This is a genomic window from Chitinophaga sp. CB10 (assembly GCA_001870995.2).
Classification (GTDB): Bacteria; Bacteroidota; Bacteroidia; order Chitinophagales; family Chitinophagaceae; genus Chitinophaga.
The window spans coordinates 173,015-230,685 of record MLAV02000008.1; the positions used below are offsets into that span (position 1 = coordinate 173,015).

Annotated in this window: 43 protein-coding genes (1 of these 43 cut by a window edge); 26 read left to right on the forward strand and 17 right to left on the reverse strand. The window is 50.9% G+C overall.

The window, feature by feature from the left end; all coding sequences use genetic code 11:
* Together BOC67_RS13545 and BOC67_RS13550 are read left to right on the forward strand one after the other, a co-directional pair.
* On the forward strand, nucleotides 1-495 hold the 3' portion of the coding sequence (locus BOC67_RS13545) for a peptidoglycan DD-metalloendopeptidase family protein (RefSeq protein WP_291910877.1). It extends 972 nt beyond the left edge of the window; the window shows 495 of its 1,467 coding nt (coding positions 973-1,467); its start codon lies off the left edge, out of view; its stop codon occupies nucleotides 493-495.
* Between the two features lie 36 nt (nucleotides 496-531).
* A complete protein-coding gene (locus BOC67_RS13550; RefSeq protein ID WP_291910878.1) occupies nucleotides 532-1,905 on the forward strand; it encodes a peptidoglycan DD-metalloendopeptidase family protein in 1,374 nt (457 codons plus the stop codon).
* Here the strand turns inward: BOC67_RS13550 and bshA are convergent.
* Nucleotides 1,902-3,047 (reverse strand): N-acetyl-alpha-D-glucosaminyl L-malate synthase BshA, encoded by a 1,146-nt coding sequence (bshA, locus tag BOC67_RS13555; protein WP_291910879.1) that lies wholly within the window; start codon nucleotides 3,045-3,047, stop codon nucleotides 1,902-1,904. The two genes, BOC67_RS13550 and bshA, sit on opposite strands and share 4 nt — an antisense overlap.
* 195 nt (nucleotides 3,048-3,242) lie before the next feature.
* Here bshA and BOC67_RS13560 point away from each other — a divergent pair, with 195 nt between their 5' ends.
* Both BOC67_RS13560 and BOC67_RS13565 read left to right on the forward strand, forming a co-directional pair.
* Nucleotides 3,243-4,616 carry a M20/M25/M40 family metallo-hydrolase gene (locus tag BOC67_RS13560; protein WP_291910880.1) on the forward strand — a complete coding sequence of 458 codons (1,374 nt, stop codon included), beginning with the start codon at nucleotides 3,243-3,245 and terminating at the stop codon, nucleotides 4,614-4,616.
* A 24-nt stretch (nucleotides 4,617-4,640) separates the two neighbouring features.
* Nucleotides 4,641-5,036: a hypothetical protein gene (locus BOC67_RS13565; RefSeq protein WP_291910881.1), complete on the forward strand. Its 396-nt coding sequence runs from the start codon at nucleotides 4,641-4,643 to the stop codon at nucleotides 5,034-5,036.
* A gap of 29 nt (nucleotides 5,037-5,065) precedes the next feature.
* Here BOC67_RS13565 and BOC67_RS13570 read toward each other — a convergent pair whose 3' ends face one another.
* The 5 genes from BOC67_RS13570 to BOC67_RS13590 all read right to left on the reverse strand — a co-directional run bounded on the left by BOC67_RS13570 (nucleotide 5,066) and on the right by BOC67_RS13590 (nucleotide 10,412).
* Nucleotides 5,066-5,770 (reverse strand): SAM-dependent methyltransferase, encoded by a 705-nt coding sequence (locus BOC67_RS13570; RefSeq protein ID WP_291910882.1) that lies wholly within the window; start codon nucleotides 5,768-5,770, stop codon nucleotides 5,066-5,068.
* Nucleotides 5,770-6,516 (reverse strand): EI24 domain-containing protein, encoded by a 747-nt coding sequence (locus BOC67_RS13575; protein WP_291910983.1) that lies wholly within the window; start codon nucleotides 6,514-6,516, stop codon nucleotides 5,770-5,772. The genes BOC67_RS13570 and BOC67_RS13575 overlap by 1 nt, the downstream gene beginning before the upstream one ends.
* 163 nt (nucleotides 6,517-6,679) lie before the next feature.
* Nucleotides 6,680-7,696 carry a PorP/SprF family type IX secretion system membrane protein gene (locus BOC67_RS13580; RefSeq protein ID WP_291910883.1) on the reverse strand — a complete coding sequence of 339 codons (1,017 nt, stop codon included), beginning with the start codon at nucleotides 7,694-7,696 and terminating at the stop codon, nucleotides 6,680-6,682.
* A gap of 170 nt (nucleotides 7,697-7,866) precedes the next feature.
* Nucleotides 7,867-8,520 (reverse strand): uracil phosphoribosyltransferase, encoded by a 654-nt coding sequence (upp, locus tag BOC67_RS13585; protein WP_291910884.1) that lies wholly within the window; start codon nucleotides 8,518-8,520, stop codon nucleotides 7,867-7,869.
* 44 nt (nucleotides 8,521-8,564) lie between these two features.
* Complete coding sequence (locus tag BOC67_RS13590; RefSeq protein ID WP_291910885.1) at nucleotides 8,565-10,412, reverse strand: von Willebrand factor type A domain-containing protein; 1,848 nt, start codon at nucleotides 10,410-10,412, stop codon at nucleotides 8,565-8,567.
* A gap of 107 nt (nucleotides 10,413-10,519) precedes the next feature.
* Here BOC67_RS13590 and BOC67_RS13595 point away from each other — a divergent pair, with 107 nt between their 5' ends.
* Nucleotides 10,520-11,614 carry an anhydro-N-acetylmuramic acid kinase gene (locus tag BOC67_RS13595; protein WP_291910886.1) on the forward strand — a complete coding sequence of 365 codons (1,095 nt, stop codon included), beginning with the start codon at nucleotides 10,520-10,522 and terminating at the stop codon, nucleotides 11,612-11,614.
* 77 nt (nucleotides 11,615-11,691) lie between these two features.
* On the opposite strand, the gene ade is transcribed toward BOC67_RS13595, so the two are convergent.
* Entirely contained in the window at nucleotides 11,692-13,320 is a 1,629-nt protein-coding gene (gene ade / locus BOC67_RS13600; protein WP_291910887.1) for an adenine deaminase, read from the reverse strand.
* 99 nt (nucleotides 13,321-13,419) lie between these two features.
* Between ade and BOC67_RS13605 the strand changes: the two genes are divergently transcribed.
* Nucleotides 13,420-14,154 carry a hypothetical protein gene (locus BOC67_RS13605; RefSeq protein ID WP_291910888.1) on the forward strand — a complete coding sequence of 245 codons (735 nt, stop codon included), beginning with the start codon at nucleotides 13,420-13,422 and terminating at the stop codon, nucleotides 14,152-14,154.
* Between the two features lie 89 nt (nucleotides 14,155-14,243).
* Here the strand turns inward: BOC67_RS13605 and BOC67_RS13610 are convergent, their stop codons facing one another.
* Nucleotides 14,244-15,248 carry a WYL domain-containing protein gene (locus BOC67_RS13610; protein WP_291910889.1) on the reverse strand — a complete coding sequence of 335 codons (1,005 nt, stop codon included), beginning with the start codon at nucleotides 15,246-15,248 and terminating at the stop codon, nucleotides 14,244-14,246.
* A gap of 99 nt (nucleotides 15,249-15,347) precedes the next feature.
* Here BOC67_RS13610 and BOC67_RS13615 point away from each other — a divergent pair, with 99 nt between their 5' ends.
* Together BOC67_RS13615 and BOC67_RS13620 are read left to right on the forward strand one after the other, a co-directional pair.
* Nucleotides 15,348-15,701: a hypothetical protein gene (locus BOC67_RS13615; protein ID WP_291910890.1), complete on the forward strand. Its 354-nt coding sequence runs from the start codon at nucleotides 15,348-15,350 to the stop codon at nucleotides 15,699-15,701.
* Nucleotides 15,702-15,983: 282 nt separating this feature from the next.
* Entirely contained in the window at nucleotides 15,984-16,619 is a 636-nt protein-coding gene (locus BOC67_RS13620) for a peroxiredoxin (RefSeq protein ID WP_291910891.1), read from the forward strand.
* 309 nt (nucleotides 16,620-16,928) lie between these two features.
* Here the strand turns inward: BOC67_RS13620 and BOC67_RS13625 are convergent, their stop codons facing one another.
* From BOC67_RS13625 to rlmN, 3 genes are read right to left on the reverse strand one after another with little or no spacing between them, the layout of a single operon-like run.
* Nucleotides 16,929-17,651, reverse strand: coding sequence for an RluA family pseudouridine synthase (locus BOC67_RS13625; protein WP_291910892.1), 723 nt, complete (start codon nucleotides 17,649-17,651; stop codon nucleotides 16,929-16,931).
* A gap of 13 nt (nucleotides 17,652-17,664) precedes the next feature.
* On the reverse strand, nucleotides 17,665-19,047 hold the full coding sequence (locus BOC67_RS13630; RefSeq protein WP_291910893.1) for a pseudouridine synthase: 1,383 nt from the start codon (nucleotides 19,045-19,047) through the stop codon (nucleotides 17,665-17,667).
* 59 nt (nucleotides 19,048-19,106) lie between these two features.
* A complete protein-coding gene (rlmN, locus tag BOC67_RS13635; RefSeq protein ID WP_291910894.1) occupies nucleotides 19,107-20,150 on the reverse strand; it encodes a 23S rRNA (adenine(2503)-C(2))-methyltransferase RlmN in 1,044 nt (347 codons plus the stop codon).
* Nucleotides 20,151-20,362: 212 nt separating this feature from the next.
* Between rlmN and BOC67_RS13640 the strand changes: the two genes are divergently transcribed.
* The gene (locus tag BOC67_RS13640) at nucleotides 20,363-21,559 is read left to right on the forward strand and encodes an acetyl-CoA C-acyltransferase (RefSeq protein ID WP_291910895.1); all 1,197 of its coding nucleotides are present in this window, start codon (nucleotides 20,363-20,365) and stop codon (nucleotides 21,557-21,559) included.
* Nucleotides 21,560-21,703: 144 nt separating this feature from the next.
* Here the strand turns inward: BOC67_RS13640 and BOC67_RS13645 are convergent, their stop codons facing one another.
* The gene (locus tag BOC67_RS13645; RefSeq protein WP_291910896.1) at nucleotides 21,704-22,276 is read right to left on the reverse strand and encodes a sigma-70 family RNA polymerase sigma factor; all 573 of its coding nucleotides are present in this window, start codon (nucleotides 22,274-22,276) and stop codon (nucleotides 21,704-21,706) included.
* Nucleotides 22,277-22,615: 339 nt separating this feature from the next.
* Here BOC67_RS13645 and uvrA point away from each other — a divergent pair, with 339 nt between their 5' ends.
* Nucleotides 22,616-25,432 (forward strand): excinuclease ABC subunit UvrA, encoded by a 2,817-nt coding sequence (gene uvrA / locus BOC67_RS13650; RefSeq protein WP_291910897.1) that lies wholly within the window; start codon nucleotides 22,616-22,618, stop codon nucleotides 25,430-25,432.
* Nucleotides 25,433-25,624: 192 nt separating this feature from the next.
* On the opposite strand, the gene BOC67_RS13655 is transcribed toward uvrA, so the two are convergent.
* Entirely contained in the window at nucleotides 25,625-26,068 is a 444-nt protein-coding gene (locus BOC67_RS13655) for a DUF4293 domain-containing protein (protein WP_291910898.1), read from the reverse strand.
* A 146-nt stretch (nucleotides 26,069-26,214) separates the two neighbouring features.
* On the opposite strand from BOC67_RS13655, the gene BOC67_RS13660 reads away from it, so the two are divergent.
* From BOC67_RS13660 to BOC67_RS13715, 12 genes are all read left to right on the forward strand, one after another.
* On the forward strand, nucleotides 26,215-28,533 hold the full coding sequence (locus BOC67_RS13660; RefSeq protein ID WP_291910899.1) for an NADP-dependent malic enzyme: 2,319 nt from the start codon (nucleotides 26,215-26,217) through the stop codon (nucleotides 28,531-28,533).
* 109 nt (nucleotides 28,534-28,642) lie between these two features.
* A complete protein-coding gene (locus BOC67_RS13665; RefSeq protein ID WP_291910900.1) occupies nucleotides 28,643-29,674 on the forward strand; it encodes a hypothetical protein in 1,032 nt (343 codons plus the stop codon).
* Nucleotides 29,675-29,736: 62 nt separating this feature from the next.
* Nucleotides 29,737-30,480: an ABC transporter permease gene (locus BOC67_RS13670; RefSeq protein ID WP_291910901.1), complete on the forward strand. Its 744-nt coding sequence runs from the start codon at nucleotides 29,737-29,739 to the stop codon at nucleotides 30,478-30,480.
* 16 nt (nucleotides 30,481-30,496) lie between these two features.
* Nucleotides 30,497-31,339 (forward strand): ABC transporter ATP-binding protein, encoded by an 843-nt coding sequence (locus BOC67_RS13675; RefSeq protein ID WP_291910902.1) that lies wholly within the window; start codon nucleotides 30,497-30,499, stop codon nucleotides 31,337-31,339.
* Nucleotides 31,340-31,516: 177 nt separating this feature from the next.
* Nucleotides 31,517-32,404: a succinate--CoA ligase subunit alpha gene (sucD, locus tag BOC67_RS13680; protein WP_291910903.1), complete on the forward strand. Its 888-nt coding sequence runs from the start codon at nucleotides 31,517-31,519 to the stop codon at nucleotides 32,402-32,404.
* Nucleotides 32,405-32,503: 99 nt separating this feature from the next.
* The gene (locus BOC67_RS13685) at nucleotides 32,504-38,554 is read left to right on the forward strand and encodes an MG2 domain-containing protein (protein ID WP_291910904.1); all 6,051 of its coding nucleotides are present in this window, start codon (nucleotides 32,504-32,506) and stop codon (nucleotides 38,552-38,554) included.
* Between the two features lie 177 nt (nucleotides 38,555-38,731).
* Entirely contained in the window at nucleotides 38,732-39,793 is a 1,062-nt protein-coding gene (locus BOC67_RS13690; RefSeq protein WP_291910905.1) for an FAD-binding oxidoreductase, read from the forward strand.
* Between the two features lie 130 nt (nucleotides 39,794-39,923).
* Nucleotides 39,924-41,684 (forward strand): aspartate--tRNA ligase, encoded by a 1,761-nt coding sequence (gene aspS, locus BOC67_RS13695; protein WP_291910906.1) that lies wholly within the window; start codon nucleotides 39,924-39,926, stop codon nucleotides 41,682-41,684.
* Nucleotides 41,685-41,946: 262 nt separating this feature from the next.
* On the forward strand, nucleotides 41,947-42,486 hold the full coding sequence (locus tag BOC67_RS13700) for a glucosaminidase domain-containing protein (RefSeq protein WP_291910907.1): 540 nt from the start codon (nucleotides 41,947-41,949) through the stop codon (nucleotides 42,484-42,486).
* A gap of 66 nt (nucleotides 42,487-42,552) precedes the next feature.
* Nucleotides 42,553-43,980: a hypothetical protein gene (locus BOC67_RS13705; protein ID WP_291910908.1), complete on the forward strand. Its 1,428-nt coding sequence runs from the start codon at nucleotides 42,553-42,555 to the stop codon at nucleotides 43,978-43,980.
* Nucleotides 43,949-45,199, forward strand: a complete 1,251-nt coding sequence (locus BOC67_RS13710) for a GDSL-type esterase/lipase family protein (protein ID WP_291910909.1) — start codon at nucleotides 43,949-43,951, stop codon at nucleotides 45,197-45,199. The genes BOC67_RS13705 and BOC67_RS13710 overlap by 32 nt, the downstream gene beginning before the upstream one ends.
* 6 nt (nucleotides 45,200-45,205) lie before the next feature.
* Nucleotides 45,206-46,690: an MBOAT family O-acyltransferase gene (locus BOC67_RS13715; protein ID WP_291910910.1), complete on the forward strand. Its 1,485-nt coding sequence runs from the start codon at nucleotides 45,206-45,208 to the stop codon at nucleotides 46,688-46,690.
* Here BOC67_RS13715 and BOC67_RS13720 read toward each other — a convergent pair.
* Nucleotides 46,687-47,613: a helix-turn-helix transcriptional regulator gene (locus BOC67_RS13720; protein WP_291910911.1), complete on the reverse strand. Its 927-nt coding sequence runs from the start codon at nucleotides 47,611-47,613 to the stop codon at nucleotides 46,687-46,689. The two genes, BOC67_RS13715 and BOC67_RS13720, sit on opposite strands and share 4 nt — an antisense overlap.
* 165 nt (nucleotides 47,614-47,778) lie before the next feature.
* On the opposite strand from BOC67_RS13720, the gene BOC67_RS13725 reads away from it, so the two are divergent.
* Nucleotides 47,779-49,098, forward strand: a complete 1,320-nt coding sequence (locus tag BOC67_RS13725) for a porin (RefSeq protein WP_291910912.1) — start codon at nucleotides 47,779-47,781, stop codon at nucleotides 49,096-49,098.
* On the opposite strand, the gene BOC67_RS13730 is transcribed toward BOC67_RS13725, so the two are convergent.
* The 3 genes from BOC67_RS13730 to BOC67_RS13740 all read right to left on the reverse strand — a co-directional run bounded on the left by BOC67_RS13730 (nucleotide 49,095) and on the right by BOC67_RS13740 (nucleotide 51,958).
* On the reverse strand, nucleotides 49,095-50,150 hold the full coding sequence (locus tag BOC67_RS13730) for an ATP-binding protein (RefSeq protein WP_291910913.1): 1,056 nt from the start codon (nucleotides 50,148-50,150) through the stop codon (nucleotides 49,095-49,097). The two genes, BOC67_RS13725 and BOC67_RS13730, sit on opposite strands and share 4 nt — an antisense overlap.
* Before the next feature lie 238 nt (nucleotides 50,151-50,388).
* Entirely contained in the window at nucleotides 50,389-51,072 is a 684-nt protein-coding gene (locus BOC67_RS13735) for a response regulator transcription factor (protein WP_111591566.1), read from the reverse strand.
* Nucleotides 51,073-51,223: 151 nt separating this feature from the next.
* Nucleotides 51,224-51,958 carry a DUF1003 domain-containing protein gene (locus BOC67_RS13740; protein WP_291910914.1) on the reverse strand — a complete coding sequence of 245 codons (735 nt, stop codon included), beginning with the start codon at nucleotides 51,956-51,958 and terminating at the stop codon, nucleotides 51,224-51,226.
* A gap of 192 nt (nucleotides 51,959-52,150) precedes the next feature.
* Here BOC67_RS13740 and BOC67_RS13745 point away from each other — a divergent pair, with 192 nt between their 5' ends.
* From BOC67_RS13745 to atpB, 3 genes are all read left to right on the forward strand, one after another.
* Nucleotides 52,151-54,352, forward strand: a complete 2,202-nt coding sequence (locus tag BOC67_RS13745; protein WP_291910915.1) for a hypothetical protein — start codon at nucleotides 52,151-52,153, stop codon at nucleotides 54,350-54,352.
* Between the two features lie 22 nt (nucleotides 54,353-54,374).
* Nucleotides 54,375-56,138, forward strand: coding sequence for an ABC transporter ATP-binding protein (locus BOC67_RS13750; RefSeq protein WP_291910916.1), 1,764 nt, complete (start codon nucleotides 54,375-54,377; stop codon nucleotides 56,136-56,138).
* Between the two features lie 296 nt (nucleotides 56,139-56,434).
* Nucleotides 56,435-57,577: a F0F1 ATP synthase subunit A gene (gene atpB / locus BOC67_RS13755; protein ID WP_291910917.1), complete on the forward strand. Its 1,143-nt coding sequence runs from the start codon at nucleotides 56,435-56,437 to the stop codon at nucleotides 57,575-57,577.
* The last annotated feature ends 94 nt before the right edge of the window (nucleotides 57,578-57,671 follow it).

Here is a 57,671-nt window from a genome sequence, read left to right on the forward strand (position 1 = left end):
CCTCCTCCGCCTGCGCCAACGCCAGCGCCTACACGCAGCGAGAACGTGCTGGAGGCCACGCCGGAAGCCCTCGCACTCTCCGAAAGCTTTGAAGCAAACCGCGGTAAGCTGCCATGGCCGGTAGATGCAGGTAATATCATCGAACATTTTGGTATTCACCAGCATGCCGTAATGGAGCACATCACCGTACCATCGGATGGTATCGTTATTGCTACCACCAAGGGCGGTCCGGTAAAATCCATCTTCGATGGCGAGGTGAGGTCCGTTGTAGTGATGCCGGGCATGGGCTATATGATCATCATCCGCCACGGACAATATTTCACCACCTACGTGCGTTTGCAAACCACACGGGTGAAGAAAGGCGATATGGTGAAAACCGGTCAGGTGATCGGTACTGCAACTGTAAACGAACTTGAAAATACCGGCGAGGTAGAGCTGCAAATCTGGAAAGGTAATACCAAGCAGAATCCTGAGCAGTGGATACGTCGCCGATAGGCTACGGCCCTACTTACTAACCTAATGCATTATTGTTTGAGAAAGTTGATCCCTTTCATACTGGCGCTATGCCTGCTACCCGCCGTGCTGGTGGCGCAGCGGGGCAAGCAGTCGCGCGCGGCCCTGGAAAACAGGAAGGCCCAGCTATTGAAAGAAATAGCGGAAGCCACCCGCGCCCTGCAGGAAACCCGGAAAAGTACCCGGCAAAATCAATCCCTGCAGAAACAATTACAGGCACAAATCAGCTCCCGTAACGAACAGATAAAGGCTATCAATACAGAACTCAGCCAGATTGAGGGAGATATTGCCAATACGAGCAGCAACGTGCAATCGCTCGAAAAAGAAGTGGACTCCCTGCGGGCCCGCTACGCACAACTGCTGGTGTACAGTTATAAATCCCGCACCAACTACGACGTACTCAACTTCCTTTTTTCCGCCACGAGCTTTAATGATGCCCTGCGCAGATACGAATACCTGCGTCAATACCGGGAAAATAAGCGCCGCCAGGCAGAAAGCCTGCTTTCCACCCGGCAGCTGCTGGGGCAGAAGCTGGCGGAGCTGCAGGAGCAGCGCAAGGAAAAGGCCGGCGCCCTCTATGTGGAGCAGCGCCAGAAAATACAACTGGTAAACAACCAGAAAGAAACCGAGCAAACCATCAAGGAACTGCAGGATAAGCAGAAAGACCTGCAACAGAGCATTGCCAAAAGCAAGGCGGAAGCCCGCCAGATAGACAATGCCATCCAGGCTGCCATCCGCAGGGAAATTGAAGCGGCGCGGCGCAAAGCCGCAGCAGAGGCAGCGGAGCGCAAGCGCATAGCGGCCGCCAAACGTAAGAAGCAACAGGAAGAAGCCGCCCGCAAAGCGCTGGCCGCCCGTAAAGCGGCAGAAAAGAAAGGTGTGAAACCTCCGCCGATGCCTAAAGTAAAAGAAGAACCGGAAGAGAAGGAAACCAATACTTCCAGCGAGGATGTGCTGGTAGCCTCCCCGGGCGAACTGACCCTCTCCAATAATTTCGAAGCCAACCGGGGCCGCCTGCCATGGCCGGTTTCAGCGGGGCGCATCGTTGGGCATTTTGGGGTGGGCAAAATCGGTAAGGTGGAAAAGGAATACAGTGGGGTCGTGTTTCAGACCAGCGTGGGCGCCGCGGTGAAAGCCATCTTTGACGGAGAGGTGATCATGGTATTCAACATCCAGGGGTCGGGATATATGGTAACGTTAAGGCATGGTAAGTACTTTACGAACTATGTACACTTGCTGGATGTGACAGTGAATAAAGGAGCAAGGGTATCCCGGGGTCAGACTTTAGGCGTTGCTGCTGCCCGGAGAGGCGGCAGCAACGGCCAGATTGAGTTGCAGATATACAAGAACGTGGTGAAGCAGAATCCCGAAAGATGGATCCGGGCCCGTTAGAGCAGCTCCGCCTGGCGCTGGTTTTCCAGCACCTGTTCGTATAAAGCCTCGTACTGAGGAATGATATTGTCGATATGGAAACGCTGCGCTTGCGCCCAGGCTCCTTTGCGGACTTTTGCCAGCAGCGCTTCGTCCTGCAGCAGGTGGATGGCATGCTTAGCCATGGTATCTACATCTCCCACATCTCCCATATAACCGGTTACTCCCGGGATATTGATTTCCGGTAAGCCGCCGGCGTTGGAGGAAATCACCGGCACTTCAGATGCCATTGCTTCCAGGGCCGCCAGTCCGAAGCTCTCATAGTCCGAAGGCAGGATGAACAGGTCGCTGATAGACATAACATCTTCCAGCTGCTCCTGCTTACCCACAAAGCGGATATCATCGCATAACCCCAGTTCCCTGCACATGCACTCAATGGTAGGCCTGTCCGGACCATCGCCCACGAGCAGCAGTTTTGCCGGCATGGCTTCCCTCACCTGTTTGAATATCTTGATCACATCCGGTACGCGTTTTACCTTGCGGAAGTTGGACACGTGCAGCAGCACCTTTTCGCCGTTTGGCGCGATGGCTTTACGGAAGTGCGGCAGCTCGCGGCGACTGAAACGCTGGGTGTCCACGAAGTTGTAGATAACGGAGATGTCTTTTTCTATCTGGAAGGATTTGTAGGTTTCATCACGGAGGTTTTCCGATACGGCGGTAATGGCGTCCGACTCGTTGATGGAGAAGGTAACTACCGGCGCATAGGTTTTGTCCTTACCTACCAGCGTGATGTCCGTACCGTGCAGCGTGGTGATAAACGGTACCACCCGGCCTTGCTTGGCCACGATCTGCTTCGCCATATAGGCGGTAGACGCATGGGGGATGGCGTAATGCACGTGAAGGAGGTCCAGCTTCTGGTTAATGATCACATCCACCATGGTGCTGCTCAGGGCAGACTCATAGGGAGGAAAATCGAACAGCGGGTATGTGGGAACCTGTACTTCGTGATAATAGATATTCGCGTGAAACGCGTTGAGCCTCACTGGCTGCTGATACGTGATAAAGTGGACCATGTGGCCTTTGTCGGCCAGAGCTTTTCCCAACTCTGTAGCCAGTACGCCACTACCACCGTATGTAGGATAACATACTATTCCAATACGCATGATTTGTTATTTAAGCCTAAAAACGAAAGCCCATAGTATGAAAAACAGTAATACGTGCCCTTATCAACTGTTATCCATAAATGCATCTGCAAAGGTAACGCTCCTGAAGCAATTCCCCCAGCCATCCAAACCATTTTATTGTTATTTGTAGGCTGGGGACAATTAATTAGTTTTAACGCCCAAACAGACCGCTTTATGAGGAAATACCTTTTGCCAATTTTCCTGGGCTGTGCTATACCCGCCATGGCGTCGGCGCAGCAGCAGGACTCAGTGATATTCAGACAGATAGCTGATGAAATACTTACACATAGCACTGCATATGACAACCTTCACGTACTGACCAAAAAGGTGGGAGGCCGCCTGGCGGGTTCCCCCGGCATGGTAAAGGCCGAGCGCTGGGGTGTAGCCGCCCTGAAAGCTGCCGGCGCCGATACGGTGTATCTGCAGCCCTGCATGGTGCCCCATTGGGTACGCGGCGCCCGGGAAGAGGCCCGTATCATCTCCAAAAGGAGGGATTATACGCCACCTTTAAATGTGCTGGCCCTGGGTAACTCCGTAGGCAGCGGCGATGCCGGCGTAACGGCTCCTATCCTGGAAGTATCCTCCTTTGAGGACCTGGAAGCCAAAAAGGACCAGGTAAAGGGAAAGATCGTATTTTACAATTATCCGTTTAACCCTAAGTTCATCAAAACCTTCCATTCTTATGGGGATGCGGTGAAATACAGGGGCGGCGGAGCCAGCAGGGCTGCCAAATACGGCGCGTTGGCGGTGATAGTGCGCTCTATGTCGCATGGCGCCAATAACGAACCGCATACCGGCGCTATGCAGTACGATTCCGCCTATCCGAAGATCCCGGCCGTAGCCATCGGCCTGCAGGATGCGGACAGGCTCAGTCAGCGCATCAAGGATGATCCTACGGCGCAGGTGTTCCTGAAAACCAACTGCCGCATGCTGGCGGATACCATTGGCCACAACGTAATCGGGGAGCTGAGGGGCAGCAAGTACCCGGATCAGTACCTGACCGTGGGCGGCCACCTGGATTCCTGGGATGTGGCCGAAGGAGCGCACGATGATGGCACCGGCTGCGTACAATCCATCGAGGTGCTGCGCGCCTTCAAGGCGCTGGGCATTAAGCCGGAGCGGACGTTGCGGGTAGTGCTGTTTGCCAATGAAGAAAACGGTACCCGCGGCGGTAAGAAATATGCGGAGGTAGCTAAAGAAAAGGGCGAAAAGCACATCTTTGCATTGGAGAGCGATGCCGGCGGTTTCACGCCACGGGGCTTCACCATGACGATGAGCGATGCGCAACGGGAAAAAGTGAAATCATGGGCGCCGTTGTTCCTACCGTATGGCATATACGATTTTGACGAGCCGGGCGGCGGGGTGGACGTAGGCCAGCTGCATGCGGCAATAGGTACGCCTATGGCCGAACTTTCGCCGGACTCCCAGCGTTATTTTGATATTCACCATGCTCCCAACGATGTGTTTGAAAATGTGAATAAGCGTGAACTGGAGCTGGGCGCCTTTGCTATGGCGGCATTGCTGTACATGGTGGACAAAAGTTTCTAACATTCACTAAAAACACATAACCCTATGGGCCGATTTGTATTCATCGTCGTTTCAGTCATTGTTTTAATCCTGGGCGGCATCTTCTTTTATAAGTTCTATTTCGTATTTGGAAAAGGAGTGAAGGCAGGAGAGCTAAACTATTTTGTACAGAAAGGATATATCTTCAAAACCTATGAAGGAAAGCTGATACAATCGGGCTACAAGGGCCAGGTGGCAGGTACTATCCAGAGCAATGAATTCCAGTTTTCCGTGACGGACGAAAAGGTGGCGCAGCAGCTGATGACCGCATCCGGCAAATGGGTGGAACTGAGTTATAAGGAATACCTCGGCGCAATACCGTGGAGAGGCTTTAGTCCGTTCGTAGTGGACAGTATTATCTCCATCACGGACCAGCAAACCGGCAAACGCATTGTACAATAAAAAAAGGGGACCATCGGTCCCCTTTTTTCTTACTCCGCATCCAGCAAAAAGATCGCCGGCTTCTTATGCAGCTCCGGCAATGCCTTCTTCCACTCCTTCACGGTTTTGGTACGGATAAATTCGTCAGGGCCGGTAATATCGGCCGCCACGCATATTTTCGTATGTTCCTTACAGTTATCCAGGATGTCTTTCAGGAGCTGGTTGTTCCTGTAAGGCGTTTCTATAAAGAGTTGGGTTTGTCTTTTCTTTTGCGATTGCAGTTCCAGGTCCTTAATGGCTTTTACCCGCTCATGCGGTTTAATGGGCAGGTAGCCGGTAAACTGGAAGTTTTGCCCGTTCATGCCGGAAGCCATCAGGGCCAGCAGCATGGAGTTGGGGCCAATCATGGGGATCACCGGCGCTTCTATGCTGTGGGCAGCCCTGACGATGAGGTGGCCGGGATCGGCCACAGCCGGGCATCCTGCTTCGCTGATCACACCGATGTCGATGCCCTGCCGCAAAAACTTTTTAGCCGCTTCCGTATCCGGCAGCTGGTTTTCGTTCATGGGCAGCAGCTGCAAAGCGTCGATATTGATGCTGCGATCCAGCGCTTTCAGGTAACGGCGGGCAGTGCGCTCGTTTTCCACGTAAAATACGGTGAGCTTCCGGGCTACGTCCGTCACATAGGGGGGAATGCTGTATAAGGCATCAGCACTCAGCACGGTTGGGATCAGGTACACTTTGCCGGTAGTCATTATCGCAATTTTTTGTTTTGTAAATCAATGGTAGCGGCTATGACAGCGTAGGATGGCGCCAGCATCCAGCCCACCACCGGGATCAGCATGAACAGGTAAAACACAATCCCGTTCCCTAATGCCATACCCCTGTGCTGACGTATAAACGTTATACTTTGCGACATGTTCATCCGGTGCCTTTCACAACTGTAATCCATCATGGAAAAGCCGTAGAAATAGGCTTCAATGAAAAAGCCGACCATAGGGGTAATCCAGCCCACTACCGGCACAAACGACACGAGCAGCAAAATGAGGATCACGGCCGTTTGGTACACGATGTTGCGGCAGGACATTTTAACGCCCCTGAAGATGTCCGCCAGCAGCAGCTTCCAGCTGAAAGGAAATTCCTTGTGCTGGATGATGGACTCCGTTTTTTCGGAGAGGTACGCAAATACCGGCGAACCAAGAATGAGGAACAGATATTTGAAATAGGAGAAATACCAGAATACGAATATCACTTTAACGCTGAATGCCACCAGCAGGAACAGGAAGCTGATCCAGCTGCTTTCTACGTCCTGCACCCATTCAGTGATGTGGAATAACCGGGTAAGATATTCGACAAATTCACCTGAATAGCCCCACACAAAATAAAATCCCGCAAAAAACAACAGGCAGTAAATTATGCCGGGGATGAGTATCCACTTCCATAATCTATGCTGCATAATAAAATGGTGCGCCTTACCGTAAGCCTGGAAAGCAGACAGCACCTCCCTGAATGAAAACAATGTTTGTACAGTTTTAGTGTAAACAGAATGAGTTTTTCCTCTAAAGTTAAGGTGCAACGAAACTACCGAAATTCCAACTAAAAAATAAGCCCGATCCTGATGACCGGGCCTGTTTTGTTATGAAATATCGTGGTTTTGTTACGAATCAGAATCGTGGACAAAGCGTTTTGTATTTGTTCATCTGGTTGCGGGAGTGGATGTAGATCAGCGAGAGTTCCAGGCCGCCCCTGTAATTGGAGGCCGGCTTCAGGCTGGATACGTTGGTATCGTAAGTAAGCCCTACCTGGAAGCCTTTTATCTCCAGGCCGATGTAGGGGATTACCGCATCCTTCCAGCGATACCAGCTGCCCACATAAAATACCGTTGGTTTATCGTCCGTATCATCCATGGTAAAGCCATACGCGCCGCCAAAGGTGAACTCCGTTGCCGTGCTTTGCTTCATGTACAAAATACTACCGTGAATCCTGTTCACACCGTTGATTGGCGCGGAACCGCCGCCATGCACCGTCCAGCGGTAGCTAAGCCTGTTCTGCGTTTGATCCATAAACGATTCGGTAGGTTGCGTGATGTGATAGTACGAAGCGCCCATGTAGATGTTGGAGGATTCTCCGATGAGCCCGTTATAGAGGATCCCGATGTTGGGATCGAAATAGGATATTTTAGGATTGATCAGCGTTTCGCCACTGGGAATGGCAGGGTTGTAACCATTGTTGTCTATCTGGTTTTCGAAGCGCAGCTTTTCGTTGTCTACGCGTTTCTGCACCAGGGTCCCCTGCAGGCCGATGGCGATGGTGTGGTTGCCTTCCGGGTCCAGCCCCTTGTGGTACGCGGTGCTGGCGCTGAGGTAGGTGGAAGTGAGGGCGCCGCCGCCGCTGCGGTCATACATGGCCATAACGCCTACGCCCCATATATCTGTGTAGTTAATGACGTTTTTCAGAATACCAAAATCAACTGCTGCAGTTCCGGTCACAAAAGGCGTAGAGATGCTTCTCCATTGGGAGCGGTAGTTACCTGACAGGCGATAATCTCCTGAGAATAAGCCGGTAAACGCCGGGTTAAGTGTCATAGGCGAGGCAAAGAACTGGGAGAAGTGCGGGTCTTGGGCCCGTAACGCGCTGGTCAGGCTAAAAAATATGGTCAGGAATAGTAAAGCTCTTTTCATAAGGCAAAGCTTGTAGCATAGGGTTTATGCAATAATGGTGAAGGTACGCCAATTAACTCATATTTCAAATTAAATCCATGTATAATAAGAAATATACGCATAAAAAAACGGATATACGGAATTTTAATAAGTGAAGAATTCCGTATATCCGTTAAACGTTAAAATAACGACTATTGTTGTAATTTATTTCCGAAAGCCAGATCGCCGGCATCGCCCAACCCGGGAACGATGTAGCCCTTGGCGGTCAGTTCATCATCAATATCGCCGGCCCAGATGGTGAGGTTGGATTTGGTGTTACGCAACACATATTCGATACCCACGGTGCAGGCAATAGCCACAACGAGGTGAATATGAGTAGGTTTGCCGATTTCCTCCAGGTGCTCGATGGTTTTCACCAGGGAAGCGCCGGTAGCCAGCATCGGGTCGGAAAGGATAAGTACCTGGCCTTCAATAGAAGGACTGCTTACATATTCCAGGCTGATATCAAAAGAACCATCGTGGTTATGTTTGCGGTAAGCGGAAATAAACGCATGGTCGGCCTTATCGAAGTAATGCAGCAAACCCTGATGCAGCGCCAGTCCTGCCCTGAGGATGGTAGCCAGTACGGGCTGCGATTTCAGGACGCGGCAGTTGGCAATACCCATGGGAGTAGTAACCTCTTTCTCCACATATTCCAGCGTTTTACTGATTTCATAGGCAGCCACTTCACCCAGGCGCTCCATATTACGCCTGAAACGCATCCGGTCGTGCTGCACCTCTACGTTCCTGATTTCACTCAGCCATTCACCTACCAGCGAATTAGTTTCACTTAAATTTATTATCATTTGCTTATCCTTTGAGGCGGCAAATTACCGAAAAATGTTGATTCTCATTTTTGAAGCAACATGGCTTTTTTCACTAACTGCTGATACTCAGCCCTGTAGCCTTCAGGATCATTTCCACGGGTATTAGCCGCCCATTGCAACACCTTGTCGTAAGTAGCGTCGCCCTGGAAGGCGGACTCCCGCAGCAGCTGGCCGAAGGCCGCTACTGACGCAGCCAGGCGGAAGTCGGGCTCCATGCTTTCAAACGGTTTGGCCTGATAGTGCAGCACCTGCTGTAACAGCTTGCTGGTGTTGGCATCCGGCTCCTTGTAACGCATTTTCACGGTGAGCACCTCCGTGCGGTTGCCCAGTACTTTGGCTTCCTGGTATTTCAGGGGATCCACCCAGTTTACGTCCTGCCCTTTGCCGCTGCCGGCGGGCACAATTTCATATAAAGCGGTTACGGTATGGCCTGCCCCCATGTCGCCGGCGTCTTTCTTATCATTATTAAAATCTTCCGCCTGTAAAATCCTGTTTTCATATCCTACTAACCTGTACGACTGTACGAAGTTAGGATTGAACTCTACCTGTAACTTGACGTCTTTTGCAATGGTGAATAAAGTACCGCCAAATTCCGTTACAAATATCCTCCTGGCTTCCTCGTAAGTATCGATATAGGCATAGTTGCCGTTTCCTTTGTCAGCAAGGGTTTCCAGGTTTACGTCCTTCAGGTTGCCCATACCAAAACCCAGTACGGACAGAAAAATGCCTTTATCTTTTTCCCCTTCGATCAGCCTTTCCAGTTCGCCGCTTGAAGATACGCCAACGTTGAAATCTCCGTCTGTAGCCAGTATTACCCTATTGTTACCTTTAGGTAAATAGTTTTCCCTGGCAATCTTATACGCGAGGGAAATGCCTGCGCCGCCCGCTGTGGAGCCACCGGCCTGTAACTGGTCCAGTGCGGCGTTTATTTTTTCTTTTTGGTTACCATGGGTAGATGGTAATACCACGCCGGCAGCGCCCGCGTACACTACCACAGCTACCCTGTCCTGCGGCCGGAGCTGTTTTACCAGCGCGCCAAAGGCTTTCTTTACGAGGGGCAGTTTATTTGGTTCGTTCATGGATCCGGATACATCCAGCAGGAATACGAGGTTACTGGGCGGCAGGTCCCTGTCATCCACCTGCTTGCCCTGAATACCGATCCTGACCAGCTGGTGGCTGGCGTTCCAGGGGCATACGCTCATATCGGTTACAATTGCCACGGGATCTTTGCCGGTTGGTTGCGGATAATGGTAATCGAAATAGTTGATCATTTCTTCCACGCGCACGGCATCGGCAGGAGGGAGGTCGCCCCCGTTGAGGTAACGGCGTACGTTGCTGTAGCTGGCCCTGTCTACATCCGCGCTGAAAGTGCTGAGGGGCTGATCTTTCACGGCATGGAAAATATTTTCGTTAATAGGGACGTAGGCTTCCGTTTGGCCGGGATGGTAAAAGGCGGTATTCCTGGTCACCAGGCCGGGCGCGCTGGCGGCAAAGGGTGTAATCTCCGCCTGCACTACGTCCGCACAGATGATTTTTTCCGGGGCGTTCTTTTTTTGCATGATGCGTTTGTCCGGCCTGCGCTGCAATACCACGTTTACAGCCGTCATATTTTCTTTTACCGCTATTTCCCGGCGGAGGAAGCCGCTGGCCACAATTTCGATGGTAGCGCCGCTTTTGGGGATGCTGAGCTGCCAGTTGCCCTGTTTGTCGGAAGCGGTCATTACATCCGTGCCTTTGATACGGATAACGGCATTCACAACCGGCATATGGAAAGCACTGTCCTTAACCGTGCCTTTTACAAGCCTGGCCTGCGCCAGGGAGCAAATACCGATCAGCAGCATTACTGCCAGGAGGGGGAATATCTTTTTCATGACTGATAGTTTTTCTGTCCCCATGATGCACCCCGCCTCGGGGATTCCATAAAACCCGGAAAAAAAACTTTCCGCAGATCATTTACCTTTGCTGGAAATTTTTTCAGATGGTTTACAACGTGATAGGCACTATGTCGGGCAGCTCGCTGGACGGGTTGGATATTGTGTTTGCAGAGCTGACAGAAGTGCGCGGCCAATGGACATACGTTATTAAGGCTTCCGAAAGCCTTCCCTATGAGCAGGAATGGATGGATAAACTGGCCGGCGCCACCACACTCTCCGCCCGCGATTACCTGCTGCTGCACAGCGAGTATGGGCATTATTCCGGCCATCGGATCAAAGCATTCATTGAAAAGAACCACCTGGATCATAAAGTACATTTCATTGCCTCCCACGGGCATACTACTTTTCATGTGCCGGCGGGCCGTATGACGGCTCAACTGGGCGATGGCGCCGCTATTGCCGCGGTTACCGGTTTGCCGGTGATCAGCGATCTGCGGGCCATGGATGTGGCCCTGGGCGGCCAGGGCGCGCCTATTGTGCCGGTAGGGGAAAAGTATTTATTCCCCGGATTCCAATACTGGCTTAACCTCGGTGGTATCGCCAATATCTCTGCCTTATTACCGGAAGGTTTCACGGCGTTCGACATTTGCCCGGCCAACCGCGTGTTGAACGGGCTGGTTGCCGCGCTGGGCCGCGCTTACGACGAGGGCGGGCAACTGGCTGCCGGCGGCGTTACCGATGAAGCGCTGCTGGGCAGGCTGAATGCGCTGCCTTACTATGCGGAGGCATGGCCTAAATCCCTCGCAAACGATTTTGGTACAGATACCATCCTGCCTATATTCCAGGAGCAGAAAATTTCCGTACAGGGTAAGTTGAGCACTTATGTGGCGCATATTGCAGCGCAGGTGGCCAAATCAGTAGGAGAACTGAAAAACAGGATGACTGATCCCGCTGCGCCGGCCAAAATGCTGATCACCGGCGGGGGCGCTTTCAATACCTTCCTGGTAAACAGCCTGCGCGAGCAGCTGGAGCCGCTGGATGTGGAGGTTGTCGTGCCGGACGAGCAAACCGTGAGCTTCAAGGAAGCGCTGGTAATGGCGCTGATCGGGGCGTTGCGTTGGAGGCAGGAGGAAAATGTGCTGTCGTCCGTAACGGGCGCCAGTCGCGATAGCATCGGCGGCGCGCTGTGGATGAATTAAGCTTCCGTTTTACGATAAAGGAAAAGGGCTGTATCCTCCGCAGGATACAGCCCTTTTCTATGTAAATAACTGCTGTGTTATGATTGGACAAAAGTAAAGGTATCCCCGTCAAACAGGCCAAGGTCGCTGAGTTTCAGGTGGGGTATCACCAGCAGCGCCATGAACGACAAGGTCATGAATGGCGATGCAAGCGGCGAGCCCAGCTCTTTTGCTGCCTTATCCAATGCCTTGTACCGGGCTGCGATCGTATAGCCGTCGAGGTTACTCATCAGGCCCGCTACCGGCAGCGCCAGTACTTCCGCCTTACCGTTGCGCACCAGGCTGATGCCGCCTTTGGCTGCGATGACGGCGTTCACGGCGGTGCAAATACTCTCCGCGTCCGTCCCTACGGCGATGATGTTATGGCTGTCGTGCGCCACAGAGGAGGCGATGGCGCCTTCCCTGAGTCCGAAGCCATTGATAAAGCCCAGCGCGGGTGCAGCGTTCCGGTACCTGTTCACCACCGTCAGTAGCAGTACATCTTGTTTTTTATCCGGGGGGAGATGTCCATTTTCAGCGGTCAGCACAGCGCTTCGTTTATTAGTAATTAACTCGCCTTCAATAGCCCCAATCACCGGTACCTCCTGTACGCCTTCCCGTGCAGAAACGCGGAAATCGGCCGGGGTTTTGGGTGCGCAATCGAAGTTATTCACTATGGGCGCAGTTACGGAAGGGATCAGCGAGGCGCCATTTTCCGCTACTTTAACGCCGTTGATCCAGGTGGCCTGTACATTGAAATCTTCGAGATTATCCACCAAAATGAAATCGGCGGCATCGCCTGTTCTCAATAGTCCGTTATCCAACTGGTAATGCAGTACGGGGTTTACGCAGGCGGCGCGGAGGATTTTAAACAGGTCCATTCCTTTTGCCAGCGCGCGTTTTACCAGGAGGTTGATATGCCCTTCTTCCAGGCTGTCAGGATGCTTATCGTCGCTGCAGAACATGATCTTGTCCGCATAATCCGGCAGCAGTGGTATCAGCGCTTCAAAGTTTTTCGCGGCGCTGCCTTCGCGGATGAGGATGTGCATGCCGTAGGATAATTTCTCCCTTGCTTCCTCGATGGTGAAGCATTCATGATCCGTGCTGATGCCGGCGTTGATGTAGTTGCGGGCATCTTCCCCGCGGAGGCCGGGCGCATGGCCGTCTACCGGCTTGTTCATGGATTTGGCCGCCGCTATTTTTGCCATCACTTCAGGGTCGTGTTGCAGTACGCCGGGGAAGTTCATCATTTCAGTGAGGTATTTGATATCGTTGCGGAGCAGGAGTTGCGCTACATCCGCCGCAGTAACGGTAGCGCCGGCTGTTTCAAACGTAGTGGCCGGCACGCAGGAGGGCGCTCCGAAGTTAAATTTGAAAGGAACGGTTTTACCATTTTCGAGCATATACTCCACACCGGCTACGCCCAGTACGTTCGCTATCTCGTGCGGATCGCTGATGGTGGCTACGGTACCGTGTACCACAGCCATCCGGGCAAACTCTGAAGGGATGAGCATGGAGCTTTCCACATGCACATGCGCGTCCGTAAAGCCGGGCATAATGTAGCCATCGCAGGGCGTTTGAAGGCGGGTAATGCTGCTGATCCGGCCGTCCTGCACTTGTACGGCAGCAGGGTATATTTCCTGTTGCAGTACATCTACCAGGTTTCCGGTAATTTCAAAATTATTCATGCTGTAAATCTAATCATTAGCACGGAGTTTGACAGACAGGGTAGGGGGAGAATTTGGTGGAAACGTTTTTATGTTATCTTTATTCGATAAATTATGATTATGAAACCAGTTAAGTATTTAAGTGTTTTGGTGTTGCTGATGGTGATGGCCGCAGGGAATTCCTTTGGTCAAACGCTCACCGACATTCTCAATAAACACTATGCAGCAATGGGTGGAGTAGCGAAGATCAGCGGAGTTAAAACCCAGTATGTAGAAGGCGTGACGCTGGCCCAGGGCCAGGAAATCCCTTTCAAAAAATGGGGGCAAAATAATAAGGCGATGCGCCTGGAATTTGAAGTGATGGGTACCAGTAACGTGCAGGTGCTGAACCAGAAATCCGGTTGGATATGGATGCCTGTAATGGGCCAGCTGGCCCCGGAAGATATGGATTCCGCTACGTTCAATGCTATGAAAGGCATGCTGGACATCTCCGGCAGCGAACTGTATGACTATGCGGCAAAAGGCAAGCAGGTAGCCCTGATCGGCAAAGATACCGTGGAGGGTAAACCGGCCTACAAGCTGAAAGTGACCACCAAAGAGGGTAACACCGGCTATGTATTCCTGGATGCCAATACCTACTACATTATCCGCGCGCTGAACTCCGTAAAAATCCAGGGTAAAGAGCAGGAGCTGATCTCCGAGTTCACCGATTACAGCAAAAACCCGGAAGGGTATGTATATCCCGCTACCAGCAAGCAGGGCGGCGGTATGATGACCCTCAAGATCAGCAAGATGACGGTGAACCAGCCGGTGGCGGACAGCCTGTTCATTAAGCCCAAACAACAACAGCAATAACAGCCCGGCGTTAAACGCAGCCAGGCCTGAAATAAAAGAGGGTGTATCAAGCTGAATTGATACACCCTCTTTCGTTATGTCAATATGTTCTATTTGTAATTCTTCAGCATTAAGCCGGCTTCTTCTTTCATCTTTTCCGCCAGGGACTTAGGTTGCAGCACGGTAACGTTAGCGCCGTAGCTCAGCAGCGTCATGATCAGTTCCGGGTTGATCACTACCTGCAGGGAAATCTGGCATTCCTTGGTATTGTCCTTAACTACCTTTTGCGAGGCGTGTATCGGTTGCGATTTTATGTATTTGGCCTGCCGCGGCGTGAAGGACAGCAGCACTTCTTCCGGGTCCCCGTCGGAAACGGTGATGCCGATGGCGTGTTTGAAATAGCTGGCATCGTCAAAGTTCTTCTGGTCAAAGTGTTTCATCGTGGGCCAGATGTTTACCACGCGGTCCAGCGCAAAGGTAAGCACGGCGCCGCCGCGGGTTTGCTGGCTTTTGCCGATGAGGTAAAAGCGGTGCTGGTATTCCCGCAGGTGATAAGGTTCCACCCAGTGTTCCTTCGGCTCGTCCCTTTCAAAGCTTTGATAGGCGATGCGGATAACTTCCAGGTTTTTGATCGCATCCACGATCATGGGGATATGTTCGGCGCCCTTGTATTGCGTGGTGCGCGCAAACTTGATCAATCCCTGGTTTTGCAGGGCTTCCCTGTTTATTTTGAGGCTGGCGGCTATTTTCAGGATGGAGTCTTCAAACTGCTGTATGACCGGCAGGCTTCTGAACTGTTCCAGTATGCCAATGGCGATTTCCAGGCCCTGCAGGTCCGCTTCTTCTATAGGGAGCTGGCTGATGGAATAGTTTTCATCCGCGTAGCGGTATGTTTTGCTGGTTCTGTCGTACACGATGGGCGCCATGTAGTTGAGCTCCGGGTCCTGGCGCATGTCCTGTATGTCTTTTTGGATAGTACGGGTAGATAAAACGGCATCCATTTTTTCAGAAACGTACTCAATCAGGTTTTCCAGGGTCGGCTTTGGCAGTCGTTTGTTGCGTAATCGCTCATCTATCCAGCGGTATCGCGATACGGCATCTTTATTCTTTGGCACTAACAAAAAATTTGCTTTAAAAATACAGAAATGTTTTCACTACGCATATCCTATGCGTAACGGGCTGATATTTTTGTATTGTAATTAAATCTGAAGGCAATGAACACAGCACAAACAATTAATAGCAGGCAGCCGCTTCCAATTGGTGCTATTCTGCAGCGGGTTAACTGGCTGGAGATGGAAGAAGTTGCGGAAGAAAAAGGAAAAGTAATCGCCTTACCGGTAGCGCCGCAGGAGCCTGAGAAACCGGGCCTGCCACCGGCCGCCCGCAGGGATATCAACAAAAAGATCCGGCATTGTGTGAAAGCTTTGGAGCGTAATTACGACCTATACCTTGGATACCTTGAATTGGAGCTGGAGGATGCAGCTGCCCGTCAGGAGGCAGATCTGACAGACGATATGAAGTTCAGCCTGGCCTATTATGCCTGGCAGCTGCATCACACGGCCTCCTGAAAATAATTAATGATTTTTTAAGCCAGGCTGGATTTGCCCGGGGCGTTGCGGCCAGACTGCGGCCGGCAGGCGCCACCGGAAGTTGTTAACCCCACTAACAGCCTGGCGGTCAAAGCTTTTATCCAGATGAATTAACCCTTATTTGTCCTTGTTTGATAACCCTTGTTTGTTAACCCTGTTTTTTCCGCCTGTCACAAAGGCTTGAAAAAAAATAAAAAGTTCCTTTAAAGTCTATAACTTTTATAGGAAAATACTATTTTTGGTCAAGTAAATCGTAAAACTATGAGTTTAAGACTGGGCGATACAGCTCCCAACTTTACAGCTAGAACGACATTAGGAGAAATAAATTTTTACGATTACCTTGGAGACAGCTGGGGCGTACTCTTCTCGCATCCTGCGGATTTTACGCCAGTTTGTACTACCGAGCTCGGAAAAACAGCATTACTTAACGGCGAGTTTGCTAAACGCAACGTTAAAGTGCTGGCCCTCAGCGTAGATCCACTGGATAAACACCAAAGCTGGATAGGCGATATCAACGAAACTCAAAATTGTGAAGTGACGTTCCCTATCATCGCTGATGAAGACAAAACAGTGGCTAACCTGTATGGCATGATTCATCCTAATGCCTCAGAAACTTTTACTGTCAGATCCCTGTTTATCATCGGGCCAGACAAAAAAGTAAAGCTCACAATCACTTATCCTGCCTCTACCGGCAGAAACTTCCTGGAAGTACTGAGAGTGATTGACTCCCTTCAGCTGACCGCGCAGTACAGTGTTGCTACGCCTGCTGACTGGAAAGACGGTGAAGATGTTATCGTTACGGCAGCAGTGCCCACAGCGGACATCCCTGAACGTTTTCCGAAAGGCCACAAAATCATCAAGCCTTATCTGAGAACAACACCACAACCAAACAAATAATTATACCGGAACCTTTGCTCCACCACCAGGTAAAGGTTTTATCCGATAAAGATTTTTTAATGGTTGGTTTTTGATTTTTACGAAACGGGGATTTTTCCCCGTTTTTTTTATGCCTGTAAGCGCCGGTTTCCCCAGGCGTTTGAAGGAGCGGGCAGGCCTGGTGATGGCGCGTTGCCATGGCATGCCGCCTCCGTATCCGGGCAGTGTTACCGGGCAGCGTTTGCCGGGAGGCCTTATCATCTCCCCCCAACCTAAAAAAGAAAAAGGCCGCCGAAGGCAGCCTTTTCAAAAATATGATCATCCGTTGTATCAGCGTTTATGCTTCCTCAGCTGATTGAGCAATGCCGCCATATCCTTTGGCAGCGGGGCTTCCACCTTTTGCAGGTTCCCCTGCCGGTCCTTAAACTCCAGCTCTGCCGCATGCAAGGCCAGCCTGCTCAGCAGCGGGCGCTCTTCCTCCACATATTTGCCCAGCTTGAATTTCTTCTTGATGGCGGACAGCCGGATTGGTTCGCCGGTGCCATACAGCTCGTCCACCGCTACGGGGTGGCCCAGGTGCTTCATATGCACCCTGATCTGGTGGGTGCGGCCGGTATGTATCTGCAGCTTCACCAGGCTCAGTAATCCAAACTCCTCCAGCACGTCGTAATCCGTCAGGGAAGCCTTTCCGCGGCGGTTGGTCACCATTTTCCCTTTCTGCACGGGATGTTCCATGATCGGCTCATCCACACTGCCCTGTTTGGGGAACAGCTGGCCGTTTACGAAGGCCAGGTAAAATTTCTTTACTTCCCTGCTCTCAAACAGCTGGGAGTAATATTTATGGGCCGCCTCGTTTCGGGCAAACAGGATGATGCCGCTGGTATCGCGGTCGAGCCGGTGAACGGTGAATATTTCGCCGTAAGCCTTTTTCAGCAAGCCATTCAGCGATGTCAGCTCATTATCATGCCGGTCAGGTAATGTTAGCATTCCTGATGGCTTGTTGATGATGACAAAATCGGGTGTTTCTAAAATTATATGCTCTTCTATACGCATTTGTGCCAGCCTGTTATTTGAAATGTTTCAGCAGGATCACCTCTTTCTCGGTCAGGAAGCGCCATTGGCCGCGACCCAGGTTTTTCTTGGTAAGGCCTGCATACATTACGCGATCCAGTTTTTCCACATTGTATTCCAGGTGCTCGAAAATACGGCGCACGATGCGGTTTTTACCGCTGTGGATCTCAATGCCGATCTGCCGTTTGTCCTTCGGATCGATATACCCCAACGCATCTACGAAAGCCACGCCGTCTTCCAGCGTCAGGCCGGCAACGATCTTTTCGGAGTCCGCCTTGCTGAGGGGTTTATCCAGTTCTACCTGGTAGATCTTCTTGATATTGTGCTTCGGGTGCGCCAGTTTCTGCGCCAGCTCTCCATCGTTGGTGAGGAGGAGCAGGCCGGAGGTATTGCGGTCCAGTCGGCCGACAGGGTACACCCTTTCCTCTTCCACCGCATCTTCGATCAGGTCCATCACGGTTCTGCGGCCTTCCGGATCATCCGTCGTGGTGATATAACCTTTCGGCTTATTCAGGAGGATGTACACGAGGTTTTTCTGGATGGTCAGCTTCTTGTCCAGCAGCGCCACGTTGTCTTTCGCGGTCACTTTGGTAGCCGGCTCTTTCACGATTTCCCCGTTCACGGATACTTTCCCTTCGCGGATATAGTCCACCGCCTTTCTGCGGGAGCAGATGCCGGAGTGGGCAATGAATTTATTCAGTGGCATTTCGCCGGGTCCGAAAATGCTTTCTTTTTTCTCTTTTGCTTCCTTTTTGAAAGCGGGAGCAGCAGCGGATTCCGCTTTTTTCAGCGGCTTCCTGCGGCGTTCGTGCTTGTCGGTAAACCGGTCGTTCGCACGGTCGAAGAATTTTTTGCGGTTAAAGCCGCTGGGCGTTTCCCTGGCGGATTTGTCGGTATCAAAATCCCCATGGAAGCTGCTTTCGTTGCCAGATTTATAATTGTCCGTTTTTTTACGGCCGGGTTTATCAGCATCAGCGCCACGTTTGCCGCGGAAGGCGGGTTTTTCGTCCTGGCCGTCCTTAGCGGAGCGTTTGCGGCTGAAAACAGGTTTTTCGTCCTGTTCATCTTTATGAAATGGGCGTTTGCCGCGGAAGGCAGGCTTTTCGTCCTGACCGTCTTTGGTAAAAGTACGTTTGCGAAATGCAGGGGTTTCTTCCTGCGCATCTTTGCCGGCAGCACGTTTACGGAAAGGGGCGGAGCCATCTTCCGGTTTGCCGAAGCTGCGCTTGCGTGTATCATCGTTTGCAGATGCTCTTCCGGGCCTTTCACCATCGAAGGAAGGGCGGTTGCGGTTGCCTGCTGCCGGTTTTTCTGATCTGCCGGATTTGTTTTCTTTGAAAGGAGAGAACCCTTTACTAGCAGGTAATTTTTTCTTCATAAATATGTATTGATTGAGGCCATTGCCATGGCCGGCTTGATTGCATTGAGTTGAGAAAATTATCCTTTGTTGGCCAGTTGTCCGCAGGCGGCGTCGATGTCTTTACCGCGGCTACGGCGTAACCTTGCATTCACGCGGTGTTTGGCGAGGTACTCCATGAACTGTTCGGCCTTGAGCGCGTCCGGCTTGCGGAACACGGCATTATCGATCGGATTGTATTCGATAATATTCACCAGGTCCGCTGGCACCTGGCGGTAAATTTTGATCAGTTCGTCCGCATCTTCCTTGCTATCGTTGAAGTTGTCGAACAGAATATATTCAAACGAAATTTCATTGCCGGTAGCCTTGTAGAAGTAATTCAGCGCGTCGATCAGCTCTTTCAGGCTGTTGGTATCGTTGATCGGCATGATTTCGCTGCGTTTCTTGTCGTTGGCCGCGTGGAGGGACAGGGCGAGGTTAAAGCGCACCTTATCGTCCCCCAGCTGCCGGATCATTTTGGCAACGCCGGCGGTGGAAACGGTGATTCTTTTGGGCGACATACCCAGTCCATCCGGGGAAGTGATTTTTTCGATGGCCTGTAATACGTTTCTATAGTTCAGCAGGGGTTCGCCCATGCCCATGAATACGATGTTGCTCAGCTTTTTGCCATAGGTTTCCATGGCCTGCTGGTTAATCAGCGCTACTTCATCATAAATTTCGTCGTAATCGAGGTTGCGTTTGCGGGCCATATAGCCGGTAGCGCAGAATTTACAGCTGAGGCTGCAGCCTACCTGGGAGGATACGCAGGCGGTTTGCCGGCTGTCGGTAGGGATCAGTACCCCTTCCACCAGGTGATTATCATGCAGTTTGAACCGGCTTTTAATGGTGCCGTCGTTACTATGCTGGGTAGCGTCTACCTGTACGGCAGGCAGCACGAAGTTTTCCTCCAGTTTCTGACGTAAATCTTTGGAGAGGTTGGTCATAGCGTCGAAAGTGGTGGCATGACGCAACCACAGCCATTCGTAAACCTGTTTGGCACGGAAGGCTTTTTCACCCATTGCGCTAAAATATTCCTGTAATTGTGGCAAGCTAAGGTGCCGGATGTTCTTCTTGTCAGACTTCATTATTGACCTTTAAATAAGCAATTGGCTGCCTTACGGCAGTCGAAAAGTATCTGCAAAGGTACTTAAATTCATTGACAGTTAACGTTAATGCCCTGTAAATGGATGCGCCCGCTTTGTTGGGGACCTTTGTGCCATTTACTTGGCGATATTGGGGGAAATGGTTTACTTGCAGGAACACATTTTATCTTACCAAAACAATAAGTTTTATCAACATGCAGTCAGCCTTTATCGTTGATGCGGTACGCACGCCTGTGGGGCGCTATGGTGGCGCTTTGAGCCACGTCCGCCCGGATGATTTGTTTGCCCACGTAATCAAAGCTTTATTGACGCGCAATCCCGGGCTGGACCCGGCCTCCATTGAGGATGTGATTGCGGGCGCCGCCAACCAGGCCGGGGAGGATAACCGGAATGTAGCGCGGATGTCCGCCCTGCTGGCCGGGCTGCCAGTAACGGTGGCCGGCACAACGGTGAACCGCTTGTGCGCCAGTAGCTTACAGGCTATTATGGATGCTGCCAGGGGGGTAATGTGTGGAGATGGAAATGTTTTTATTGCGGGTGGCGTCGAAAGTATGACGAGGGCGCCTTTTGTTATGCCAAAGGGCAATGCCGCCTTTAGCCGTAAGCCCGAGATATACGATACTACGCTTGGCTGGCGCTTTGTGAATAAGCAGCTGGCCGATAAATACTATCCTTTTTCCATGGGGGAAACGGCGGAGAATGTGGCCAGGCAGTGGCATATCAGCCGGGAGGACCAGGATATTTTCGCCCTGGGGAGTCAGCGCCGGTACAAAGCGGCCCTGGATAAGCATAAGTGGGAGCGGGAAATAACGCCGGTCCGGGCAGATAAAAAGGAAGGGGAGGAGTGGTTTTCCCGGGACGAGCATCCCAGGGAAACTTCGCTGGATAAGCTATTTGCCCTGAAGCCCGCCTTCGCCAAAGATGGCACTGTTACGGCGGGCAATTCCTCCGGCATCAACGATGGCGCGGCGGCGTTGCTGATTGTATCCGAACAGGCGCTGAAGGATTATGGGCTGAAACCCATTGCCAGGGTGGTTTCCATGGGCGTTGCCGGGGTGGACCCTTCCATTATGGGCGTGGGCCCCGTGCCGGCTACCAGGAAGGCGTTGCAGCGTGCAGGCCTCACCGTGGCTGACCTGGGGCTGGTGGAGCTGAACGAGGCTTTTGCTTCGCAGACGCTGGCGTGTATGCGTGACCTTGACCTTAACGATGAAATTGTGAACGTAAACGGCGGGTCTATTGCCATCGGGCATCCGCTGGGGGCCAGTGGCGCGCGCATCAGTACGACGTTGCTGCACGAGATGCAGCGCAGGGCGGAAGTACAGTATGGGTTGGCTACGATGTGTATTGGCGTGGGGCAGGGCGCGGCGGTGATATTTGAGCGGTTGTAATACGACTCAATATTCCAGTTGAGTAATGCAGCCCGGCAAAAGGGGGGACCGCATGACGCCGTTCCCCCTCTGCCGTTATAAAAAGAACGAGCGGTCGGACATTACATCCGGCCGCCCGTTGATGGCAAGCAAAAAAAGGGTCGTTCATAGACAAATTTGCTTCTCCGTCATCATCTTGCGGAGATTGATCAGCCCATACCGCATACGACCGAGGGCGGTATTGATGCTGACCTGCGTCAGGTCTGCAATTTCTTTAAAGCTCAGTTCCGCATAGTGGCGGAGGATGATCACTTCCCTTTGTTCTTCGGGAAGCATATCCAACATACGCCTGACACGGTCGTGGCTTTGCCGGGTGATGAGCTTTTCTTCCGCACAGCTGTCGCTAAAGCCCAGCACGTCGAAAATATCTTTATCGTCGCCTGTTTTTATCATGGGCGTACGCTTAATTTTCCTGAAGTGGTCTACGCAGAGGTTATGTGCAATACGCATCGCCCAGGGAAGAAACTTTCCCTTCTCTGTGTAACGTTCTGCGCGAATAGTGTCAATAATTTTTATGAAAGTATCCTGGAAGATGTCCTCTGCAAGGAATTGATCCTTTACCAGCAAGAGGATAGAAGTATAGACTTTATCCTTATGACGGTGTACCAGTTCTTCCAATGCCGAAGCGTGGCCTTTCTTAAAAAGGGTAATCAATTGCTCGTCGCACAATTTGTACATTATTTGCATAAACTTCTACAACTAGACGGGTTAGTAAAATGATAATCCGGGACTTTACAGCCTCTTGGTTGTTGTAAATTTTTGTTAAGTAGAGTTTATGCGATAGTGTGCAGTTTTTAGGTTGAAAGTAAAATAGCCGGTACGAGAATATATCAAGTCCTATGCAAATATAATAGAATAGTTCAATAAAACAAATAATAAAAAAAGCGGCTCAATATCACTACAATAGCTATCTGCGGGCGATTTCGGGGGCGCCGGACAGACCCGGAATCCACTTAGCCGGAATTAGTAAAATGCTAATTACTTTAGTAACATCTTTTACCTTAAATTTGTTCTGTAATGGGAACAAAAGTAAAAAAACAGGAAAAAACCGCGGTTCCTCAGGAAGTTAGCCCTCAGGACAGCATATTCATAAAAGGCGCCAGGGTACACAATCTTAAAAATGTGAGTGTATCGATCCCCCGCAATCAACTCGTTGTAGTCACCGGAGTATCCGGGTCCGGGAAGTCCTCCCTGACTATGGATACCCTCTATGCCGAAGGGCAGCGCCGCTACGCTGAAAGCCTGAGCTCTTACGCCAGGCAATTCCTCATGCGTATGAACAAGCCGGATGTAGATTACATCAAAGGCATCTGCCCGGCCATCGCTATCGAACAGAAGGTAATTACCAGAACGCCCCGCTCCACCGTTGGCTCCATGACCGAGATATACGATTACCTCCGCCTGCTTTTTGGCCGCGTTGGTAAAACCTATTCACCCATCTCCGGCCAGGAAGTGAAAAAGAACGAAGTGAGCGATGTGGTGGACTATATCAGCAAGCTGCCCACCGGCGCCAAAGTGCTGCTGCTGGTGCCTTTCCGCCGCCACGCCAAACGCGAGGCGAAAGAGGAGCTCAACATCCTCATGCAGAAAGGCTTCTCCCGCCTGTACGTACCCGGCGGGGAAGGCAACGGCCTGCTGCGTATCGAAGAACTGCTGGAAGCCAAGAAGGTAGTCGTGCCGAAAGACGCATGGGTACTGATTGACCGCCTGGTGGTAAAGGACTTCGATGAAGATGATAAACACCGTATAGCCGACAGCGTGCAAACGCAGTTTTACGAAAGCGAAGGGGACAGCTTCGTGGAAGTGGACGGTAAAGCGATCAAACATTTCTCCAACCGCTTTGAGCTTGATGGCATGCAGTTCGAAGAACCGGTGCCCAACCTCTTCTCCTTCAATAACCCGTACGGCGCATGCCCCACCTGTGAAGGGTTTGGGCAGGTGCTGGGGATTGATGCGGACCTCGTTATACCTGACAAACGGTTAAGCGTGTACGAAAATGCCATCGCTCCGTGGCGCGGCGAAAAAATGGGCGAATACAAGGAAGCGCTGATCAAAGCCTCCCGCAAATTCGGGTTCCCGGTTCATAAACCCATTGCAGACCTGACGGACGAGCAGTACAAACTCCTGTGGACCGGTAACGAACATTTTTATGGGTTGAACGAGTTCTTCAAAATGGTAGAACAGAACCTGTATAAAGTACAGTACCGCGTGCTGCAATCCCGCTACCGTGGCCGTACTACCTGCCCGGATTGCGGCGGCGGAAGGCTGCGTAAAGAAGCGCTGTACATTAAAATCGGCGGAAAAAATATTGCGGAGCTGGTGGACATGCCGGTTTCCGACCTATATAACTGGTTCAACGGCCTTCAGCTGAGCGAATTTGATGAGCAAATCGCAAAACGTATCCTCATCGAAATTCACCATCGCCTGAAAACCTTACTGGACGTAGGCCTGGGATACCTCACCCTCAACAGGGTGGCCAATACGCTCTCTGGTGGGGAAAGTCAGCGTATTCAACTGACCCGCTCCCTGGGCAGCAACCTCACCAACTCCATGTACATCCTCGACGAGCCGAGCATAGGCCTGCACGCCAGGGATACGCACCGCCTCATTGGCGTACTGAAAGAGTTGAGGGACCTGGGTAATACCGTAGTGGTGGTAGAACACGACGACCTGATGATGCAGGAAGCCGATTATATCATCGACATGGGGCCGCTCGCCTCCCACCTTGGTGGAGAAGTGATTTTTGCCGGCACCTACCCGCAGATACTGGAAGACCCGAAAAGCCTTACCGGCCGCTATCTCAACGGTACGCTCACCATTGACCCGCCTGCGAAAGTGCGTAAATGGAAAAAAGCGATCACCATAGAGGGCGCGCGCCAGCATAACCTGAAAAATGTAACGGTAGATTTTCCGTTGCAGGTACTCACCGTAGTGAGCGGCGTGAGCGGCTCCGGTAAAACCACGCTGGTAAAGCAAATCCTCTATCCTGCGCTGATGAAGCTCAAAGGAGAATTTGCGGAACGCGTGGGCAACCACCGTGCCATCACCGGCGCTATTGATGATATCACGCAGATTGAAATGGTGGATCAGAACCCGATCGGTAAATCCTCCCGTTCCAACCCGGTAACGTATATCAAAGCATACGACGAAATCCGCGACCTGTTTGCCAAACAGCCGCTCAGTAAAATGCGCGGGTTCCAGCCCAAACATTTCTCCTTCAACGTGGATGGCGGCCGTTGTGACGCCTGTAAAGGAGAAGGAGAGGTGATCGTGGAAATGCAATTCCTTGCGGATGTGCACCTGACCTGCGAAAGCTGTAATGGCCGCCGCTTTAAGGATGAAGTACTGGAAGTTACCTACAAGGGTAAAAATATTTACGAAGTGCTGGAACTCGGCGTGGATGAAGCGCTGGAGTTCTTTAAGGACGAAAAGGATGTTTGCAATAAAATCCGCCCGCTCAGCGATGTGGGGCTGGGTTATGTGAAGCTGGGCCAAAGCAGCGATACGCTGTCCGGCGGGGAGGCGCAACGTGTGAAACTGGCGTCGTTCCTGGGTAAAGGCAAGGCGCAGGGGCATATCCTCTTCATCTTTGACGAACCTACTACCGGCCTGCATTTCCATGATATCAAGAAATTGCTTGCTTCCTTTAATGCATTGATTGAACAGGGTCATACCGTGTTGGTAATTGAACACAACCTGGATGTTATCCGCAGTGCGGACTGGGTGATAGACCTGGGTCCGGAAGGGGGCGCCGGAGGCGGGAACTTGTTATATGCCGGTGTGCCGGATGGATTGAAGAAAGTAACGGAGAGTTATACGGGGCAGTTTCTTTAATCTCTTTTGCTAAAGAAAATAAGGGAGTACGCGGGAAACAGGAATAGTATTTATAAAAAAGCCGGTTCAAAAGTGCCGGCATATATGTTTTCTTACTTATAACAGCGCGCGCCTTTTTATATTCAGTTCAAAAATCACATCTATAAAAAAAGCCGGTTCAACAAAACCGGCTTTTCTATATAACATTATTTATCATCTAAGACGATCCAGTGATTTAATCAGTTTTTCATCCTTATAAATCCCCCTTGCAGCCAGGAACAGCAGCACCACCATCACAATCGGCAAAAAGGACCCCGGCAAATAGGACGCGTTAGCGATTACTTTCCCACTGGCAACCAATGCGTTAGCTTCTTTCTGTACCAGGTAATACTGGTAGGCGATAGCGCCAAGCGTCAGCAGGATGTTGATCACCGTTAAACGGAACTGCAATTTTCTCTTCTTATACAGGAAAATACATGCAAATGCCATTAATAGGATGATGATATAAAGCACATACATCAGGTAATTATTGGAGGCATTCACATAAGATATCTCCGGGGAATTAGAAAAAGTTGCTTTCCATAAGTTGCTGAGAAGCACTCCTACGCCTGCGCCGGCGGCTAATAACAGGTAAAGACTCTGGATGCGTTGTATCATATTATTTGCAAATGTTTAACACCGTAAAAGTAAGGAAATTTAACTGTTATTTATGAGTTGAGCTGGCTAAGCCCCGGGGATTTACTGGCCGTCTTACTGCAATACTTCGTATATTGCACGCCCAATTACAACAATCTAAACTTGATATGGCAAAAAAACTGAACAAGCAGGATGCATTAGACTATCATGCAAAAGGCAGGCCGGGCAAAATTGAAGTAGTACCTACGAAAAATACAAAATCACAATGGGACCTCTCCCTCGCTTATTCTCCAGGTGTAGCCGAACCGTGTAAGGAGATTTACAACGATCCGGAAAATGTTTACAAATATACAGCCAAAGGTAACCTGGTAGGGGTAATCAGCAATGGTACCGCCGTACTGGGCCTCGGAGATATTGGTCCTGAAGCAGGCAAGCCTGTGATGGAAGGTAAAGGTGTATTGTTCAAGATTTTTGCTGACATCGACGTATTTGATATTGAATTGAATGCCAAAGATCCGGATAGCTTCGTAGCCGCTGTGAAAGCGCTGGAGCCTACCTTCGGTGGTATCAACCTCGAGGATATCAAGAGCCCGGAATGCTTTGAAATCGAAGACAGACTGCGTAAAGAGCTGAAAATACCTGTAATGCACGACGACCAGCACGGTACGGCGATCATTTCAAGCGCAGCCCTCCTCAACGGTCTGGAACTGGTAAAAAAGAAAATTGATAAAGTTAAGATAGTAGTGAACGGCGCCGGCGCAGCCGCTATGGCCTGCGTTCGCCTCTACCTGGCGCTGGGCGCGAAGCTGGAAAACTTCATCCTCTTCGATAAAGACGGGGTGCTGAACACCGAGCGTAAGGACCTGAGCGCAATGCATATGCAATTTGCCACTAAGTCCAAAGTGAAAACACTGGCGGAAGCCATGAAAGGCGCGGACGTATTCCTCGGCCTCTCCGTAGGTAACGTGGTTACCCAGGATATGATCAAGAGCATGGCTAAAAACCCGATCGTTATGGCAATGGCAAACCCTGACCCTGAGATCGCGTACGACGCCGCCGTGGCAGCACGCCCCGACGTAATCATGGCTACCGGCCGCTCCGATTATCCCAACCAGGTAAACAACGTACTGGGCTTCCCGTACATCTTCCGCGGCGCCCTCGACGTGAGAGCCACGCAGATCAACGAAGCCATGAAACTGGCCGCTGTACGCGCCCTGGCCGAACTGGCCAAATCCCCGGTGCCGGATATCGTGAACCTCGCATACAATGAAAAAAATATCTTCTTCGGTCCTAAATACATCATTCCAAAACCACTGGACCCACGCCTGCTGAGCACTGTAGCGCCGGCAGTGGCTAAAGCGGCGATGGAAAGCGGTGTGGCCACACATCCTATCACGGACTGGGAAGCTTATAAAGTAGAACTCAACGGTCGCCTCGGACTGGACAACCAGCTGTTCCGCGTGATCGGCACCAAAGCGCGCCGCGATCCAAGGAAAGTGGTATTCGCAGAGGCGGATAATATCAAAGTGCTGAAAGCCGCACAGGTAGTGAACGACGAAGGTATCGCCATTCCGATCCTGCTCGGTAACGAAGCCCGTATCCGTAACCTCGCTGCGGAACATGCCATCGACATTGAAGACATCCAGCTGATCGATCCTAAGAGCGATGAAATGCAGGAAAAACGCCACAAATTCGGAGAACTGTTCTTCGAAAAGCGCAAGCGTAAAGGCTTTAACCTGTATGAAGCGAAGAAGGTAATGCGCGAGCGTAACTACTTCGGCTGTATGATGGTGGAAACCGGTGAAGCGGATGCGCTGATCTCCGGCCTGACCCGTAAATACCCTGATACCATCCGCCCGGCACTGCAGGTGATCGGTATGGAAGAAGGCGTGAAGAAGGTAGCAGGTATGTACATCATCCAAACCAAACGCGGACCGCTGTTCCTGGCTGATACCACCGTCAACTTCAACCCTACCGCGGAAGAACTGGCAGAGATCACCCTGATGGTGGCAAAAGAAGTGCAACACTTCAACATCACCCCGCGCATCGCGATGCTGTCGTACTCCAACTTCGGTTCCAGCCCAACCCCTGAAGCGCAGCTGGTGGCCAAAGCCCGCGATATCGTGAAGCAAAGAAATCCTTCGCTGATCGTGGATGGCGAAATCCAGGCAGCAATGGCCTTTAACAAGGAAATCCTGAAGGATAACTATCCTTTCACGGAGCTGATGGATGGAGAAGTGAACACCCTCATCTTCCCTAACCTGACCGCAGGTAACGTCGCCTACAACCTCCTGCAGGAAGTAGCCGGCTTTGACGCCATCGGTCCGGTATTGCTGGGTATGAAAAAGCCGGTACACATTCTGCAACTGGGTAGCACCGTACGCCAGATTGTGAACATGGTGAACATCGCCGTGGTAGACGCGCAGGAGAAATGCTGCCGCGATAAAAAGGCGGATGATAAATCCAAAGGCAAGAAAAAGAAATAATCTGGTCTGATAATATAGCCATCAGCGTGAGGATGCGGTACAACCACCGCCATGCTCACGCTGATGGCTTTTTTGCGCGCAGCTTTCCGAAATGTGCTATATTTAAGTCATGCAGGAAATCTCCAGAAAAAAGATATTTTTCCCGATCAACCAGGCCTTCCGGAACTACCTGAAGCTCTACGAACGGGAGGTGAAATTGCCGGTGGACTACCAGGAACTGCGGTATTACGAATATGCCATTCCCGTGTACGACAAACAGGGGAAGGACACCCTCTGGGAAACCGTGTTTTACCCGCATAGCATGCAGGACGCCATTCACGCAGGGCTGAAACGCATCTACTCCATCCTCAAGGCCGGGGGCGACCAAACGGCGGAAGAGCATTTGCACATCGAGCGGATCGACTACTGTACCTTCGGTAACAGCCACCCTTTCCGGATCAAGATCGTCAATAACTACAACGAGGTGTACGATTATTTTTATGTGAAGATTGCCGACGCTTCCCGCATCTACGGCCTGGAGCTGGAACATATACTGTCCCCGTACTGGATGAACTTCCTCATTGACGGCAACACGCTGGTGGAAGAGCATATTGCCGGCGTGCCGGGAGATCAGTTTATTGAACACTGGCTGCACCGGCCGGAGTTTAACCCCAAGCGCATCGCCAAAGAGTTTGTGAAGTTCAACGAGCGCTGTTTTGTACGCCTGCTGGGCGATATGCGCAGCTATAACTTCGTATTTGATATTACCCCTGATTTTGACGATGTGCAGTTCCGCATCCGGGCGATCGACTTTGACCAGCAGTTTTATGAAGGCAAGCGCACCCTCTACATGCCCCAGTTCTTCAAGGAAAACCGGGTATTCGTGGAGCTGGCCATCCGCCACCTGAATGCCGAGGTGGTAAAGCAGTACCAGCAGGAGGAGCGGGCGCTCATGGCCCGCCGCATCAAGGTGCAGCGGCACCGTATCAAGGACCTCCGGGATGTGATCATGACGGATCGTGTATCCTTCCCCGAGAAGATCCACCAGCTGGGCAGCGAGCTGGCGGAATATTATCATGATCAGGCTTTTTCCAGGTGCAAGTCCATGGGGGAGATTGTGGAACGCAGCCTGAAACGCCTGCTGGTTAGCAGCTTGAAATAGCCGGTTTATTTAATCGGAAATTCAGTGACGTTTGATAAAATCTGTCATATCTTTGGCCGGTTATGGAATTCAGATTCTTTTATCATTTTGGAAACTATTTACTGATGCTGAAAGGCATGTTTTCCCGCCCGGAAAACATGAAGATGTACTGGAAACAGTTTATGCAGCAGTGCGTGGATATCGGCGTAGGGTCGTTCGGGATAGTATTCATCATTTCCCTCTTCATGGGTGGGGTTACCACCCTGCAAACCGCCTACCAGCTTGTAAACCCAATCATTCCTAAAAGTACTATCGCCCAGGTAGTGCGGGATACCATTATTCTTGAATTTGCGCCTACCCTTACCAGTATTGTACTGGCGGGCGTGGTAGGCTCCAAAATAGCCTCCGAGCTGGGGAATATGCGCGTGACCGAGCAGATAGATGCGCTCGAGATCATGGGTATTAACACCAAAGGCTACCTCATCTTGCCTAAAATACTGGCAGCCTTACTCATGATTCCGATACTGGTAATGATTTCAGGGTTTCTCGGGGTTTGGGGCGGTAAGGAAGCCGGCGTGCTCTCCGGCATCATCTCTCCGGATGAATTCCTGCAGGGCTTAAGGCAGGATTTCAGGGCCTATAACGTATTTTTCGCACTGGCGAAGTCCTATACCTTCGGATTTATTATTGCCAGCGTATCCGCCTATTACGGGTATAACGTAAAAGGGGGCGCCCTGGAAATCGGTAAGGCCAGTACCACCTCGGTAGTGGTGAGCTGCGTGCTGGTGCTGTTTATGGACTACGCATTGACAGCCATTTTACTCTAAGCTATTTCTACTAATCATGATCGAACTGCAAGACATAAAAAAAGGCTTTGGGGATAAAGAGATTTTGAAAGGCGTTTCCGCGGTAATGGAGTCCGGTAAGGTAAACCTGATTATCGGCGCCAGCGGCAGCGGAAAAACCGTGATGATGAAGTGTATGGTAGGGCTGATTGAGGTGGATGCCGGCAAAATCCTCTACGACGGGAAGGACTTTACCAACATGGATACCCACGAGCGTAAAGTGATCCGCCAGGAGATAGGCATGCTGTTCCAGGGCTCGGCCTTGTTTGACAGTATGACGGTGGAGCAGAATGTAATGTTTCCTTTGGAAATGTTCGGAACAGGCAGCTACCGCGATAAGAAAAAGCGCGTGGCGGAATGCCTGGAAAGGGTGAACCTGAAAGATGCCGCCAAAAAGTTTCCCGCGGAAATTTCCGGGGGGATGAAAAAAAGGGTGGGCATTGCCCGGGCCATCGTGCTGAACCCGAAATACCTGTTTTGCGATGAGCCCAACTCCGGGCTGGATCCGCAAACATCTTTGCTGATCGACCAGCTGATCAAGGAACTGACCGTAGAATACAATATCACCACCGTTATCAACACCCACGATATGAATACCGTGATGGAAAGCGGGGACCATATCGTGTACATGTACCAGGGCCAGAAGCAGTGGGAAGGCTCCAATAAGGAAATAGTGTTTAGTAACGACCAGTTGCTGAACGACTTCATCTTTGCCTCCGAGTTCCTCCGGGAAGCGAAGGAAATGCGTCAGCATGAGCTGTTTAGTAGCGGTAAATGGAAGGAAGACTTGAAGAATAAAGCGGGCAACCCGGCCGGCGGCGACCGGCAAAAGCCGGAATAAACAGTGTTCAGTGCGCCCCTGCGTACAAATTTTCTTCCGGGACTTATTGGTACATAACGTAAATTGCAAAACGCAACGGATTCCGGGAGGGCTAAATTGCAGAATTGTTCAATTCAGCTTATTTTTGCCTCACCGGAGAAAATAAATATTATAAAATAAACCAATAAAACAAGCGCGATGAGTGTTTTAGTTAATAAGGATAGTAAGGTGATTGTGCAAGGATTTACCGGTACAGAAGGTACTTTCCACGCCACACAGATGATCGATTACGGAACCAATGTAGTAGGTGGCGTTACGCCTGGTAAGGGTGGCACCACTCACCTGGAGCGCCCGGTATTCAATACCGTTGCGGATGCAGTAAAAGCTACCGGTGCGAACGTTTCAATCATTTTTGTGCCGCCGGCATTTGCCGCTGACGCTATCATGGAAGCTGCCGAAGCTGGCGTAGCCCTGGTGGTATGTATCACTGAAGGTATCCCTGTTCAGGACATGATTAAAGCCAAAAACTTCCTGGTAGGTACTAACACTCGCCTCATCGGACCTAACTGCCCTGGCGTTATCACTGCGGAAGAAGCTAAAGTGGGTATCATGCCTGGCTTTATCTTCAAAAAAGGTAAGATCGGTATCGTATCCAAATCCGGTACCCTGACTTACGAAGCGGCTGACCAGGTGGTTAAAGCTGGTCTGGGTGTGTCTACCGCTATCGGTATCGGTGGCGATCCGATCATCGGCACCCCCACCAAAGATGCAGTGGAACTGCTGATGAACGATCCTGAAACCGAAGGTATCATCATGATCGGTGAAATCGGCGGTAGCATGGAAGCTGACGCTGCGCGCTGGATCAAAGAACACGGTACCAAACCGGTGGTAGGTTTCATCGCTGGTCAAACCGCTCCTCCGGGCCGCCGTATGGGCCACGCAGGCGCTATCATCGGTGGTGCGGAAGATACCGCTGCCGCTAAAATGAAAATCATGGCTGAATGCGGCGTTCACGTTGTAGAAAGCCCTGCCAATATCGGTAAAACCATGGCGGAAGTGCTGAGCAAAAAAGCTGCACTGGCTTAATTTTCCGGTAAGTAATATATTCTGAAAAGGTGGAGAGTAATGGGTATTTACCTATACTTTTCACCTTTTTCTTTTACTCCAATTCCAAATAAACCCATTATGCGTACCCTGTTAGCATTGTGCATTGTTTTAACCTTAACCGTTACCAACACCATGGCCCAGTCAGATTATAACAAATTATGGAAAGAAGTAGAACAGCTGGAGAAAGAAGGGCTGACCACTTCCGGCGCTAAAAAGGTGGACGAAATCTTCCGCAAGGCTGCCGCCGGTAATAACCAGGAACAAAGGATCAAAGCCCTGATCTATCAGCTGAAGTACGCTTCCGCCCTGAAAGACAGTAGTCTAGATTATGGCCTAACCCGGCTCGATAAAGAAATTGCCGATGCGCAGGGCCCCGCCAAGGCCATCCTCCAAAGCATGAAGGGGGAAGTGCTGTGGGCCTACCTGCAGTCTAATTCCTACACCCTCCTCAACCGCCTGGATGTGGTGGACGATCAGAACCCGGATATCCGCACCTGGTCCGCCCAAAGGCTGACCAATGCCATCACGCAGGCCTACGAAGCTTCCCTCAGCCACCCGGAACCGCTGAAAAAAGCCCCCCTGGCTGCCTACAACCAGATTATCGCTAAAGGCGAAAATGCCGAAGGGCTGCAGCCTACGGTGTACGACCTGCTGGCGTACCGGGCCATCAATTATTTCCGCTCCGGTTACAGCAACATCCGTAGGCCAGCCAACCAGTTTGAACTGACGGACCCCGCTGCTTTTGCGCCGGCTTCGCAGTTTGCCAAACATGCCTTTACCTCCACCGATACCAGCAGCCTGCAATGGAAAGCCCTGCGGCTCTACCAGGACCTCGTGGCCTTCCACCTCCAGGATCCGCAGCCAGCAGCACTCGCCGAAGCGGATGTGCAACGCATCAAATACGCAAAAGAGATCAGCGTTGCAGCGGATAAGGACGAGTTGTACAACGGCGCGCTTACCCAAATGCTGCAAGCCTACAAAACCAGCCCCGCCTATGCTACCGTGGCCGCCCTGAAGGCGGAAACCCTCCTGGAAGGGCTTCCCCTGGGCTTGTACGATATTAAATCAGCCACCCCGGCCCAGCACCAGCAGCTTAGCCAGGTCCTGGAAATTTGCGATAACGCCCTGAAAGCGTTTCCCAAAGCGGCAGGCGCAGCTGAATGCCAGAACATCAAAAACCGGCTGCTGCATCCTGAAATAGAGCTGACCACCGAGAAAGTAAATGTGCCCGGTCAACCCCTGCGCATACTCACCAAATACAGGAATACCGGCGCCGCCTATTTCAAACTGATCCCCGTTACGGAAAGCCAGTGGAGCAACGCGCTGAAGGACATGCAGTGGTACGACGATCATCAACTGATCCTGCAACTCATAAAAAGTACGCCCGGCGTGCGCACCTGGAGTCAGTCGCTGCCGGCCGGCACGGACCATTTTGCCCATGCCGCCGAAGTGAAAGTTGACGCCCTGCAGCCAGGGATGTACCTGCTGCTGATGAGTGCTGACGCCAGCTTCAATATCATGGATAACCTGATGGTGGGCAAGTTCTTCAACGTGTCGGACATCGCTTTCCTCGGTAGCGACTCCACCCTCTACGCGCTGGACCGCACTACCGGCCAGCCTTTGCCGGGCGCGAAGCTGGAAATCCGTACCATGACCCCTAACCCGGATACCAAAAAGCTGGAACAGGTTTTTACTGGTACTACCGATAACAATGGAAAAATAACTGTTAACTATACCACCAAACGCTATGCGGATAAATGGATGTTGTGGTCCTACAAAGGCCAGCAGCTGATCGTTTCGCGTGTTAACGACTATGCCTTCCGGGTTGGCGGCACGGTGGCGCCGCCGGCAAATGAAGAAAACAGAACGGTGTTCTTCTTTACGGACAGAGGCCTGTACCGCCCCGGACAAGTGGTGTATTTCAAAGGCATAGCCCTGCAAAAAGAAAAGAATAAGGACAGCCGCATATTGCCTGCCTTTAAAACCACCGTGGAGCTGCGGGATGCCAACGACGAAGTGATAGACTCCGTAGCTGTTACCACCAATGACTTTGGGGCTTTCTCCGGTAAGTTCACCCTGCCGCCGGGCCGCCTGACGGGCAGCTACCGGCTGACGGAAACCGTCGCGCATTCCAGCGCGGGTTTCAACGTGGAAGAATACAAACGTCCTAAGTTTGAAGTCAAATTTGACCCGGTAAAAGTAGCTTATCGTGTAGGCGATACCGTTACTGCGCAAGGCCAGGCTATTGCCTTTGCAGGAAATAATGTCGATGGCGCCATGGTGAGCTACCGCGTAGTGCGCATACCGCGCTTCCCTTATCCGTGGCTGGCCTACAAGTTCTATGGCCCAAGGGGCAACAGCCAGGAAATTGTGAACGGCGCTACCACTACGGATGCGCAGGGCAAATTCAGGATTCAGTTTACCGCCGTTCCGGATAAAACAATCGACACAGCGCTGGCGCCTTATTTCGTGTACCAGGTATCAGCCACGGTAACGGATATTAATGGCGAAACCCGCAGCCAGGTACAGGAAATCAACGCAGGCTACCAAACCATTTTATTGTCGCTCCAGGTAGATGCCTGGGACAAGGTGAGCATTAAAACCACCAACCTCAACGGGGAGTTTGAGCCGGCCAGCCTGCAGCTGCGCGTGCAGCCGGTGCAACCGCTGGATCGCCTCCTGCGGGAAAGGTACTGGGAGCAACCGGATCAGTTTATCTACACCGCGGAAGAATATGCGAAGCTGTTTCCGCTGGATGTTTACAAGGATGAAGACCAGTTGCAGCACCGCCCCCTGCTGCCTGCCGTTTTTGAAAAGCAGCTGGCCAGCGTGAAAGAAGGGATTACCGATCCGGGATATAAGAAGCTTAAACCCGGCTACTACCAGCTGGAAGTAACGGCCACCCCTGCCAAAGGTAAGCCGGTAGTGCAAAAAGCCATTTTTGAAGTAACTGAAGCGGGTAAGGAAACCATGCCTTATCCGATGTACACCTGGTACCATACAGAAAAAAAATCCTACAAACCCGGCGAACAGGCAGTGATAAAAATCGCTTCCGCCAAAGATGCCTACGTGTTGCAGGAAGAAATGCGGGGAGAGCAACCGGCGGTTGTGACAGCTTTTAAACTAACTAATACGGATACACGAAAATACCAACTGACGCAAGCGGATTTGGGAGGCCTGCAGGTTAATTACAACTGGATCAGGGATAACCGCTTCCAGCGCATCGCTGTCATGCTCCCCGTTGCCACCGCGGATAAACAATTGAAAGTAGAGCTGGGAGCGCACCGCGATAAGCTGGCGCCCGGCGAAAAAGAGAAATGGTCCGTTAAGATCACCGGCGAAAATGCGCAAAAAGTACAGGCCTCTTTGCTGGCCGGTATGTACGACGCTTCGCTGGATGCGCTGCGGCCTTTCGCATGGAGCCTGCCGCTATGGGGCAGCGCCAATTATGAGCGCATGGGATTGAATATGCAGGATAACAGCGGTTCGGAAATAGCCTCCGTTATTAGCTTTGCGCAGGATAAAAATAAATATACCTATGTAGTTTATCCTTCGCTGAACTGGTTTGGCTGGGGACTGGACCTCACCGGCAGGCACAGGATCTATGGGATGAGAGGCGGCGGTAATCCCGGCGCCGTAACCATGGTGAAGGAAGACGTTATGTATGAACGCGCCAGGCCGGCGGCAGCGCCACTGGCTAAGATGGCAAAAGGAGAGGCGATGGCCGCTGCCGCAGATGCAACCAGTGCAGCGCCCACGCCGCCTGCGGCAACTGCTACGGAAGCGCCGGCAAAAGCCCGCGCCAATTTCAACGAAACCGCTTTCTTCTTCCCTGATTTAAGAACAGATGCGGCCGGCAATGTATCCTTTGAATTCGCTATGCCGGAAGCCCTTACCAAATGGAAGTTCCAAGGCCTGGCCAATACGAAGGAAGCAGCGTTTGGCCTGCTGTCAGCAGAAATCGTAACGCAGAAAACATTGATGGTGCAGCCTTTTGCGCCGAGGTTCATGCGGGAAGGAGATAAAATTAATTTCACTGCCAAGATCAGTAACCTGGCGGATTCCCAGCTGATAGGCCAGGCGCGGCTGGAACTGCTGGATGCCGCTACCATGCAGCCGGTGGATGGCTGGTTCCAGAATATTTTCCCGGTGCAGCACTTTACTGCCAAAGCTGGTCAGAGTACGCAGGTGGCCTTCCCGTTGCAGGTGCCTAACGGTTTCGGTAGTACGTTAATTTACCGGATCACTGCGCAGGCGGGTAACTTCAGCGATGGCGAAGAGAACGCGCTGCCAGTGCTGACCAATCGTATGCTGGTAACGGAATCCGTGCCGCTGTCGATGACAGGTGATGGTAAAAAAGCAGTCACCTTCAAAAAGCTGGAAGAAAGCGGCAACTCCGAAACCCTGCAACAGCATGCGGTTACAGTGGAGTACACCAGCAATCCTGCCTGGTACACCGTACAGGCGTTACCGTACCTGATGGAGTATCCGTATGATTGTGCGGAGCAGGTGTTTAACAGGTATTACGCCAATGTGCTCGGCTCCTGGATTGTAGGCCAGCGCCCGGCGATTAAGGAGATATTTGAAAAGTGGAAAACAACCGATACCGCTGCGCTGATGAGCAACCTGGAAAAGAACCAGGACCTGAAGTCGCTCCTCTTGCAGCAAACGCCCTGGGTGCTGGATGCGAAAAATGAAAATCAGCAGAAGCATAACATTGCCAAACTCTTTGATGCGGCAACTATTCAAACCGGCGCTGAGCAAGCGTTGCAACAGCTGGCTGCGAAGCAGAACCACAACGGTTCCTTCCCGTGGTTTGCCGGCCTGGCGGACGATCGTTTTATTACCCAATATATCGTGGCAGGCATAGGCAGGCTGAATAGCCTCACGGGCCAGCGCAACGCCCGGGCAAACGCGATCGCTGAAAAGGCTATTCAATACCTGGATGCAAGAGTGGTAGCGGACTACAAACGAATGATGGCGCAGAAGCCCAAGCCGGAAAACCAGCATGTTTACGGTATCGATATCCAGTATCTCTACGCCAGGAGTTTCTTTGACGTGGCCAAAAGCGGGGACGTTACTGCGGTTCACAACTACTACCTGAAACTGGCGAAGCAGGACTGGCTCAAGTTTACGCTGTATGAAAAAGCGATGACTGCATTGGTGTTGTACCGCCTCAATGACAAAGTAACGGCAACGGCTATACTAAAATCACTGAAGGAGAATGCGATCGTTTCCCCGGAAATGGGCATGTATTGGAAAGCCAATACCGGCGGGTATTTCTGGAGCCAGGCGCCGGTGGAAACACAGGCGATGCTGATCGATGCATTCAGTACCATTGCGGGCGACAAGCAGGCCGCTGCGCAGATGAAAACCTGGTTGCTGAAGCATAAACAAACCAATAACTGGAATACGACGAAAGCAACGGCGGATGGTTGTTATGCGATGCTCATCGGTGGCGACAACTGGCTGGCTGCCGCGCCAACAGTGGATATTCAGCTCGGTTCCATCGATATTAACAGCGCGAATGAAAATGCAGAAGCGGGAACAGGTTATATCCGTAAGCAGTTCAACGGGAAAGACGTAAAACCTGCCATGGGCAAAATAACAGTGGCGGTGAAAGGCAGCAATGGCCAGCCTTCCTGGGGAGCCGTGTACTGGCAATACTTTGAGCAGCTGGATAAAATCACCGCGGCGCAAACGCCGCTGTCCATCGAAAAGCAGTTATACAAGGAAGTAAATGCCGCCAACGGTCCGGTGTTAACGCAACTGAAGGATGGCAATGAGTTGCACGTGGGCGATAAACTGAAAGCAAGAATTATTTTGCGGGTCGACAGGGATATGGAATACGTACACCTGAAAGACATGCGTGCAGCGGCTTTTGAACCGGTGAACGTGCTGAGTACCGCCAAATGGCAGGGCGGCCTGGGCTACTATGAAAGCACGAAGGATGCCAGTACGGACTTCTTCTTCAGCGCTTTGCCCAAAGGCACGTGGGTGTTTGAATACCCGATGTACGTAACGCATGAAGGCGCCTTCTCCAACGGCGTAGCTACGGCGCAATGTATGTACGCGCCTGAATTTAATGCGCATAGCGAGGGTATTAATGTGAGGGTGGTAGAAAGATAAAAGTTCGCAACATAAAAGTGTAAAGAGCGCCGAAAGGCGCTTTTTATGCTTTATGCCATTGGCCACGGTGGCGCTATCCGGAACGGTGTTCCAGGACCTTGATGCCGCGTGGATTACGCCTGCCTGACTGAAAAGTATAAACCGCCAATCAAACTGTTTTAATACCTTCGTGCCTGCATGAAACAAGTAGATTATATCATAGTAGGGCAGGGCATTGCCGGTACCATGCTAAGCTGGTTTTTGATGAAGCGCGGCTACCGGGTAATGGTCATTGACGATGAAAAAAAGAACAGTGCATCGCGGGTAGCTGCCGGCATCATTAACCCCGTGTCCGGAAGGAGATTCGAACCTGCATGGCTATACGAAGAAATTTTTCCCTTTGCCAAATCGACATATGACGAATTGTCTGCCCTGCTGAAAATAAATATATTTACTGAGCGTAATTTGTGGACTGTTTTCCCCTCCGCGCAAATGCGCGATGCCTTCAAATCCAAAGCTGATAAGGAAACCAACGGAAAATATGCCTTTATTCCACAGATGCTACAATATGAGGACTATCTGCAACAACATTTTGGCGCGGCAGTGATAAAAGGGGCTACGGTTAACTTAAAAAATTTGCTGCCTGCATACCGGCAAATGCTGATTGGTAAGGAAGCCTTACTGAATGAACATTTCGATTTATCGCAGTTGCAGCTGGTAGATAATGTACAAGTTACATACCACGATATAGCAGCAAAGAAGATAATATTTTGCGATGGGGCCGCTGCGGCAGAAAATCCCTATTTCAAATCCATAAAGTTCCTGCCGAACAAAGGCGAAGTATTAATTATTCGTATTCCCGGACTGGAATCATCGGATATTATTAAAAAAAGTATTACGTTAGTACCGCAACCGGACGGGCGTTACTGGGCGGGTAGTTCCTTTGCCTGGGATTATGCGGACGAGCTGCCTACAGCTGCGCAGCGGCAGGTCCTGGAAGAAAAGATACAGCAATTGCTGAAAGTGCCATACGAGGTAACGGAGCAGCAGGCGGCTGTTCGGCCTTCCGGGCACGACCGCAGGCCTATCGCGGGCTTTCACCCGGCATATCCGCTGATCGGTATATTCAACGGCCTGGGAACCAAAGGGACCTCGCTGGCCCCGCTGATGGCGGAGCATTTCAGTCGCGTAATTGCCGGAGAGGCGGCATTGATGCCCGAGATCACCATAAACAGATATTTTAACACGCCCCGGCACTAAAATCCAGCCGGCAAAACGTATCTTTGCCCCCCTTGCGGGCATGGCTGAATCGCTGGCAGAAGTGGTGAACGACAGTGAACGGCTTTCCCGGGAATTCAACCATATAATTTTAAAAATCAACAATTTACGCATGTATAGGACGCACACTTGCGGAGAACTCAGAATGGAACAGGTTGGTCAGCAGGTTACGCTGGCCGGCTGGGTACAAACGGTAAGGAAATTTGGCAGCATCACTTTCGTGGATCTGCGCGACCGTTACGGCATTACCCAGCTCTTATTTGGTGAAAACCTCAATGCCCGGCTGGACGACCAGCCGCTTGGCCGCGAATTCGTGATCCAGGCTACAGGTGTGGTTACCGAGCGTTCTAATAAAAACCCGAATATTCCCACCGGCGACGTGGAAATCACCGTTGCTGACTTTAAAGTACTTAACGCCGCTAAAACCCCGCCTTTCACCTTAACGGATGATACGGACGGTGGCGATGAGCTGCGTATGAAATACCGCTATCTCGACCTGCGCAGAAACGCCGTGAAGCAAAACCTGGAACTGCGCTACCGCGTAGGCCGCGCTGCACGCAACTTCCTGCACACGCAGGGCTTTATGGATATAGAAACGCCTTTCCTTATCAAATCCACTCCGGAAGGAGCCCGCGACTTCGTGGTGCCCAGCCGTATGAACGCAAACGAGTTCTACGCCCTGCCACAGTCGCCACAAACCTTTAAGCAGCTCCTCATGGTAAGCGGCTACGACCGTTACTACCAAATCGTGAAATGCTTCCGGGATGAGGACCTCCGTGCGGACCGCCAGCCGGAATTCACCCAGATCGACTGCGAAATGAGCTTCGTGGAGCAGGAAGACGTCCTGAATACATTTGAAAATATGTTCAAATATATTTTCAAAGAGATCAAAGGGCTGGATATCGACTACGCTTTCCCGCGCATGACCTGGGACGATGCCATGGAATACTACGGTAACGATAAACCGGATATCCGTTTCGATATGAAACTGGCTACCCTCACCGGTACCGTACAAAACAAAGGCTTTAAAGTATTTGACGAGGCGGAACTGGTAGTGGGCATCGCGGCTAAAGGCTGCGCTGAATATACCCGCAAACAGCTGGACGAACTCACCGAATGGGTAAAACGCCCGCAAATCGGCATGAGCGGCCTCATCTATGTGAAATATGGTACGGACGGCAGCCTGAAAAGCTCCGTGGACAAATTTTTCAATGAAGAGGAACTGAAAAAATGGGTGGCGGTTACCAAGGCAGCGCCTGGCGACCTCATCCTCGTGCTGGCAGGTAAGGAATCCCGCACCCGCCAGGCGATGAGCGCCCTCCGCCTGGAAATGGGCGAACGCCTCGGCCTCCGGGATAAAAATGTATATAAACCATTGTGGGTGATCGACTTCCCGTTATTTGAATATGCCGAAGAGGAAAACCGCTGGGTGGCCCGTCACCATCCGTTTACTTCACCGAAACCGGAACATATTCCTTTAATGGACGATGTGTCCCAGTACGCTAAAATAAAGGCGAACGCCTACGATATCGTACTGAACGGTACGGAAATTGGCGGTGGTTCTATCCGTATTTTCCAGCGCGACCTCCAGGAAAAGATGTTCGCAGCCCTGGGCATGTCCCCGGAAGAGGCCAACCACAAATTCGGCTTCCTCCTGGGCGCATTTGAATACGGCGCGCCGCCTCATGGTGGTATTGCCTTCGGTTTCGACCGCCTTTGCTCCCTGCTGGGCGGCAGCGAAAGTATCCGCGACTTCATCGCCTTCCCGAAAAACAATTCAGGCCGCGATGTGATGCTGGATGCACCGTCTGCCATCGATCAGCATCAGCTGGATGAATTACGGATCAGCCTGGTAAAACAGGACCCGGCATAGTATTTGCAGGTAACCGGACTTTCCCAATAAAAAGATCCCCTTTGATATGGTTTCGGCCGCATCAAAGGGGATTAGTGCAAATAATAGAACAATATTTTTTAACAAGACATTAACGGAACGAGTAGCGAGAAGAAGAAAGACGTATTATCTAATTTTTTAAAGTAATATTGCGGTGTAGGGACATCGTTGATATGTGAGGTAAGAAATGATGCTGAAAACAAACAAGAAACTATCACCTGTAACAAAAACTAACACTAAGCTTATGCGTATGATTAACTCTACTATGAGCAAAGCTGCGGCTTGTATTTGTGCGGTGTTTTTATTGCTAATGCTCAGCAATGTTGGGTATGCTCAACAATCGACAAGCAATTATTTGAAAAAATTCAAACCGGTATCTGTAGAGTTAATGCAGGAAACCGGTATTCCTGCCAGCGTGATCCTGGGTATTGCGATGCTGGAATCTGGCACAGGAACCAGTAAAAATGCTAAATTGCTGCACAATCATTTTGGCATCGTTGGTAAGAATAATCTGCAACAGAGTAACGCCGGATATAAATCCCGCTATAAACAATACCTGTCAGATGTAGCTTCCTACGAGCACTTTGTGCAGTTGTTAGCCAAAAAGAAGTGGTTCCCGGAGCTGAAAGGAAACATGGAGTACACCACATGGCTTCATAAAATGAACCATAGCGGTTATTCTTCCGCAGGCCAGGAATGGATAAAACGTGTGACTTCCATTATTAACCGTTATAAATTGTATAAGCTGGATGCGGCCATGGGCACCGTTGCAAGCGGTTCATAAGTATTATTGCACTATGCCACTTGTTGCCAGGCCTCTCCGGTAATATGCCTGACTTACATGAATAATATGCCTGGCAAAAATAAGGCTGCCTACCCTTTTCTGATCATTGCGGGTTCATTGGCATGCCTGGTGGCTTTATCCCAGCTGAACTACAGCTTCTCCTTCAAGGATTTTCAATTCCGAAAACTGGATATGCTGTCCGACCTCAGGACCTCATCTCCCGGACAAGATAAAAATAAACCTGCCCTCGCCGGTCATACCGGCAAGGGCGGGTCTGTTACTGATACGGCCGTTACCGTGAAAGACAGCTCCGGCGCAGTGACCACGCTGCCCAACCCGGATGCGCATCACGATTACATGGAGTACACCGGTATCATGCAATACGCCTCCCCGCTCTACAGTGAGGACGCTGCCGGGATGCATAAATTCCTGCAGGCCCTGGCCGACCTGAAAGCCGGTAAGCGTAAGAAAGTGCGCATCGCCTATTTCGGGGATTCCATGATTGAAGGGGATCTGATCACCGGCGAGCTGCGCGACAGCCTGCAGGCGTTCTTCGGTGGCCGGGGCGTTGGGTTTGTGCCCATCACCTCTGTAGTGGCCAGTTTCAGAACGACCATCACCCATACCTATTCCAGGGACTGGACAGATTACTCCTATAAAAAACTTCCCCCATCCAATATTCCGCTCGGGATTTCCGGGCATACTTTCATCCCTTCGGCCAATAGCTGGGTAAAATATACGCCGGTGAAAAAGCCAAGACTGGATAAGTTCAATGAAATTTCCATCCTGTATGGCCCTGCCGCCGGCACCGGCCTTACGGTTAACGATAAAAGCTATACGCTCGAAGGCAACGCCGCTGTAAACCGGCTCGATCTGCGTCAGGATACGGGGCTGCCATCAGTAACCATCAAATACGCCGGAGGCGCCGCAGGGCCGCTCTTTGGCGTTAGCTTCGAGGACGATAACGGTATCTATGTGGATAACTTCTCCTTCAGGGGTATCAGCGGTATCGAACTCGGAAAGCTGTCGGCTGAGATGATCCGCCGTATGCAGCAGGAACACACTTACGACCTGGTAGTTTTCCACTACGGCGCCAATGTATTATGGCGGCCGGAGCTGACGGACTACAGCTGGTTTGAGCGCCCGATGACTAAGGTGCTGGATTCGCTTCGCAACGATTTCCCGGCTACCTCGTTCCTTATCATCGGTACGGCCGACAAATCCTATCGTAAGGGCGACCAATACGTTACTGCGCCGGGCGTACCAGCGCTGTTAGCTGTGCAACATGATCTGGCGGCAGCCCACGGGACTGCCTTCTGGAATCTCTTTGCAGCAATGGGTGGAGAAAATTCAATGGTGAAATGGGTGGAAAGTGATACCCCAGGTGCGAACAAGGATTACACACACTTTAACAGGTTAGGAGCGTCTAAGGTAGCGTCGCTGCTATACAAAGCTATTATGGATGAATATAGGCAAACAGGTTCTGTTCAGTAGTTTAGCCCTGCTCTTGTTGCTGGGTGGCAAAAAAACAATGGCGCAGGGATTTGACGGCGATAATGCCATCGCCCAGGATACTGCACTGTACCGGTTCTTCCGGTTACTGGATCATGCGGATACCAGCGTCATTTCCGTTTTACACCTGGGCGACTCCCACGTGCAGGCGGGCTACTTCCCGCAAACCAATGGAGCGATGCTGCAGGAGCAGTTTGGCAACGCAGGCCGCGGGTTTGTATTCCCCTATAATCTCGCCGGTACCAATGGCCCGGAAGATTACCGGTGGAGCAGCCCCGTGAAATGGAACGGGGAAAGGGTAGTGGACCGCTATAAATCGCCCATCCTCGGGCCAGGCGGTATAGCTATTGCGACCAGCGCCGCCACGCCATCCCTGAGCTTCATCGGCAAGCAGGACTCTTTCCAGGAGAACTCTTTCAATGAAGTGGAACTGCTCTACGACCCTGGAAACGATTCCGCCACCGTATTCTCCGCTACCGCTGATGTCATCGTCACCCCGCAGCCTTTTACCGGCTCGCCGACCATACAGAAAGCGACCCTCAGCTTCCGGGACCTGCAGCAGGTATTTTCCGCCAGGTTTGATAATACGGCTAAAGGGCCTTTCCGTTTTTACGGCGCAGTGCTGCGCAATGGCGGGCATGGCGTGATCTATAGCAGCGTAGGTATCAACGGGGCCATGTACCAGCATTACAACGAATACAGTAATATACAGCTCGCCCAGATGTCCGTACTGAAACCGCGGCTGGTGATCATATCCCTCGGTACCAATGAAGCCTATGGCCGCTTTGATGCCCTTGCGTTCCGGAATGAAATTGATAAAACCGTTTCACTTATAAGAGAACAAAACCCGAACGTATGTATCCTGCTGACCACCCCGCCTGATTGTATGCGGGTGATCAGAAGCTCATACCGTAAAAAAGTGAAAGGAAAATGGCGTAGATACAGCAAAACCTCCGTTACACCCAATCCCTATATTGCAATGGCCACCGCCCAGATAGCGGGATACGCCCGCGAAAAAGGATTGGCCTGCTGGAATTTTAATGCGGTGAATAAAGTGCAAAAGGCCCGGTTTAACCCTTACTGGGGCGCGGACCATGTACACTTCAGCGCAAAAGGTTACCAGTTGCAAGGGCAACTGCTCAACGAAGCGATAATGGCTGCCTACAAAAAATATAAGGCTGAAACCAAGAAAATATATTAACATCCAATGCTCGACGTCAATAAGCTGTTCGACCTGTTGCTTTACGATCCAAATGATCCGGTACTTTTTAACAGTGCTTTCTTCTTCTATTATTTTGCAGTATTTCTGCTCTGTTACCTGGCAGTACACAAAAGCAAAACAGGCCGGGTATGGGTATATACCCTGTTTTCCCTGTATTTCTTTTACAAGGCTTGCGGCTATTATGTAGGATTGGTCATACTTTCCGCCATTGTAGACTTTAACCTTTCCCGGTGGATTCACCGGACCCCCCGGAAATCCACCAAAAAGCTGCTGCTTATCTTTAGCATCATCCTGAACATAGGATTGTTGTTCTATTTTAAGTACACCAACTTTTTCATCGGCATCATCAACGACTTTGCAGCCGGCAATATCCCGCTGCTGAAGCTGACCTTACCGATAGGGATTTCCTTCTATACTTTCGAAAACCTCAGTTATACGATCGACGTGTACCGGGATGAGATAGAACCGGTGGATAACTTCATGGACTATCTCTTCTTCCTGTCGTTCTTCCCGAAGCTGATGATGGGGCCTATCGTGCGTGCGGCGGACTTCATCCCGCAGATCTCGCAGCCTTACGTCATCGATTCGGATGATATCGGGAAGGGGATGTACCTGATCATAAGCGGGTTGTTTAAGAAGATTGTGATTTCGGATTTTATCTATCTCAATTTTGTACAGTACATCTTCGACGATCCCAGCAAGCATACGGGGCTGGAATGTTTGCTCGGCGTGTATGGGTATGCGTTGGTGATCTATTGCGACTTCTCCGGGTATTCTGATATGGCGCTGGGTATTGCCCGGTGGACCGGCTTCAAGATCCCACCTAACTTCAATTCCCCATACCAGAGCAGCAGTATTACGGAATTCTGGCGGCGCTGGCACATTTCATTGTCCAGCTGGTTGCGGGATTACCTGTATATTCCTTTGGGTGGTAACCGCAAGGGGAAGGTAAGACAGTACATTAACCTGGCGCTGACCATGCTGATCGGCGGTTTCTGGCATGGCGCCAGCTGGAATTTTATATTCTGGGGCGGTATGCACGGCGGTATGCTGGCCATTGATAAAGTGAGGCTGGATTTCCTGAAGAAACGCCAGATTCAGTTCAGCGGTTTCTCCGGCGGGCTGTTAAAAGTGCTGGGCGTATTATTCACCTTCCATTTTGTCTGCTTCTGCTGGATCTTCTTTAAAGCGGCTACCTTCCATGATGCCTGGGCGCTGATACACCAGATTGCCTACGACTTCCAGCCTGAAATATGGCCGGAATTATATGCCGGTTACACCGCAGTTTTCTGGGTGATGGTCATGGGCTTTGTGCTGCATTTCATGCCGGCGAGGGCAGAGCTTTCCATGGAAAATATCTATGCAAAGCTGCCGGTAGTGGCCAGCGTGGCGGTGATGGTCGTGTTTGTATGGTTGCTCGCACAGGTGAAGAGTACGCAGCCAATGATCCCGATCTACTTCCAGTTCTAACAGCCGTAGCGCTTTTCACAGGGGATGAACACTTCGCACTCATTCACCCCCGTCAGGGAAATAAAGAACTGGTTGCTGTTCATCTTGAAATAACTCACCCTGCAACAGTGGTTAATAAAATTATACATGGGCAAGCCGGCTTCGGCGAAGCCCATGTTTACTTTCAGGTGCTTGTAGTTGTTGGCAGGAATATGTTTTTCCAGCAGCTGAAAATCCCCGAAGCCGGTTCTGAGCTGCCGGTGCACCAGGTCGTACGCGCCCAGGTTGGGCACCAGTAACCCCACGTACATCATCATTTTATCATAGGTGGTAACGGGTACGCTGTCCAGCGTGCCGGTAATGATACGGGCTTCCGGTATCATCAGGGTGGAGCGGATCACCCGCAGGCGGCTGATATAGGCCATCATGTATTTCACCATGTTGCGGATAGGATCATGCTGGCTGGGCAGGAAGGCGCAATACAGGGTGAAGGTGCCTTCGTGTATCTCCGTGGTATTCTCCATACAAAAGACCTCTTTCAGCTCATTATCGGAAGCGGTGATGACTTTCGTGATATACAGCGTTTCTTCTTCATTGGGCAGGTAAAGCTTATTGCGGTAGTAGCTGGGCGTTTCTCCATATTCCAGGGTGAATGCTTTTGTGAAGGACTGCGGGGTGGCATATCCGCAGTAGGCGGCTATCTGGCCGATGCTGAAGGCAGAATGGCGCAACAGGCCTCCCGCCTGTTCCAGCTTACGCCGTTTGGAGAATTGTTTGAACGATTCCTGGTGAAAAATTTCGAACCGCCGGGCAAGCGTTTGGGCGTCTACGCAAAGCATGTCTGCAATCCGGATGATGGAGATGTCATCTGAGAGGTGGTTGTCACTAATAGCAATCGCTTGATCCACCTTCCCCTTCCAGTAGGCAAAAGTATTAGTTCGCATAGTTGAAAATTTATTCTCATAAGTTCGGATTTAAAGGGCTCAAAAGGCTTTAGGCTCACTGTTACGTTTGCTGCTTAACGAACGATTAACATAAATCTGAGTAAGGAATTCTCCGGTAAAAATTCCCCTGCGATGCTGTACTTTTGCGCCAAATCTAGATTGCGGATGCGCTTTAATAAATTCTTGCCGGTAGCCTGCTGCCTGCTTGTAACGTCGATGGGGGCCCGGGCCCAGTTCCTGATGGATATGATTGACACGACCACCAACCTGGGAAAAGGCATGCTCTCCATGTACCAGAAGTATGATGCGCTCCGCTTCAGCGGCTACATCCAGCCACAATTCCAGATGGCTACCGCCAGGGGGATCGATTCCTATGCCGGCGGTAACTTCAACCCGCAGTCGGACAACCGCTGGATGCTGCGCCGGGGCCGTATCCGCGTGGATTATGAGCACTATAACGACCAGGATATGCCGGTGCTGCAGTTTGCTTTCCAGTTTGACGGAACGGAGCGGGGTGTGAATATCCGCGACTTCTACGGCCGTGTGTTCGATACCAGGTTCAATTTATTTTCCTTTGCGGCGGGGATGTTTGCCCGTCCGTTTGGCTATGAGGTCAACCTCTCGTCCGCGGACCGTGAAACGCCCGAGCGTGGCCGCATGTCGCAAATACTGATGAAAACGGAGCGCGATATAGGGGGCATGGTGTCCTTTGAGCCGCGCCGCCGGGATCACCCGTTGCGCTTCCTGAAAATTGACGCCGGCCTCTTCAACGGGCAGGGCCTCACCGGGCCGAGCGACTTCGACAGCCATAAAGATTTTATTGCACGCATATATGTAAAGCCCAGGAAGCTGAACGCGCAGAACTGGACGCTTGTAGGCGGCGCCTCCATCCTGATGGGGGGCATGCAGCAGTTTACCAGGGTGATTTACACCATGGATAACGCCCATAGCTTCAAGGTGGATTCCGCCGTGGCCAATGCCGGCAAGATTGCTCCCCGCCACTATTACGGCGCGGATATGCAGCTGAAAATACCCAACGGGAAAGGAAAAGGTTCCACCCAGTTCAGGGCGGAGTACATCCGCGGCAAGCAAACCGCTACGGCGTTGACAACGGAAACGCCGGGTACTATCCCCATGAAATCAGATGGCAGTTATGCGCCGCTCTACATCCGCAAGTTCGACGGGGCCTACCTGTATTTTATTCAAAACCTGGCCAGCGACAAGCACCAGGTGGTGGTCAGGTACGATTGGTATGATCCGAATACGGATGTAAAGGGGAAGCAGATAGGCGCGCCTGACGCCGGGCTAACGCAGGCGGATATACGATATAATACACTGGGCTTCGGGTACCTGTATTATTTAAACGAGCACCTGAAGCTCAGCGTGTACTATGACTGGGTGAAAAATGAAGCTACGGCTTTACCTGGCTACGAGCAGGACCTGGACGATAACGTGCTGACCTGCCGCCTCCAATACCGCTTTTAGAATTCTCCTTTACCGGCTTCCAGCGTAAATCCGAAAGTACTGCCGATTTCAGGCTTGCTCCTGACGGTGATGGACTGGTCGTGCGCTTCCACGATGTGTTTTACGATGGCGAGGCCCAGGCCGGTACCGCCAATGTCGCGGCTGCGGGCGCGGTCCGTCCGGTAGAAGCGTTCGAATACGCGGGGGAGGTGTTCCTCCGCCATACCGATGCCATCGTCGGAAATTTCGATCAGTACACGCTTGCCATCCATGTTGTAGATGCTGGCGATGGTGTGGCCATCCTGTTTGCCGTATTTGATGGAGTTATCCACCAGGTTGATGAGTACCTGGCGTATCTTTTCCTTATCCGCCACCACGTGCAGCGGGGTCTCACAACCTTTCTTGATGCTGAATTTAATGCCTTTGGTATTGGCTTTCAGGGAAAGGGTATCGAATACATCTTTCAGCAGGTCCTGTATAACGAAATCTTCCACGTTTACTGTCATTTCCCCGCTTTCCAGCTTGGAAATTTCGTCCAGGTCGTCCAGCAGGCGGCACAGGCGATCAATATTTTTAGTGGCGTTTTTCAGGAACATTTTATTGACGCTGGGATCTTCCAGCGCGCCATCCAGCAGGGTGTGGATGTAGCCCTGCACGGCGAAGATGGGCGTTTTCAGTTCATGGGAGAGGTTGAGCAGGAACTCTTTCCTGAACTCCTCGTTGCGGCGCAGGTTTTCCAGTTCTTCCTTCTTCTGGCTGGCCCATTTCTCCACGTCTTCGCTTACTTCTTCAATGGTTTTGAGCGGAAGGATGTTCTTATTGAAAAACTCTTCTCTTTTGGAGGCCTTGGTTTGGTAAATGAATTTGTAAATGAGTTTGATCTTCCGGTAGATGAAATTCTGCAGGGTGTACAGGTACAGGTAATAGGAAACCAGGAAGGTCAGCACGAACGCGCCGGCAGTGATTTTATAGTCGCCCGACACCAGGTAGCTAAACAAGGCGATCACCAGGGAAATAACCAGCGCTGTGAACCCCGCAAGCTTCTGCGGCGAAAGGTTTTTAGTTTTAAACATACTCCAGAGTGAGTAATTATTGTAATAGTGGGAAATTACTTTAAATTTTTTACTTGCCATAAAATTGTCTGGTAGCGTAGAGGGGCCCGGAGCCTGTTGCATAAGGCAGCGGCGACCTGCATGGCACGTGGCCCGCGGGCTTGTGCTATTACCGGAGAGGCGTGGCCTGCGGCACTAACTTCTCCCCAAAAAAATAAAAAAAGAAAGCCGCCAAAGGCGGCTAATATGGTGGGAAAAATTACATCTCAAATTTATACCCCACCCCTTTGACGGTGGTGATGAGGTCGATCCCTATTTTCTGGCGGATCTTACGGATATGCACGTCGATGGTACGATCCCCCACGATCACTTCCGTACCCCATACCTGGTTGAGAATCTCGTTCCGGAGAAACACGCGGCCGGGTTTGGATGCCAGTAATTGCAGCAATTCGAATTCCTTCTTGGCAAGGATGATCTCCTGGCCTTTGTAGGTAACGGTGAATTTTTCGCGGTCGATGATGAGGTCGCCCAGCTGCAACTGCTGCTCCTCCGGCTTGTGCAGGCGGCGGAAGAGGGCGTTGATGCGGCTCACCAGTAATTTCGGTTTGATAGGCTTGGCGATGTAATCATCGGCGCCCATGTTCAGTCCGTCGATCTCGGACTTCTCATCGTTGAGGGCCGTTAAAAACAGCACCATGGTATCTTTGAACTCCGGGAACTTCCTGATTTCGCGGCAGGTATCGATACCGTTTTTGTTAGGCATCATGATATCGAGCATGATCAGGTCCGGACGGAAAATTTTAGCTTTCTGAATAGCCTCATTGCCGTCTTTCGCAGTTACAGTGTCATACCCGGCAGACTTGAGGTTATAACTGATGATCTCAAGAATATCGAGTTCATCGTCTACTACCAGTATTTTTCCAGCTACGGCTTGGTCTATCATATTCTTTAGCTTTTATAAAAGACGCCACAAAATTAGATTCTGAGACTTGTGATTAATGGAAAAATAACATTATGAAATTGTTAATTCACCATGGGTATTACTTTGACCGGGTGGCGCTGCAAGTTAACACAAATTCCCCGGGGCCGGGTTATTACGATTGTTTGCTATCTGTATCTTTATGGTTATCCTTGGGTTTAACTGCCGCGAGTAACTGGTTCATCATTTCCAGCTGGGCTTGTTGCAGCTCCAGCATGTCCTGCTGCTGGGTGATGATGAGATGGTCTATTTTTTCGTGCAGGATGCGCACTTCCAGTTCGGATTTGAGGTTGATCATATAATCGTTCTTGGCCCTGCGCCGGTCTTTTTCCTCCTGGCGGTTCTGGCTCATCATGATGACGGGCGCCTGCAAGGCGGCCAGGCAGGAGAGGATGAGGTTGAGCAGGATGAAAGGGTAGGGGTCAAAGCCTTTATTCATCAGGTAGTAGACGTTGAGGGCCATCCAGCCGAGGATGAACACGAGGAAGGAGATAATGAAGGTCCAGCTGCCGCCGAAATCCGCGATTTTATCCGCCAGGCGTTGCCCGTAGGTCAGCGTAGCGTTTTGATTGTCTTCTTCCAGTTTATCGGACAGGGTGCGGTTACTCTTGAGGTTTTCCAGGACTTGCCGCTCCACGGCCGTCAGCTCCCCCATTTCGTCTGAAAACAGCGACTCATAGAACTTTTGCCGGTAGTGGGTCAGCTCCGACAGCGCGATGTGGCACTTGTGGTTAAAGTCGGGATGATCGGATTTGATCATCCGCATGAGCGAAGGGCGGATCAGTTTTGCGCTCACTTTTTCAGTTTCCGGGAACTGTTTGCCGGAAATGTCGCTGGTGAATGTCTGCATAGTATGGTACCATTTAACAGTTAGCCTTGTTTAATTGTTACCTCTTTGGTGGAAAATTCCACCGGACTTTATAAAGATATACGAAAAACATATTTATTTGTGCTTAAAAGCTAGTCTATAACGGCATTTACACCGCTGGTTGCTAAATTGGTTGTAAATTTGCTATCAGGTTGGCTGAAAAGGAGAATTATAATGAGGAAATTTTTATTCATTTTCTTGCTGGCGGCTTCTCAAAGCGGCCGGGTGCACGCGCAAAGCAGTCATTTGCAGATACCCATCACCAGGCAGGGATTCCATGATAACATTGACAAAGAACAGGCGGCAGCAGCGAAGTTCGACGGCAAGGCCGACGACCTGGTGCGCGTGTCCGACGATCAAACCATCAATTTACAGGTAACGAATGCCATCATCAAGCAGGTGGACAAGCTGCAGGAAGAGATTGAAAGGGACAGTTCCCTGGATCATCGCCTGAAAGTGAAATACCTGACAGGCATTTATTCCGTACTGAAGGATTACAATTACAAAAGGGCGCGTACCCTTTTACAGCCGGAAGAAGCGCCGGCTATCATCAACGCATATGTGAATATGATGCATGCCGATATTAAAGGCAAAAGCATTTTTCCATACATCCAGGGCCTTTCCTTCGAAGGTTCTGAAAGGCTGATTGAAATCTTTAAGGACAACCCGGGCTATAAGGATGCCAGGGGATTGGTGTTTACCAAATATGCTTTTGATAACCTGGAGACGGTAATGCCGAAGCTCAGTGATTACCTCGGGTATCCGGGCACTGACTCGATTGTAGCTGCCGTGGCGCGCAAGTATCCTAACCAGGTGCTGACCTACGCGACCTCCTATACGCCGATGGCCACAGCCATCAAACGCAACCAGGACCCGATCGTACAGACGATCGTGCGGATTGGTAAATCGCCGCAAAGCACGCGCATACTGCCTTTCATCGACGAAATCCTGGCCGGCACCACTACGGTGGAGCAGCTGGAAAAAATCGCCGATAACGACCGCCAGTATTACCGCCAGATGGTGAAATCCACTATCAACCTGCAAAAAATGAAAAGTGAAGGCCGGCAGCCCATTGGTATGAAAGCCATGATGGAGAATATGCAGGCCAAATCCCTTATTTATATCCGCGAAGTGAACGACCTGCACGAAGAGCCGGCCAATGTAAGGTTCCGCATCGTGAACGACTTTACCCCGGAAGAACTGTATTACCTGATTGTGAACGGGCAGGAAGAGTTGTACACTTCCAGCTATACCAACCATAGCAATGCCGGTTTGTACGACCAGATGATGATCCGTATGAAGCCGCCCCGTGGCGACAGCTTGCTGATGATGGTGAACTTTGACCGTTTCAAGAAGTTTATTGCGATGGCAGCGGGTTTCAATACATTGGATAACTTCCTCAAATCCATGGCGCCGGAAAACTCCAACTACCTCATGCAGAAGTATGTGCAGAACCTGGAGAAAACGGAAGACCTGGAAGATGCCGTGGATGTGGCCAACTCTTTCGGCAGCATCCGGGATCCGAAGCTGCTGGACTTCCTGCGTGCCGAGGTAAGAAAGAACCTGGCTTACGTGAAAAAGCACAGCGATCGCCGGGGAACGGTGATCTACCAGTTGCTGACCAGCTTATTTGAAACCGAGGCAGAAAACGGCAACGATTCTTCCAAGGCGTCGGATATGGCCAGCAAGCTGCAACTGCCGCCGATCAACTACGTGACCTTCAACAGCCTGGAAAGCGATAGCGGCCGGGTGTACCAGCAGGTGTTTTTCTATGGGGATAAAGATGGCCAGGAATCTTACGCCAGCTTTATGACCAACTTCCCTGCCGGCGACTGGCGCGTGGTAAAAGGCAAGTACTGGACCACCATTACTTCCCTGAAAGGCAAGCCTACTACCATTTACGCCAACCTGCCAATCGATGAGCCGGGGGATAAGGAAGCGATCACCAAACTCTCCGAATACCTGGACGAGCAGGATATCCATCCTTCCATCTTCATCCACCGCGGGCATAGTTACCATGTGAACACTACGCTGGACAACCTGCAAAGCTCTGCGAAGATTGTGGTGCTGGGTTCCTGCGGCGGTTATCACAACCTGGCGACGGTATTGGAAAAATCGCCCGAGGCGCATATTATTTCCTCCAAACAGGTGGGTACCCGCTTTGTGAACGAGCCGATCATCCGCAGCCTGGAAGATGTGGTAAGAAGCGGTAAGAATGTAGACTGGGTGGTGATGTGGGCGCAGCTCTCGAAAAAATTTGCCGGCGATGCCCGCAATAAGGAGCTTTTCAGCGATTATGTACCGCCACATAAAAATTTGGGCGCTATCTTTATCAAGGCGTACAGGCAGATCATGAAGGACGAAAAGAAATCATAGAATAATTAATAGCTAAACGAACGTGGAAAATATCGCAGTAAAGAAAGTTTTTGATTCCAGTCTTTTAAGACGCATCTTCTCATTTGCTGTGCCTTACAAGCGCTCGTTTATCGTGTCCATGTTGCTGACGGTGGTGCTGGCGGTTATTTCGCCGCTGCGGCCCTACCTCATACAGGTGACGGTGGATAAATATATTTCCAACCAGCTGATGCAGATGCTGGTATGGGTAACGATCATTCAGATAGCCTTACTGCTGTTGGAAACGGTAGTAAGGTTTTTCTTTTCCTACCTGACCAACTGGCTGGGGCAGTCGGTAGTAAAGGATTTGCGGGTTACCGTGTACAAGAAGATTGTGCGGCTGAACCTTGCATTTTTTGATAAAACCCCGATTGGTACGCTTACCACCCGTACCATCAACGATATTGAGGCCATCAACGATGTGTTTTCCGAAGGGATTATCAGCATCGTGGCTGATTTGCTGATGATCATCGCCATCCTGACGGTGATGTTTCTGGAAGACTGGCGTTTGACGCTGGTGAGTTTGTCGCCCTTCCCGATCCTGATCATTGCCACTTATATTTTCAAAGAGAGCGTAAACAAGTCCTTTTACCAGGTGCGCAACGCTGTATCTGCGTTGAATGCCTTTGTGCAGGAGCACATCACCGGTATGGTGGTGGTGCAGGCGTTTACGGGGGAAAAGCGGGAGTTTGCCAGGTTCCGGCAGATCAACAAGGATCACCGGGATGCGAACATCCACGCGATTTTCGCCTATTCGGTGTTTTTCCCGGTGGTGGAAATCATCCTGGCGATTTCTTTGGGGCTGATGGTATGGTGGGGTTCCAACAAGGTATTGAATTATGAAGTGACGCAGGGGGTGATGATAGCGTTCATCATGTACCTGAATATGCTTTTCCGCCCGCTGCGGATGCTGGCCGATAAGTTTAACACCCTGCAGATGGGGCTGGTGGCCAGCGAGCGGGTATTTAAGATACTGGACAACCAGGATTATATCCCTGACAGGGGTCAGGCGCTCGGTAAGGATATGAAGGGGGCGATCAGCTTTGATCATGTTTCCTTTGCGTATGTGGAAGACCGTTATGTGTTGAAGGATATCACTTTTGAGGCGAAGCCGGGGGATACGGTGGCTATTGTGGGGCATACCGGCTCCGGTAAGACCACGATTATCAGCATCCTTAACCGGTTGTATGAGGTGCAGAAGGGCAGTATTAAGATTGACGGGGTTGACCTGGCGGATTATTCCCTGCCGGCGTTGAGAAGCCGGATAGGGGTGGTGCTGCAGGACGTATTCCTGTTCTCAGGGTCTATTTACGACAATATTACGTTGCATAATCCTTCGATCAGCCGGGAGGAAGTGATTTCCGCGGCCAAATTGATTGGTATTCATGACTTTATCATGCAGTTGCCGGGCGGGTATGATTACCAGGTGATGGAGCGGGGCAGTACTTTATCGTTGGGGCAGCGGCAGCTGATTTCATTTGTGCGGGCGTTGCTGTACAACCCGGCTATTTTGGTGCTGGACGAGGCTACATCTTCTGTGGATACTGAGTCTGAATTACTTATACAGCATGCGATTGACAAGCTGATAGCGGACCGGACTGCTATTATCATTGCGCACCGCCTGTCGACTATCAGCAAGGCGGATAAGATTATAGTGCTGGATAAGGGTGAGATTAAGGAGATGGGCAGTCATGAGGAGTTATTGAGGCAGGAGGGTTTTTATTACAAGCTGCATAGCATGCAGTTTAATGCTTCTGCGGCGGGTTGATGAACGGAAGCGCACCGGGGCGCCGCCGGTGAAATTTCAAGCGTTCCATCGGTTCAGCAACCATTTGATATATAAAGAAATTTTAAATATAAATTTGACACTATTCATTCCCTAAAAATCAGGGAAATTTGGGCGAAAAAAATCCCGCTTGATCAAGTTATAACCCGGTGATTTTCAACAACCTTATATAATACCTTCCTTTTTTTTCATCATCGCTGAATTTTTGAGATAAAAGTATTTATCTTTGCGCAAAATTTCAGAAAGCGGTGATTTCATTCAGTCGGTTCAAACATAGTATGGTAGCACTTGTGATGGCTTTGGGCCTTCACGGTTTTAGTAATTCCTCTTTTGCAGCTGTAAACAATGAAGGCGGCCATGGCACTGAGCAGCACGAAGCTGGCGCCAGCGAAGCCAAAAAGCCTTTTGATGCGAAGGAGGTGATCCTGGGTCACGTTAAGGATGCCCACGATTGGCATATTATGGATATCAATGAGCATACTCCTGTAACTATTCCGTTACCTGTGATCATTTACAATCCTACCCGCGGTACCTCTACCTTTATGTCTTCTGCTTTTGAGCACGGTCATAAATCCCACGATGGTTACAGGCTGGTTACCAAGCATTACCTGGAAGAGAAAGGCCTGGGTGAAAAATATGCCACCGGTACCATCATTGCGGTGGATGCGAATGACAATCCTACCGGCGAAAAAATCTACGATTTCTCTATTACCAAGAATATCACTTCCATGCTCATTTCAGCGATCCTGCTGGTTTGGATGATGCTGAGCGTGGCCAAGGCTTACAAAACCCGCGGCAGCAAGAAAGCGCCTAAAGGGTTCCAGGGCCTGATTGAGCCGGTGATCATTTTCATGAGAGATGAGGTGGTAAAACCGAATATTCCTGGTAAAGCGGCGGAAAAATACACGCCATTTATCCTGACTGTATTCTTTTTTATATTGATTAACAACCTGTTGGGTCTGTTGCCTGGTTCTGCCAACGTAACCGGTAACATTGCAGTAACTGCGGCGCTGGCGATCATTGCTTTCATCGCTATCCTGTTTGCTTCCAACAAGCACTATTGGGGTCACATCCTGAACCCTCCGGTACCGGGTGGCGTAAAAATCATCCTGGCGCCGGTGGAGCTGATCGGTGTGTTTACCAAGCCTGTATCCCTGGCTATCCGACTTTTTGCCAACATCCTGGCGGGTCACATTATCATTCTGAGCATTATCTCCCTGGTATTTATATTCGGAGGCATCAGCGCTGTTGCTGGTTATGGCTTCCTGCCTATCACTATCCTGTTCAACATCGTAATGATGATGCTGGAATTGCTGGTAGCGTTTATCCAGGCGTTCATCTTCGCTACGCTGACTTCTGTATTTATCGGTCAGGCGATGGAAGGCGCGCATGATGATGCACATGGCGCGGCGCATCACTAAGCGGTGTGGTATCAGCCAACGTTAATTAGTTAATTTTTAATTCAAATACATATTCATTATGGCACTTTTGACTGTTTTATTGCAGGCTGCTAAC

Bases quoted from the DNA above. Each gene is read 5' to 3' on its own strand.
- BOC67_RS13690 (WP_291910905.1), top strand. From the start codon at position 38,732: ATGAAACAAGTAGATTATATCATAGTAGGGCAGGGCATTGCCGGTACC.
- atpB (WP_291910917.1), top strand. From the start codon at position 56,435: ATGGTAGCACTTGTGATGGCTTTGGGCCTTCACGGTTTTAGTAATTCC.
- BOC67_RS13715 (WP_291910910.1), top strand. From the start codon at position 45,206: ATGCTCGACGTCAATAAGCTGTTCGACCTGTTGCTTTACGATCCAAAT.
- BOC67_RS13655 (WP_291910898.1), bottom strand. From the start codon at position 26,068: ATGATACAACGCATCCAGAGTCTTTACCTGTTATTAGCCGCCGGCGCA.
- BOC67_RS13705 (WP_291910908.1), top strand. From the start codon at position 42,553: ATGCCTGGCAAAAATAAGGCTGCCTACCCTTTTCTGATCATTGCGGGT.
- BOC67_RS13625 (WP_291910892.1), bottom strand. From the start codon at position 17,651: ATGCGTATAGAAGAGCATATAATTTTAGAAACACCCGATTTTGTCATC.
- BOC67_RS13645 (WP_291910896.1), bottom strand. From the start codon at position 22,276: ATGTACAAATTGTGCGACGAGCAATTGATTACCCTTTTTAAGAAAGGC.
- BOC67_RS13570 (WP_291910882.1), bottom strand. From the start codon at position 5,770: ATGACTACCGGCAAAGTGTACCTGATCCCAACCGTGCTGAGTGCTGAT.
- BOC67_RS13720 (WP_291910911.1), bottom strand. From the start codon at position 47,613: ATGCGAACTAATACTTTTGCCTACTGGAAGGGGAAGGTGGATCAAGCG.
- BOC67_RS13710 (WP_291910909.1), top strand. From the start codon at position 43,949: ATGAATATAGGCAAACAGGTTCTGTTCAGTAGTTTAGCCCTGCTCTTG.
- BOC67_RS13740 (WP_291910914.1), bottom strand. From the start codon at position 51,958: ATGCAGACATTCACCAGCGACATTTCCGGCAAACAGTTCCCGGAAACT.
- BOC67_RS13660 (WP_291910899.1), top strand. From the start codon at position 26,215: ATGGCAAAAAAACTGAACAAGCAGGATGCATTAGACTATCATGCAAAA.
- BOC67_RS13560 (WP_291910880.1), top strand. From the start codon at position 3,243: ATGAGGAAATACCTTTTGCCAATTTTCCTGGGCTGTGCTATACCCGCC.
- BOC67_RS13730 (WP_291910913.1), bottom strand. From the start codon at position 50,150: ATGTTTAAAACTAAAAACCTTTCGCCGCAGAAGCTTGCGGGGTTCACA.
- BOC67_RS13725 (WP_291910912.1), top strand. From the start codon at position 47,779: ATGCGCTTTAATAAATTCTTGCCGGTAGCCTGCTGCCTGCTTGTAACG.
- uvrA (WP_291910897.1), top strand. From the start codon at position 22,616: ATGGGAACAAAAGTAAAAAAACAGGAAAAAACCGCGGTTCCTCAGGAA.
- BOC67_RS13745 (WP_291910915.1), top strand. From the start codon at position 52,151: ATGAGGAAATTTTTATTCATTTTCTTGCTGGCGGCTTCTCAAAGCGGC.
- BOC67_RS13580 (WP_291910883.1), bottom strand. From the start codon at position 7,696: ATGAAAAGAGCTTTACTATTCCTGACCATATTTTTTAGCCTGACCAGC.
- BOC67_RS13590 (WP_291910885.1), bottom strand. From the start codon at position 10,412: ATGAAAAAGATATTCCCCCTCCTGGCAGTAATGCTGCTGATCGGTATT.
- BOC67_RS13665 (WP_291910900.1), top strand. From the start codon at position 28,643: ATGCAGGAAATCTCCAGAAAAAAGATATTTTTCCCGATCAACCAGGCC.
- BOC67_RS13595 (WP_291910886.1), top strand. From the start codon at position 10,520: ATGGTTTACAACGTGATAGGCACTATGTCGGGCAGCTCGCTGGACGGG.
- BOC67_RS13565 (WP_291910881.1), top strand. From the start codon at position 4,641: ATGGGCCGATTTGTATTCATCGTCGTTTCAGTCATTGTTTTAATCCTG.
- bshA (WP_291910879.1), bottom strand. From the start codon at position 3,047: ATGCGTATTGGAATAGTATGTTATCCTACATACGGTGGTAGTGGCGTA.
- BOC67_RS13640 (WP_291910895.1), top strand. From the start codon at position 20,363: ATGCAGTCAGCCTTTATCGTTGATGCGGTACGCACGCCTGTGGGGCGC.
- BOC67_RS13735 (WP_111591566.1), bottom strand. From the start codon at position 51,072: ATGATAGACCAAGCCGTAGCTGGAAAAATACTGGTAGTAGACGATGAA.
- BOC67_RS13605 (WP_291910888.1), top strand. From the start codon at position 13,420: ATGAAACCAGTTAAGTATTTAAGTGTTTTGGTGTTGCTGATGGTGATG.
- ade (WP_291910887.1), bottom strand. From the start codon at position 13,320: ATGAATAATTTTGAAATTACCGGAAACCTGGTAGATGTACTGCAACAG.
- aspS (WP_291910906.1), top strand. From the start codon at position 39,924: ATGTATAGGACGCACACTTGCGGAGAACTCAGAATGGAACAGGTTGGT.
- BOC67_RS13685 (WP_291910904.1), top strand. From the start codon at position 32,504: ATGCGTACCCTGTTAGCATTGTGCATTGTTTTAACCTTAACCGTTACC.
- sucD (WP_291910903.1), top strand. From the start codon at position 31,517: ATGAGTGTTTTAGTTAATAAGGATAGTAAGGTGATTGTGCAAGGATTT.
- rlmN (WP_291910894.1), bottom strand. From the start codon at position 20,150: ATGAAGTCTGACAAGAAGAACATCCGGCACCTTAGCTTGCCACAATTA.
- BOC67_RS13670 (WP_291910901.1), top strand. From the start codon at position 29,737: ATGGAATTCAGATTCTTTTATCATTTTGGAAACTATTTACTGATGCTG.
- BOC67_RS13700 (WP_291910907.1), top strand. From the start codon at position 41,947: ATGCGTATGATTAACTCTACTATGAGCAAAGCTGCGGCTTGTATTTGT.
- BOC67_RS13630 (WP_291910893.1), bottom strand. From the start codon at position 19,047: ATGAAGAAAAAATTACCTGCTAGTAAAGGGTTCTCTCCTTTCAAAGAA.
- BOC67_RS13615 (WP_291910890.1), top strand. From the start codon at position 15,348: ATGAACACAGCACAAACAATTAATAGCAGGCAGCCGCTTCCAATTGGT.
- upp (WP_291910884.1), bottom strand. From the start codon at position 8,520: ATGATAATAAATTTAAGTGAAACTAATTCGCTGGTAGGTGAATGGCTG.
- BOC67_RS13675 (WP_291910902.1), top strand. From the start codon at position 30,497: ATGATCGAACTGCAAGACATAAAAAAAGGCTTTGGGGATAAAGAGATT.
- BOC67_RS13620 (WP_291910891.1), top strand. From the start codon at position 15,984: ATGAGTTTAAGACTGGGCGATACAGCTCCCAACTTTACAGCTAGAACG.